The 49,413-nt window shown below is 69.3% G+C and carries 47 protein-coding genes and 2 pseudogenes; 14 read left to right on the top strand and 35 right to left on the bottom strand.

Going from position 1 to position 49,413, the window contains the following annotated elements; translation table 11 throughout:
- Window positions 1-25: 25 nt before the first annotated feature.
- The 3 genes and pseudogenes from AB0H86_RS16625 to AB0H86_RS16615 form a co-directional block, all read left to right on the top strand.
- A pseudogene (locus tag AB0H86_RS16625) lies at window positions 26-175 on the top strand (ABC transporter ATP-binding protein); the annotation flags it as partial.
- A gap of 50 nt (window positions 176-225) precedes the next feature.
- The gene (locus AB0H86_RS16620) at window positions 226-1,221 is read left to right on the top strand and encodes an ABC transporter ATP-binding protein (RefSeq protein ID WP_362438027.1); all 996 of its coding nucleotides are present in this window, start codon (window positions 226-228) and stop codon (window positions 1,219-1,221) included.
- Window positions 1,218-2,195, top strand: coding sequence for an ABC transporter ATP-binding protein (locus AB0H86_RS16615; RefSeq protein WP_362438024.1), 978 nt, complete (start codon window positions 1,218-1,220; stop codon window positions 2,193-2,195). The genes AB0H86_RS16620 and AB0H86_RS16615 overlap by 4 nt, the downstream gene beginning before the upstream one ends.
- Here the strand turns inward: AB0H86_RS16615 and AB0H86_RS16610 are convergent.
- The 3 genes and pseudogenes from AB0H86_RS16610 to AB0H86_RS16600 form a co-directional block, all read right to left on the bottom strand.
- A pseudogene (locus AB0H86_RS16610) lies at window positions 2,185-2,337 on the bottom strand (glyoxalase); the annotation flags it as partial. The gene AB0H86_RS16615 and the pseudogene AB0H86_RS16610 overlap by 11 nt on opposite strands.
- A 35-nt stretch (window positions 2,338-2,372) precedes the next feature.
- A complete protein-coding gene (locus tag AB0H86_RS16605) occupies window positions 2,373-2,573 on the bottom strand; it encodes a DUF397 domain-containing protein (protein ID WP_362438021.1) in 201 nt (66 codons plus the stop codon).
- 10 nt (window positions 2,574-2,583) lie between these two features.
- The gene (locus tag AB0H86_RS16600; protein ID WP_362438018.1) at window positions 2,584-3,468 is read right to left on the bottom strand and encodes a helix-turn-helix transcriptional regulator; all 885 of its coding nucleotides are present in this window, start codon (window positions 3,466-3,468) and stop codon (window positions 2,584-2,586) included.
- Window positions 3,469-3,602: 134 nt separating this feature from the next.
- Between AB0H86_RS16600 and AB0H86_RS16595 the strand changes: the two genes are divergently transcribed.
- From AB0H86_RS16595 to AB0H86_RS16585, 3 genes are all read left to right on the top strand, one after another.
- Window positions 3,603-4,043 carry an ATP-binding protein gene (locus AB0H86_RS16595; RefSeq protein ID WP_362438015.1) on the top strand — a complete coding sequence of 147 codons (441 nt, stop codon included), beginning with the start codon at window positions 3,603-3,605 and terminating at the stop codon, window positions 4,041-4,043.
- 89 nt (window positions 4,044-4,132) lie between these two features.
- The gene (locus tag AB0H86_RS16590) at window positions 4,133-4,507 is read left to right on the top strand and encodes a DUF6247 family protein (RefSeq protein WP_362438012.1); all 375 of its coding nucleotides are present in this window, start codon (window positions 4,133-4,135) and stop codon (window positions 4,505-4,507) included.
- A gap of 4 nt (window positions 4,508-4,511) precedes the next feature.
- Window positions 4,512-4,802: a hypothetical protein gene (locus AB0H86_RS16585; protein WP_362438010.1), complete on the top strand. Its 291-nt coding sequence runs from the start codon at window positions 4,512-4,514 to the stop codon at window positions 4,800-4,802.
- A gap of 88 nt (window positions 4,803-4,890) precedes the next feature.
- Here the strand turns inward: AB0H86_RS16585 and AB0H86_RS16580 are convergent, their stop codons facing one another.
- The 9 genes from AB0H86_RS16580 to AB0H86_RS16540 form a co-directional block, all read right to left on the bottom strand.
- Window positions 4,891-6,039, bottom strand: a complete 1,149-nt coding sequence (locus AB0H86_RS16580; protein WP_362438007.1) for a dipeptide ABC transporter ATP-binding protein — start codon at window positions 6,037-6,039, stop codon at window positions 4,891-4,893.
- Window positions 6,032-7,081, bottom strand: a complete 1,050-nt coding sequence (locus AB0H86_RS16575; RefSeq protein WP_362438004.1) for an ABC transporter ATP-binding protein — start codon at window positions 7,079-7,081, stop codon at window positions 6,032-6,034. Before AB0H86_RS16575 ends, AB0H86_RS16580 begins: the two co-directional genes overlap by 8 nt.
- A gap of 11 nt (window positions 7,082-7,092) precedes the next feature.
- Window positions 7,093-8,037, bottom strand: coding sequence for an ABC transporter permease (locus AB0H86_RS16570; protein WP_362438001.1), 945 nt, complete (start codon window positions 8,035-8,037; stop codon window positions 7,093-7,095).
- Window positions 8,030-8,962, bottom strand: coding sequence for an ABC transporter permease (locus AB0H86_RS16565; protein ID WP_362437998.1), 933 nt, complete (start codon window positions 8,960-8,962; stop codon window positions 8,030-8,032). Before AB0H86_RS16565 ends, AB0H86_RS16570 begins: the two co-directional genes overlap by 8 nt.
- Before the next feature lie 141 nt (window positions 8,963-9,103).
- Window positions 9,104-10,726: an ABC transporter substrate-binding protein gene (locus AB0H86_RS16560; protein WP_362437995.1), complete on the bottom strand. Its 1,623-nt coding sequence runs from the start codon at window positions 10,724-10,726 to the stop codon at window positions 9,104-9,106.
- Window positions 10,727-11,404: 678 nt separating this feature from the next.
- The gene (gene typA / locus AB0H86_RS16555) at window positions 11,405-13,312 is read right to left on the bottom strand and encodes a translational GTPase TypA (RefSeq protein WP_362437992.1); all 1,908 of its coding nucleotides are present in this window, start codon (window positions 13,310-13,312) and stop codon (window positions 11,405-11,407) included.
- Between the two features lie 145 nt (window positions 13,313-13,457).
- Window positions 13,458-13,763 carry a helix-turn-helix transcriptional regulator gene (locus AB0H86_RS16550; RefSeq protein ID WP_362437989.1) on the bottom strand — a complete coding sequence of 102 codons (306 nt, stop codon included), beginning with the start codon at window positions 13,761-13,763 and terminating at the stop codon, window positions 13,458-13,460.
- The gene (locus tag AB0H86_RS16545) at window positions 13,760-14,110 is read right to left on the bottom strand and encodes a type II toxin-antitoxin system RelE/ParE family toxin (RefSeq protein WP_362437986.1); all 351 of its coding nucleotides are present in this window, start codon (window positions 14,108-14,110) and stop codon (window positions 13,760-13,762) included. The genes AB0H86_RS16550 and AB0H86_RS16545 overlap by 4 nt, the downstream gene beginning before the upstream one ends.
- 130 nt (window positions 14,111-14,240) lie before the next feature.
- Window positions 14,241-16,394 (bottom strand): ABC transporter family substrate-binding protein, encoded by a 2,154-nt coding sequence (locus tag AB0H86_RS16540; protein WP_362437983.1) that lies wholly within the window; start codon window positions 16,392-16,394, stop codon window positions 14,241-14,243.
- Window positions 16,395-16,683: 289 nt separating this feature from the next.
- On the opposite strand from AB0H86_RS16540, the gene AB0H86_RS16535 reads away from it, so the two are divergent.
- From AB0H86_RS16535 to AB0H86_RS16520, 4 genes are all read left to right on the top strand, one after another.
- Window positions 16,684-16,974: a hypothetical protein gene (locus AB0H86_RS16535; protein ID WP_362437980.1), complete on the top strand. Its 291-nt coding sequence runs from the start codon at window positions 16,684-16,686 to the stop codon at window positions 16,972-16,974.
- Window positions 16,975-17,104: 130 nt separating this feature from the next.
- Complete coding sequence (locus AB0H86_RS16530; RefSeq protein WP_362437977.1) at window positions 17,105-17,944, top strand: hypothetical protein; 840 nt, start codon at window positions 17,105-17,107, stop codon at window positions 17,942-17,944.
- A 17-nt stretch (window positions 17,945-17,961) separates the two neighbouring features.
- Complete coding sequence (locus tag AB0H86_RS16525; protein ID WP_362437974.1) at window positions 17,962-19,905, top strand: fumarate reductase/succinate dehydrogenase flavoprotein subunit; 1,944 nt, start codon at window positions 17,962-17,964, stop codon at window positions 19,903-19,905.
- On the top strand, window positions 19,902-20,678 hold the full coding sequence (locus tag AB0H86_RS16520) for a succinate dehydrogenase/fumarate reductase iron-sulfur subunit (RefSeq protein WP_362437971.1): 777 nt from the start codon (window positions 19,902-19,904) through the stop codon (window positions 20,676-20,678). Before AB0H86_RS16525 ends, AB0H86_RS16520 begins: the two co-directional genes overlap by 4 nt.
- Here the strand turns inward: AB0H86_RS16520 and AB0H86_RS16515 are convergent.
- Both AB0H86_RS16515 and AB0H86_RS16510 read right to left on the bottom strand, forming a co-directional pair.
- Complete coding sequence (locus tag AB0H86_RS16515) at window positions 20,670-21,623, bottom strand: class I SAM-dependent methyltransferase (protein ID WP_362437968.1); 954 nt, start codon at window positions 21,621-21,623, stop codon at window positions 20,670-20,672. The two genes, AB0H86_RS16520 and AB0H86_RS16515, sit on opposite strands and share 9 nt — an antisense overlap.
- Window positions 21,624-21,730: 107 nt before the next feature.
- Complete coding sequence (locus AB0H86_RS16510) at window positions 21,731-23,002, bottom strand: glycosyl hydrolase family 18 protein (RefSeq protein ID WP_362437965.1); 1,272 nt, start codon at window positions 23,000-23,002, stop codon at window positions 21,731-21,733.
- A 196-nt stretch (window positions 23,003-23,198) separates the two neighbouring features.
- Here AB0H86_RS16510 and AB0H86_RS16505 point away from each other — a divergent pair, with 196 nt between their 5' ends.
- Window positions 23,199-24,716: a hypothetical protein gene (locus tag AB0H86_RS16505; RefSeq protein WP_362438556.1), complete on the top strand. Its 1,518-nt coding sequence runs from the start codon at window positions 23,199-23,201 to the stop codon at window positions 24,714-24,716.
- Between the two features lie 71 nt (window positions 24,717-24,787).
- Here the strand turns inward: AB0H86_RS16505 and AB0H86_RS16500 are convergent, their stop codons facing one another.
- The 5 genes from AB0H86_RS16500 to AB0H86_RS16480 all read right to left on the bottom strand — a co-directional run bounded on the left by AB0H86_RS16500 (window position 24,788) and on the right by AB0H86_RS16480 (window position 29,979).
- The gene (locus AB0H86_RS16500) at window positions 24,788-27,412 is read right to left on the bottom strand and encodes a SpoIIE family protein phosphatase (protein WP_362437963.1); all 2,625 of its coding nucleotides are present in this window, start codon (window positions 27,410-27,412) and stop codon (window positions 24,788-24,790) included.
- Between the two features lie 252 nt (window positions 27,413-27,664).
- Entirely contained in the window at window positions 27,665-28,072 is a 408-nt protein-coding gene (locus AB0H86_RS16495; RefSeq protein WP_362438553.1) for an ATP-binding protein, read from the bottom strand.
- 119 nt (window positions 28,073-28,191) lie between these two features.
- On the bottom strand, window positions 28,192-28,602 hold the full coding sequence (locus AB0H86_RS16490; RefSeq protein ID WP_362437960.1) for a (deoxy)nucleoside triphosphate pyrophosphohydrolase: 411 nt from the start codon (window positions 28,600-28,602) through the stop codon (window positions 28,192-28,194).
- A 44-nt stretch (window positions 28,603-28,646) separates the two neighbouring features.
- Window positions 28,647-28,838, bottom strand: coding sequence for an SPOR domain-containing protein (locus AB0H86_RS16485; protein WP_362437957.1), 192 nt, complete (start codon window positions 28,836-28,838; stop codon window positions 28,647-28,649).
- A 388-nt stretch (window positions 28,839-29,226) separates the two neighbouring features.
- The gene (locus AB0H86_RS16480) at window positions 29,227-29,979 is read right to left on the bottom strand and encodes a GntR family transcriptional regulator (protein ID WP_362437954.1); all 753 of its coding nucleotides are present in this window, start codon (window positions 29,977-29,979) and stop codon (window positions 29,227-29,229) included.
- 423 nt (window positions 29,980-30,402) lie between these two features.
- Here AB0H86_RS16480 and AB0H86_RS16475 point away from each other — a divergent pair, with 423 nt between their 5' ends.
- Window positions 30,403-31,173, top strand: coding sequence for a DUF4232 domain-containing protein (locus tag AB0H86_RS16475; RefSeq protein ID WP_362437951.1), 771 nt, complete (start codon window positions 30,403-30,405; stop codon window positions 31,171-31,173).
- Between the two features lie 14 nt (window positions 31,174-31,187).
- Here AB0H86_RS16475 and AB0H86_RS16470 read toward each other — a convergent pair whose 3' ends face one another.
- Window positions 31,188-32,261 (bottom strand): maleylacetate reductase, encoded by a 1,074-nt coding sequence (locus tag AB0H86_RS16470; RefSeq protein WP_362437948.1) that lies wholly within the window; start codon window positions 32,259-32,261, stop codon window positions 31,188-31,190.
- Window positions 32,258-33,154, bottom strand: a complete 897-nt coding sequence (locus tag AB0H86_RS16465) for a dioxygenase (RefSeq protein WP_362437945.1) — start codon at window positions 33,152-33,154, stop codon at window positions 32,258-32,260. Before AB0H86_RS16465 ends, AB0H86_RS16470 begins: the two co-directional genes overlap by 4 nt.
- A gap of 229 nt (window positions 33,155-33,383) precedes the next feature.
- Here AB0H86_RS16465 and AB0H86_RS16460 point away from each other — a divergent pair, with 229 nt between their 5' ends.
- Window positions 33,384-34,400 carry an AraC family transcriptional regulator gene (locus tag AB0H86_RS16460; RefSeq protein WP_362437942.1) on the top strand — a complete coding sequence of 339 codons (1,017 nt, stop codon included), beginning with the start codon at window positions 33,384-33,386 and terminating at the stop codon, window positions 34,398-34,400.
- Here AB0H86_RS16460 and AB0H86_RS16455 read toward each other — a convergent pair.
- From AB0H86_RS16455 to AB0H86_RS16420, 8 genes are all read right to left on the bottom strand, one after another.
- Window positions 34,397-34,651, bottom strand: coding sequence for a Txe/YoeB family addiction module toxin (locus AB0H86_RS16455; protein ID WP_362437939.1), 255 nt, complete (start codon window positions 34,649-34,651; stop codon window positions 34,397-34,399). The two genes, AB0H86_RS16460 and AB0H86_RS16455, sit on opposite strands and share 4 nt — an antisense overlap.
- Window positions 34,648-34,929 carry a type II toxin-antitoxin system prevent-host-death family antitoxin gene (locus AB0H86_RS16450; RefSeq protein WP_362437936.1) on the bottom strand — a complete coding sequence of 94 codons (282 nt, stop codon included), beginning with the start codon at window positions 34,927-34,929 and terminating at the stop codon, window positions 34,648-34,650. Before AB0H86_RS16450 ends, AB0H86_RS16455 begins: the two co-directional genes overlap by 4 nt.
- 42 nt (window positions 34,930-34,971) lie before the next feature.
- The gene (locus AB0H86_RS16445) at window positions 34,972-35,448 is read right to left on the bottom strand and encodes a S26 family signal peptidase (RefSeq protein ID WP_362437933.1); all 477 of its coding nucleotides are present in this window, start codon (window positions 35,446-35,448) and stop codon (window positions 34,972-34,974) included.
- A complete protein-coding gene (locus AB0H86_RS16440; protein WP_362437930.1) occupies window positions 35,445-37,277 on the bottom strand; it encodes an ABC transporter ATP-binding protein in 1,833 nt (610 codons plus the stop codon). The genes AB0H86_RS16445 and AB0H86_RS16440 overlap by 4 nt, the downstream gene beginning before the upstream one ends.
- Window positions 37,274-37,834: a redoxin domain-containing protein gene (locus tag AB0H86_RS16435; RefSeq protein ID WP_362437927.1), complete on the bottom strand. Its 561-nt coding sequence runs from the start codon at window positions 37,832-37,834 to the stop codon at window positions 37,274-37,276. The genes AB0H86_RS16440 and AB0H86_RS16435 overlap by 4 nt, the downstream gene beginning before the upstream one ends.
- A gap of 15 nt (window positions 37,835-37,849) precedes the next feature.
- Window positions 37,850-38,383, bottom strand: coding sequence for a MauE/DoxX family redox-associated membrane protein (locus tag AB0H86_RS16430; protein ID WP_362437924.1), 534 nt, complete (start codon window positions 38,381-38,383; stop codon window positions 37,850-37,852).
- Window positions 38,384-38,456: 73 nt separating this feature from the next.
- Window positions 38,457-38,636, bottom strand: a complete 180-nt coding sequence (locus tag AB0H86_RS16425; protein ID WP_362437921.1) for a hypothetical protein — start codon at window positions 38,634-38,636, stop codon at window positions 38,457-38,459.
- Window positions 38,637-38,709: 73 nt separating this feature from the next.
- Window positions 38,710-39,243 carry a redoxin domain-containing protein gene (locus tag AB0H86_RS16420; protein WP_362437918.1) on the bottom strand — a complete coding sequence of 178 codons (534 nt, stop codon included), beginning with the start codon at window positions 39,241-39,243 and terminating at the stop codon, window positions 38,710-38,712.
- Between the two features lie 137 nt (window positions 39,244-39,380).
- On the opposite strand from AB0H86_RS16420, the gene AB0H86_RS16415 reads away from it, so the two are divergent.
- Complete coding sequence (locus AB0H86_RS16415; protein WP_362437915.1) at window positions 39,381-40,151, top strand: AfsR/SARP family transcriptional regulator; 771 nt, start codon at window positions 39,381-39,383, stop codon at window positions 40,149-40,151.
- Window positions 40,152-40,340: 189 nt separating this feature from the next.
- Here AB0H86_RS16415 and AB0H86_RS16410 read toward each other — a convergent pair whose 3' ends face one another.
- The 6 genes from AB0H86_RS16410 to AB0H86_RS16385 form a co-directional block, all read right to left on the bottom strand.
- On the bottom strand, window positions 40,341-41,360 hold the full coding sequence (locus AB0H86_RS16410; RefSeq protein ID WP_362437912.1) for a substrate-binding domain-containing protein: 1,020 nt from the start codon (window positions 41,358-41,360) through the stop codon (window positions 40,341-40,343).
- Between the two features lie 96 nt (window positions 41,361-41,456).
- On the bottom strand, window positions 41,457-42,554 hold the full coding sequence (locus AB0H86_RS16405) for an ABC transporter permease (protein ID WP_362437909.1): 1,098 nt from the start codon (window positions 42,552-42,554) through the stop codon (window positions 41,457-41,459).
- Window positions 42,554-44,101 (bottom strand): sugar ABC transporter ATP-binding protein, encoded by a 1,548-nt coding sequence (locus AB0H86_RS16400; protein ID WP_362437906.1) that lies wholly within the window; start codon window positions 44,099-44,101, stop codon window positions 42,554-42,556. Before AB0H86_RS16400 ends, AB0H86_RS16405 begins: the two co-directional genes overlap by 1 nt.
- A 143-nt stretch (window positions 44,102-44,244) precedes the next feature.
- Complete coding sequence (locus AB0H86_RS16395) at window positions 44,245-44,949, bottom strand: response regulator transcription factor (protein WP_362437903.1); 705 nt, start codon at window positions 44,947-44,949, stop codon at window positions 44,245-44,247.
- Window positions 44,949-47,345, bottom strand: coding sequence for an ATP-binding cassette domain-containing protein (locus tag AB0H86_RS16390; protein ID WP_362438549.1), 2,397 nt, complete (start codon window positions 47,343-47,345; stop codon window positions 44,949-44,951). The genes AB0H86_RS16395 and AB0H86_RS16390 overlap by 1 nt, the downstream gene beginning before the upstream one ends.
- Before the next feature lie 363 nt (window positions 47,346-47,708).
- Complete coding sequence (locus tag AB0H86_RS16385) at window positions 47,709-49,127, bottom strand: ATP-binding protein (RefSeq protein WP_362437900.1); 1,419 nt, start codon at window positions 49,125-49,127, stop codon at window positions 47,709-47,711.
- Window positions 49,128-49,413: the final 286 nt, after the last annotated feature.

Raw genomic sequence — 49,413 nt, 5'->3', positions numbered from 1 at the left:
TCAACCCCCGGCCGGAGGTGGACCGTTGACGCTCCTGGAGGTACACGGCCTGGAGGTGACCTACCCCGGCGGGGCCGCCGCGGTGCGCGGGGTGGATCTGCGGCTCGCGGCGGGCCAAAAGCTCGGCGTCGCGGGCGAGTCGGGGTGCGACGCATCCACGCCGACGCTTGCACTGCGCCCACGCGCCGTGGTGTCAGTGCTCAACCCCCGGCCGGAGGTGGACCGTTGACGCTCCTGGAGGTACACGGCCTGGAGGTGACCTACCCCGGCGGGGCCGCCGCGGTGCGCGGGGTGGACCTGCGACTCGCGGCCGGTCAGAAGCTCGGTGTCGCGGGCGAGTCGGGGTGCGGGAAGTCCACGCTGGCTCTCGCGCTGCTGCGGCTGCTGCCGGCCGGGACCCGGGTCGGCGGGCAGGTGCTGCTGGACGGCGAGGACGTGCTGACGATGCGGTGGGGGCAGGTGCGGGCGGTCCGCTGGGCGGGTGCCTCGATCGTCTTCCAGGGGGCCATGCACTCGCTGAACCCCGTGCACCGCGTCGGCGACCAGATCGCCGAGCCGATCCTGCTGCACCGCAGGGCCACCCCGGCGGCCGCGAGGAAGCAGGCCGGGGAGCTGTTGGAGCACGTGGGCCTGCCGGCGGCGCGGGCGTCGGCGTATCCGCACGAACTGTCAGGCGGGCAGCGCCAACGCGTCATGATCGCCATGGCGCTGGCCTGCGGACCCCGGCTGATCATCGCGGACGAGCCGACCACCGCCCTCGATGTGATGATCCAGGCGCAGATCCTGCGGCTGATCGAACAGCTGGTGGCCGAGCAGGACCTGGGCCTGATCATGATCAGCCATGATCTGGCGGTCCTCTCCGACACCTGCGACCGGCTCGCGGTGATGTACGCGGGCCGGGTGGTCGAGGAGGGCCCGGCCCGGGAGGTCCACGAGGACGCCCGGCACCCGTACGCCAAGGCCCTGTCGGCCGCCTTCCCCCGCATCGGCGACCCGGCCTCCCGGTTCGCCCCGCGCGGCCTGCCCGGCGACCCGCCCGACCCGAGCGCACTGCCCCCCGGCTGCACCTTCCACCCCCGCTGCCCGGCCGCGCTGGCCTCCTGCTCCATGGACGACCAGGAACTCCGGGACGCGGACACCGACCGCCGCGCGGCCTGCGTACACGTACCGACACCGGTACGGGGACCGGCCGCCGCCGAGGACGCGAGGAGCGGCACATGACGTTGATGAGCGCCGAAGGCCTGCACGTGACGTACCCCGGCCGGCACGGCGACCCACCGGCCCGCGCGGTGGACGGCGTCGAACTCGACATCCGGGCCGGGGAGATCGTGGCCCTGGTCGGCGAGTCCGGCTGCGGCAAGACGACGCTGGCCCGCGCCCTGCTGGGCCTGGTCCGGCCGACGGAGGGCCGCGTCAGCTTCGGCGGACAGCCGCTGGAGTACTCCTCCCGGGCTCTGAAGGCGTACCGCAAACGCGTCCAGCTGGTCCTCCAGGACCCGACCGGATCGCTGAACCCCCGGCACACGGTGTACGACGCGGTGGCCGAGGGGCTGCGGATCCATGGGTACGGCGGTGAAGAGCAGGCAGCGGTCGCCGAGGCCCTGTCCCGGGCGGGGCTCAGGCCCCCGGAGCGCTTCTTCCTGCGCTACCCGCACGAGTTGTCCGGCGGCCAGCGCCAACGCGTCGTCATCGCGGGCGCGCTGGTCCTCGAACCCGAACTCCTCGTCGCCGACGAGCCGGTGGCCTCCCTGGACGCCTCGGTGCGCGGCGAGATCCTGGCCCTCCTCCTCCGCCTGCGCGACGAACTCGGCCTGTCCGCGCTGGTGGTGACCCACGACCTGGGCCTGGCGTGGAACATCGCCGACCGGGTCGCGGTGATGTACCTGGGCCGGATCGTGGAGACGGGGGACGTGGAGCAGGTCCTGACGGCACCGCGGCACCCGTACACCCAGGCCCTGTTGTCGGTCCTGCCGGAGGCGCCCGGAGACCCGGTCGTCCTCACGGGTGAGCCTCCCGACCCGTCCCGTATCCCCGGAGGCTGCCGGTTCCACGCCCGCTGCCAGGTCCTGGCGAGCGGGGAGGCGGAACGGGCGGGGGTGGCGGGGGCGTGTCGGGGGGAGGATCCCGGGGTGCTGGACGGGGGTGGGGAGGGGCAGGTGGCTTGTCACTGGGCGCGGGCGACCATCACCGCGTGATCTCGGCCACCCGCTCCACCTCGAAGCCGTCCGTGTTCGTGAGGGAGGCGGCGTGGTGCTGCGGACCGCCCGCGTGCGGGTACCGGTTCGCGAACAGCGGGGTCCAGCCATGCGCCGGGGCCGCCCCGGCAAGGGCGTCGACGTCGACCCCACAGCTCGATGTGGTGCAGCAAGGCGTCAGTCCTGAGCGTCGCCTATCGCGCCGTCCCTGACAGCACGGAGCAGAGCGCCGAGGGCGGTGGCGGACGTCTCGACGATGGTCGCCGGATCCTCACTCTCACGCAGGTGAGTACGGCCCCTGGGGTCAGTGGCGAGCTCTACGCAGGTGTCGCCACCGGGTTCGCTGAAGGTCGACTTCTGCCACGCGAGCTGGGACACGCGGATCCTCCTAGAGCAAGGGGTACAGCAGGCGTTGGATCAATCCCAGGGAGTTCTTCACCAAGAACGCCTCGGTCTCGGTCGCGGCCACCACCGGAGGCAGCGCCGCCTCGCACAGCCTAGCGAACCAGTTGCGGTACCTGGCCAGGCCTTCCGCCTCCCCCAAGTACAGGGCACGTTCGACGTGTTCGACGACGACGGTACTGAGCTGCGGCACAGCAGGTTCCAGCAACGTGAAGGAGGTGCCGAAGCCCACTCGTCCATCGAACGGGAGCACTTGAAGCGTCACGTTTGGCATCCGCGCCACCTCGATCAGCCGGAGGAGCTGATCACGCATGGTCTCTGGGCTACCCCATGAGACATGCAAGGCCGCCTCATGGATCACCGCGTGAATCTGCGGTGACCGCTCTCCAGCAAGCACGCGCTGCCGCTGCATGCGGAAGTCGATTTCCCTTTCCTGCTGTTCGGGCGAGGCCAAGGCATAGCCGCCCCGGTAGCCGGCCGTCGCGTACACCAGCGTCTGGAACAGGCCGGGGATGAACATGGGCTCGTAGCAGACGATGCGCTCTGCCCTGTCTTCGAGCTCCGCCAAGTCCAGGAGCGATGGCCGCAATTGCTCTCGGTACTCGGTCCACCACCCTTTTCCGGACTCCCCACCCAGCTCAATGAGCCCTTCCACATAGGTTGCGTCTTCGCCACCAGAAGCCGACGTAAGGCGACGCAACCGGTCCGGGGACAGGCTGGTTCTGCCCGATTCCACCGTACTGATGTGTGAAGCGTTCATCCCCATCGCCTGCGCCGCACGTATGGCCGTGAAACCAGCGCGTTCGCGGATGCCTCGAACCTCTGCGCCGAACCTCCGCTGACGGTACGTCGGGTTCGCCCTGAGTCCCATTTCACCCTCCTCGACACTGCAACTGAAGTAACCAGCAACGCACGATTCCCGCAAGCAGGTTGAGAGTTGGCAACCGATATCGCTACTCTACGTATGGCACCAGTCACAACAAGCATGCAACTGGAGGCTGCCACATGCGCACGCCCGGAACCTCTGCCACCCCCGAACTCCCCGATCCCCACTGGTCATACGGCTTCCTCATCCCCCACGACCCGCGCGCGGCCTCGGTCGTCAGAGCCGCACTCCGGGCGATCCTGCGCGCAACCCGCCTTGGCTGCGTGGCCGACACCGTCGAGTTGCTCACCTCCGAGCTGATCACCAACGCGTACCGACACTCACCCAGTGACGCCTACGTCAACGTCGAGCACACACCGGACGCCCTCACCGTCACGGTCTGGGATCACTGCGCCGACCCTCCTGTCCCCACTGGCGTCCAGCGGGACGACGACGCCGAGTCGGGGCGAGGGCTCACCATCGTCGAGGCCTGTGCGGACGAGTGGGGCGTACGGCACTTTCCGTACGGCAAGGCGGTGTGGTTCAGCGTCGTATCGAAGGTGGAAGAGGGCGGCGCGTGAGTTGTCCACAGGCCCAGCCGACGCCGGAGCCTCGCCGGTACGCTGACGGACAGTGGCCAGACCGTCGTACCGCCCTGAGGAGACCGCGCATGAGTACCGCCGCACACTCCGGCTCCGACGATTCCGTAGCGCCACAGCCGGCCGGTATCCCGGAAGACCTGCGGGCCTCCCTGGCGAAACTGGCACCCGACGCGCTCCCCAGCTTCGACGCCGAACGCTCCGTGGCGCTCCAACAGGCACGCGAGCAGGTCAGCGCCGCTCCGATGCGCCGGTTCGTGGGGCAGTGGGCGGTGTACGTAGCACTGGAGCGGCATCCCGAGCGAGCCGCCAGGCTGCGCGCCCTGGAGGCACGTGCAGCCGAGACCGAGAGCCTCGCGGAAGCGCGGACCATCGCGTCCGAGATCGGCCGGATCCTCGACATGGCGTGCGCCGAGGCCGGGGTCGAGCCCGCCCAAGGCGTGTGACGGCATGGGAGACGAAGAGGCCTGGTGCTGGGAATACGATCCCGACGCCGAACACGTCTCAGCCGGGTTCCCGCAACACATCGTCGACGAGGTCGAGCGTCTGGCGGCGGAACTGGTCGCCCTCGCCGAAGTCGGTGTCGACGTGACTGACATCGGCGAAGGACCCCGTCGTGGCGTGCCGGGCGGCGTGCGCCGCATCCCGCTGCTGTCGGACGGATGGTTCTACGCCTTGCCGCTACCCCGGCTGCGCCTTGTCGCGATCACGCGGATCATCCCGCCGTTCGACCACCTCTGACCGCGGGGGAAATCGGGGGCCGACCGACGGAGAGACCGCGGGCCGTCTCCGGCCCGCAGCCCCTCCCACACATACGACACGCGACGCGTCACGCCGCGTGCACGACGTCCTTCTCCTCGGCGAAGTGGCAGGCCGATTCGTGGGCCGCCGGAGTGTCCGCGCCCTTGAAGCGCTCCGGAACCGCCAGCAGCGGCTCCTCCTCGGCACACTTGTCCTGGGCCTTCCAGCAGCGGGTGCGGAAACGGCACCCGGAGGGCGGGTTGGCCGGGGACGGCACGTCGCCGGTCAGGATGATCCGGTCACGACCCTCACGGGCCTCCGGGTCCGGCACCGGGACCGCCGACAGCAGCGCCTGGGTGTAGGGGTGCGTCGGGTGGTCGTAGATCTGCTCGTCGCTGCCGATCTCCGCCATCCGGCCGAGGTACATGACCCCGACGCGGTCCGAGATGTGCCGGACGATCGACAGGTCGTGCGCGATGAAGAGGTAGGACAGGTTGAACTCGTCCTGCAGTCGCTCCATCAGGTTGATGACCTGCGCCTGCACCGACACGTCGAGCGCCGACACCGGCTCGTCGCAGATGATGATCTCCGGGTTGAGCGCCAGGCCGCGCGCGATGCCGATGCGCTGGCGCTGACCGCCGGAGAACTGGTGCGGGTACCGGTTGATGTACTCCGGGTTGAGGCCGACGACGTCGAGGAGGTCCTGCACCTTGCGGCGCCGGTCGCCCTTCGGAGCCACCTCGGGGTGGATGTCGTACGGCTCCCCGATGATGTCGCCGACCGTCATCCTCGGGTTGAGCGAGGTGTACGGGTCCTGGAACACCATCTGGATGTTGCGCCGGACCGCCTTCTGGGCCCGCCCGGACAGCTTGGTGATGTCCTGGCCCTTGTAGAAGACCTCGCCGGCGGTCGCCCGCTCCAGGTTCATCAGGAGCTTCGCCACCGTGGACTTGCCACAGCCGGACTCGCCCACGATGCCCAGCGTCTCGCCCTGGTACAGGTCGAAGGAGACACCGTCGACGGCCTTGACGGCGCCGATCTGCTTCTTGAACAGGATGCCCTGGGTGAGCGGGAAGTGCTTCACCAGGTTGCGCACCTGAAGGATCGGCTCGCCCCGCTCGACGGGCGCCTCGATCGCGGCGACCGCCTCCGACTCGGAGTTGACGTCCACGACCTCGACGTCGGAGACGTTCGGCGTGGCGTCCTGCGGCTCGTCGTTCTTGCTGAGCTCAGCCATGGATCGTCTCCTTCCAGAAGTGGCACGCGGAGGCACGGCCGACCAGTTCGCCGCCGTCCGGCTCGGTGACCGGGAACAGGTCCGGGATGTCCGTACGGCAGATGTCCTGGGCCTTGGGGCAGCGCGGGTTGAAGGCGCAACCGGTCGGAACGTGCAGCAGGTTGGGCGGCAGACCCTTGATCGCGTACAGCTCCTGGCCCTTCTGGTCCAGGCGCGGGATCGAGTCCAGCAGACCCCGCGTGTACGGGTGCGCCGGACGCTTGTACAGCTCGTGGACCGGGGCGCGCTCCACGATCCGGCCCGCGTACATCACCGCGATCTTGTCCGCGACGTCGGCGACCACACCGAGGTCGTGGGTGATCAGGATCAGACCCATGTTGTACTCGCGCTGCAACTCCGCGAGCAGATCCATGACCTGGGCCTGGACCGTCACGTCGAGAGCCGTGGTGGGCTCGTCGGCGATGATCAGGTCCGGCTCCAGGGCCAGCGCCATGGCGATCATGATGCGCTGGCGCATACCGCCGGAGAACTGGTGCGGGTAGTCGTTGACCCGGGCCGCGGCGGCCGGGATCTTCACCCGGTCCATCAGCTCGATCGCCTTGGTCTTGGCGTCCTTCTTGGACAGGCCCTGGTGGACGCGGAACATCTCGCCGAGCTGGTAGCCCACACTGAGCACCGGGTTGAGCGAGCTGAGCGCGTCCTGGAAGATCATGGCGATACGGCGGCCACGGATCTTGCGGCGCTCCTCGCCGGACATCTTCAGCATGTCCTGGCCGCGGAAGAGGATCTCCCCCTGCGGGATCCTCGCCGGCGGCATGTCGAGGATGCCCATGACGGCCTGCGCGGTGACGGACTTGCCGGAGCCGGACTCACCGAGCACGGCGAGCGTCTCGCCCGCGTCCACGCTGTAGTTGACGCCGTTGACGGCCTTGATGACACCCTCGCGGGTGTGGAACTCGACGTGCAGGTCACGCACTTCGAGCAGCGGTCCGCCGTCGCCCTCGCGAGGCGAGGGCACGGATACTTCTTCGATGACGGTCACGAACGCCTCCCTCAGCGCATCTTCGGGTCGAGGGCGTTGCGTACGGCCTCACCGAGCATGATGAACGCCAGCACCGTGATGCTGAGCATGATCGACGGGTAGAGCATGATCCACTGGGCCACGCGGATCGAGTTGCCGCCGTCGGAGATGTCGTTGCCCCACGACACGCCACTGAGGCCGAGGCCCAGGAAGGACAGTGTCGCCTCGGCGGAGATGTAGACGCCGAGCGAGATGGTGGCGACGACGATCACCGGAGCGAGGGTGTTCGGCAGGATGTGCCGGAACATGATCCGCGGGGTGCTCGCGCCGAGGGCCTTGGCGGCCTGCACGTAGTCGGCCTGCTTGGTGGTGATGACCGCGCCGCGCATCACGCGGGCGACCTGCGTCCAGCCGAAGAAGCCGAGCGCGCCAATGACCACCCAGGTCGTGCGCTCCTGGAAGGAGTTCAGGATGACCATGGTGCCGAGCAGGAACGGGATGCCGAAGAACACGTCCGTCAGCCGGGACAGGATCGAGTCGACGAGACCGCCGAAGTAGCCGGCGATCATGCCCACCAGGCCACCGAGGACCGTGACGACGACGGTGGTGCCGAAGCCGACGGCGATGGAGGCCCGGGCGCCGTAGATGACTCGGGCGAAGACGCTGCGGCCCTGCTGGTCGTAACCGAGCCAGTCGGCCGAGCCGACGTCGCTCAGTCTCGGCTTCTGCAGGTAGTGCTTGGCCAGGTCGCCGAGGATCGGGTCCTCGCTGGTGAACCACCCGGGGAAGAAGGTGATCAGCAGCAGCACCAGGATCAGCACGCTGGAGACGAGGAAGATCCAGCTGCGGCGCAGGTCGGCCCAGGCGTCGCCCCAGAGACTGCGCGCCTTCTCGGGTTTGGACGCGGTCACCGGCGGTGTCGCGGCCACCGGGTCCGCCGCGCCGGTCTTCACGTCGGTCTTGGTCACGTCAGGCATAGCGAATCCTCGGGTCAAGGACCGCGTAGAGCAGGTCGACGAGCAGGTTGGCGAGGAGGTAGACGAGGACGAGGATCGTCACCAGGCCGACCAGGGTGGTGCCCTCGCGGCGCACGATGGACTCGTAGATCGTGCCACCCACGCCCTTGATGTTGAACAGGCCCTCGGTGACGACGGCACCGCCCATCAGCGCACCGATGTCGGTGCCGAGGTAAGTGATCACGGGGATCAGCGAGTTGCGCATGAGGTGGACGCCCACCACACGGCTCTTGGGCAGGCCCTTGGCGATCGCGGTGCGGATGTAGTCGGCGCGCAGGTTCTCGGCGACCGAGGTCCGGGTGAGCCGGGTCACATAGGCCAGTGACGCGGCCGCCAGGACGATGGCCGGCATCAGCAACTCGTTGTAGTTCGTGGAGTCGTTGACGTTCGGTGGCAGCCAGTTCAACTCGAAGGCGAAGACGACCTTGAGGATGAAGCCGAGGACGAAGACCGGGACCGAGATCAGCAGCAGCGAGACCAGCAGGACCACGTTGTCGGTGAGCCGGCCGGCGCGCATGCCCGCCATGATGCCCAGGGCGATACCCAGGACGACCTCGATCACGAAGGCCAGGGAGGCCAGACGGAGCGTCACCGGGAACGCGTCACCCAGTACGTCCGTGACGGGGCGGCCACTGGCGATCTGCGTGCCGAAGTCGGCGTGCAGGATCATGTCCTTCATGTAGTGCCAGTACTGCACCAGGATCGGCTGGTCCAGGCCGTACTCATGTCTCAGCGCGGCGATCACCTGCGGGCTTCCGCCCTTGTCGCCGAAGAGCCCACGCACGGGGTCGCCGGGCAGGGCGTAGACCATGAGAAAGATCAGCAAAGTTGTCCCGATGAACACCGGGATCATCTGGAGCAGTCGTCGTGCGACGTAGCGCCCCATCGTGCCTCCATGTCAGTCACAGCGGCAGCCGACGGGCCCTTCCCCCGCGCATCACCTGAAGATGCGTGTGGAAAGGGCCCCCCGGCCGCTGCCGTCCCCCGGGCGCGGGCTCACCGCGCCCGGCTCAACGGGCTGTTGCGGTTACTTCTTGACCTGAACGCCGGTCAGGACCGGGTCGCCGTCCTGGGCGTACTTGACGCCGCTGACCTTCTCCGAGTAGCCCGCGTTGACCTTGTAGTACCAGAGCGGAATGCTCGGCATGTACTCGGGCAGCTTCTTCTCGAGCTGCTGGTACAGCGTCTGCGACTCCTCCAGCGACTTGGCGCCGTCGGCCTGCTTGATCAGCGTGTCGATCTCCTTGTTGGAGAAGCCACTCTGGTTGCCGTCCGAGTGGGTGCCGAACAGGTCGCGGAGGAAGTTCGCGTTGAACGGGTAGTCGAGCACCCAGCCGGAGCGGTACATCGACTTGACCTCCTGCGCGTCACGCGCCTGGAGGTCGGCCTGGAAGTCGGCCTTGGAGTCGCCGGTGCACGCGACGCCGACCGCCTTGGTGATGGAGTTGCAGACCGCCTCCACCCACTCCTTGTGACCGCCGTCCGCGTTGAACTGGATGGAGATCTTGTTGCCCGGGACGCCGCCACCCTCCTTGATGAGCTGCTTCGCCTTGGCCGGGTCGTACTTGAAGATGTCGGTGCCCAGGTCCGGCTGGTAGCCGAGAACGCCCTTGGCGACCCAGCCGGTGGCCGGCTCACGGGTGCCCTGGAGGACGGTCTTGGTGATGGTGGGCCGGTCGATCGCCATCGACAGGCCCTGCAGGACCTTCGGGTCGATGCCCTTCCACTGCTTGGTGTAGAAGGCGGGGGCGATCGTCTGGACCGCGGAGTAGGCCTGGTCCACGGCACGGTCGCCGAGGTCCGTCTTGTAGACGGGCAGGTCCTTGGGCGCGAGCTGGCGCAGGACGTCGACGTTGCCGGACTTCAGGTCCTCGTAGGCCGTCTCCAGGTTGGTGTAGTTCTTGAAGATCACACCACCGTTCTTGGCCTTGTTCGGACCCTGGTAGTCGGCGTTGCGGGCGACCTCGATCGACTTCTTGTGGTTCCAGCTGACGAACTTGTAGGGGCCGTTGCCGACCGGCTTCTCGCCCGCGGCCTTCGGGTCCTTGTAGAAGGACTCCGGAAGCGGGGAGAAGACCTCGTAGCCCAGCTTGTACACGAAGTACGGGAGCGGGCTGCTCAGCGTGATGGTGAAGGTGTTGTCGTCGACGACCTTCAGGCCGGACAGCTCGGTGGCCTTCGGCTTGCCCTTCTCGGGGGCGACGTCGGCGTAGCCCTTGATGTCCGAGAACCAGAAGCTGTTGGTCTGCTTGTTCGCGGGGGCGGCGGCCCAGTTCCACGCCTTGACGTAGGACTCGGCGGTGACCGGGGTGCCGTCGTGGAACTTCCAGCCCGGCTTCAGCTTGACCGTGAAGGTCTTGTTGTCCGTGCTGTCGACCGACTGCGCGTTCATCATGACGATCTTGCCGCTGGCGTCGTAGTCGACGAGCCCGGTGAACAGGGCCTTCGTCACGATGCTGCCGTTGGACTCCATGGTGTTCGCCGGCTGCAGCGGGTTCTGCGGCTCGCCGACCTCGATCGAGAACTTTCCGTTCGGGTCGATCGCGGCCTTGCTGTCATCGCCGCTGTCACTGCCACCACCACAGGCGGTCGCGCCCAGGGCCACAGCCGCGGCTATCGCGACCCACTTGGCGCTCTTGGCACCGCGCATGGGTTCCTCCTCATGAGTCCATTGGTTCACCGCAAGGGAGAGCACATGACACGCATCCGTCACCTCGTCGGTGCCGGAGAAAGTCAGATGCCCCCGCGCTCGTGAGTCGGCGCAGTGTGCAGCGCGTGACCCGTTGATCCGAGCTCTACGCGCCTAACTATCTGCCATGCACCATGACCGAACCACATCCCTAAGGTCTCGGTTCGATCACACCTGACGCCTACTTCTTCCAAAATCCGGACAAACGGTTTGCCGAAAGATCCCTGCGAAACGGACTTGTTACACATCTATCGGGAGTGGGTGTCCGTATTCCGGACGTGCGGCAGCGAAAAATGAGTTGCGCCTACCGAGATGGCCGTGCCGGTTTCCCCCGGCCTGCCCCGCATACCGGGGGCGCGAAGGAGACCCTGTGTGACGCACTGTCACCACGCCGCCGTGCCAGGGGCGTTCCGCGTCGTTCCGTACGGGCGAGCACGCGTGCCGACGACGACACAACGCGTCCACAGGCTCATGCCCCACGGGCGGCGGACGGGCCACTCCATCAGCAGGGTAGTGGGGACCGCCTGCCCATGAGGTCTTCCCTGTGCAAATAGAGGGTTTTCCCTATGACCCCCGGGACGACGCCGGGCACCCCCGCGGTGAAGCGAGGATGCCCGGCGTATCCGTGCGGATTGTGCGTCAGCCGTGCTTGGCGCGGCTCGCGGAGCGACCGCGCTCCTTCTGGTCGAGGACGACCTTGCGGATGCGGACGGCCTCCGGGGTCACCTCGACGCACTCGTCGTCGCGGCAGAACTCCAGGGACTGCTCCAGGGAGAGCTTGCGCGGCGGGACGATCGCCTCGAACGAGTCCGCGGCGGCGGAGCGCATGTTGGTGAGCTTCTTCTCCTTGGTGATGTTCACGTCCATGTCGTCGGCGCGGGAGTTCTCGCCGACGATCATGCCCTCGTACACCTCGGTGCCGGGGTCGGTGAACAGCACGCCACGCTCCTGGAGGTTCGTCATCGCGAAGGCGGTGACGGCGCCCGCGCGGTCGGCGACCAGCGAACCGTTGTTACGGGTCGTCAGGGTGCCGAACCACGGCTCGTGGCCCTCGTGGATGGAGTGGGCGATGCCCGTGCCGCGCGTGCCGGTCAGGAACTCGGTCCGGAAGCCGATGAGGCCGCGGGAGGGGACGACGAACTCCAGACGGACCCAGCCCGAGCCGTGGTTCGACATGTTGTCCATGCGGCCCTTGCGGACGCCCATGAGCTGCGTGACCGCGCCCATGTGCTCCTCGGGCACGTCGATCGTCATGCGCTCGACCGGCTCGTACGTCTTGCCGTCGACCTGCTGGGTGACGACCTGCGGCTTGCCGATGGTCAGCTCGAAGCCCTCGCGGCGCATCTGCTCGACCAGGATGGCGAGCGCCAGCTCACCACGGCCCTGGACCTCCCACGCGTCCGGACGCTCGGTGTCGAGCACCCGGAGCGAGACGTTACCGATCAGCTCGCGGTCCAGGCGGTCCTTGACCTGACGGGCGGTGACCTTGCGGTCCTTGACCGCGGCCTTCGCGGAGGCGCCCTTGCCGGTACCGCCGCGGCCGACCAGCGGCGAGGTGTTGGTACCGATGGTCATCGAGATCGCGGGCTCGTCGACCGTGATCAGCGGGAGCGGGATCGGGTTCTCGGGGTCGGCGAGGGTCTCGCCGATCATGATGTCCGGGATACCGGCGACGGCACAGATGTCACCGGGGCCGGCCTTCTCGGCGGGCTTGCGGGTGAGCGCCTCGGTCATCAGCAGCTCGGTGATGCGCACGTTGGACATCGTGCCGTCGCGCTTGATCCACGTGACGGTCTGGCCCTTGCGCAGCTCGCCCTGCTCGACGCGGAGCAGCGCGATACGGCCGAGGAAGTTGTCGGCGTCCAGGTTCGTGACGTGCGCCTGGAGCGGGGCCGCCTCGTCGAACTGGGGCGCCGGGACGTGCGACAGGATCGTGGAGAAGAACGGCTCCAGGCTGTCACTGTCGGCCGGGACGGTGCCGTCCTCGGGCTTGGTCAGCGAGGCCACGCCGTCCCGCGCACACGCGTAGACGATCGGGAACTCGATCTGCTCCTCGTCCGCGTCCAGGTCCAGGAAGAGGTCGTAGGTCTCGTTGACGACCTCGTCGATCCGGGAGTCGGGGCGGTCGGTCTTGTTGATGCACAGGATGACCGGCAGGCGCTGCTGGAGCGCCTTGCGCAGCACGAAACGGGTCTGGGGCAGCGGGCCCTCGGACGCGTCGACGAGCAGCACCACCGCGTCCACCATCGACAGACCACGCTCGACCTCGCCGCCGAAGTCGGCGTGGCCGGGGGTGTCGATGATGTTGATGGTGATGACGTCGCCGCCATCCTTCGGGTGGTACTTGACGGCCGTGTTCTTGGCCAGGATCGTGATGCCCTTCTCACGCTCCAGGTCGTTCGAGTCCATCATGCGGTCGTCGAGCGATTCGGCGGCGTGCGCGGCGAAGGCACCGGCCTGCTTCAGCATGGCGTCGACGAGTGTCGTCTTGCCGTGGTCGACGTGGGCGACGATGGCGACGTTGCGGATGTCGTGGCGCGTGGCCATATTGCGGCGTACTCCCGGAGTGTGAGGACGGCCCTGCTGCGTACAGCTGTGTTACGCGGGCCCTGCCGGGCGGAACATGCCACGGCCTCACCCCATGGTACGGGGCGCCAACGGAAGCGGCCCCCACAGGGGTTCCCAGCCCGGTTCAGGCGCTCTTGACCTGCGGTGCCAGCTCCACTCTCAGTTCGAGTCCCAGGGCTCGGGCAAGGCGGTCGAGGACGGGGATCGTCGGTACGGTGCCGCCGGCCTCAAGGCGCGCCACGGCCGACTGGGTCATGCCGGCCCGGCGGCCGAGTTCACGCTGCGACAGTGAGAGGTCCAGCCGCCGCCCGCGCACCGCCTCACCGAGGGCGAAGCGCAGGCGGGCGGCCGCGTACTCCTCCTCGATCTCGGGAGTGATGGGCCGGGCCCGACGGGCGTCGGCGAGGCTGGTTCGCCCGCTGTCCGTCACAGCTCCTCCTCGTCCGCGGTGTGGCCTTCGGCCTTGCACCGCTTCATGGCTTGGCGCGCCCGCTCCACCTCGGCGAACTCGCGCATCCTCGTCTTGGCGAACACGGTGAGCATGATGATGCGACGCCCCGTCGCCGTCCAGTACGTGATCCTCACTCGTTCGGCGCCGCAGTAGAAGCGCAGTTCCCTGAGTTTGCCGTCGAGCTGGCGCGTGTACGGCTCACTGAGATGGACTCCCCGCTGCTCCAGCAGGTCAAGGTGCATGAGCGCCTGCGCCCAGCGTTTGTCGTCCAGTCCGGCCAGCCACTCCGCAACCTCCGGCTCCAGTTCGACGGTACCCCATGTCATAGCATCAACGCTATGCCCGCAGGTGGCACGCCCGCAGGTGACCGATCCTGCGTTCACTCGATCGTGCGTCCGGCCGCTGCCCCACGTCATCGCGGGGCAGCGGCCGCAGCCTTTGTGAACCTGCGGGACCCTACTTCTTCGACGGGCTCACCGATGCCTTCGCACCCTTCTTGAGGAACCCCATGTCCTCGTAGACCGGGGTCTGGAAGCCGAAGGCGCCGGCGTTGGCGACGCTCTTGCGGGCGGCCGTCAGCTGCGGGCGCTGGTAGAGGGGGATGGAACCGGCGGCCGCCCAGATACGGGAGTCCGCCTTGCGGAGCAGGCTCCGGCTCTCGTCCTGGTCCAGCGTGCCGGCGGCCTGGTCGAAGAGCTGGTCGACCTGGTCGGTGCCGACGCGGGTGTAGTTCTGCTCGACGTTCAGGGAGCCGTCGGCGGCCGGCACCGGCTTGGCGAAGATGGGACGCGCGTCGGTGGCGGGGAACGCGGACGCGGGCCAGGAGTAGAGGGCGAGGTCGTACTGGCCGGACGCGATGTGGTCCTTGAAGTAGCTCTCGTCCGCGACCTTGGAGATCTCGGTGCGGATGCCGACCTTCTCCAGCATGCGGGTGATGCGGTCGGCGACGGTGCGCACACTCTCCGAGCCGGGGCCCGCGGGAAGGACGAAGCGAAGGGTGAGCGGCTTGCCGTCCTTGGCCAGCGGCGCGGCCGCGGCGCCCGCGGGGGCGGCGGTGCCCTTGGGGGCGTAGGCGCCGGGCGCGCCGCCCTGCCTCACCTGGTTGGCGTACTGCTTGCCGTCCTGGGCCAGGCGCGTCGAGCCCTTCTCCCGGTCCGTCTCGGCCCCCGCCTTGTTGTCCGCGTCCGCGTGGCCGCCCTCGCTGCCGCCGTCGTTGTCCCCGTCGACGCTGTACGTGCCGCCGTCCCCGCCCTCCGACTCCTTCTCGGTCTTTTCGGTCTTCTCGGTCTTCTCTCCCTCCGGCCCGGCCGCCTTCTCGCCCTTCTTCGGCTCCTTGACCGGTCCGCCGGGCACCCATCCGGCGTCGGCGAGCAGTGCCTGCGCCTCCGCGGTGTCCTGGCCGCCGAGCGCGCCGCTGCCGTCGGCGTACGCGGTCTGCCCGGCGAGCGCGAGGTGGCTTCCGACGGGCACCGCGGGCAGACCGAGCGGCTTGAGGACGGCCTTCGCCAGTTCCCCCCGGTCGAGGGCGCGGGCCACGGCCCGGCGGACCCGCTCGTCGGCGAGCGGACCCTCGGCACCGTTGAGGGCGAGCTGGGTGTAGGCGGGCTCCAGGGACTTGCGGACCTCGTAGCCCTGGAGGTCCTTCTGCTGCCGCTTGTACTTCGCGCTCTTCTCACGCCGCTCGCTGCCGCCCGGGCCCTGGAGCGGGGTGGTCGTGCCCTTGCCCCGGGGGCCGGCGGCGAGGGTGATGCGCCCGGCCGCGGCGGGGTCGATCTCGGCCAGGTCGATCCTGCCGGCGGCCAGCGCCGCGGCCCGCTCGGCGCGCGGTACGGCCGGGAGCACGATCTCGGACAGCTTGGCGGGGCTCCCCCACCACCGTGCGCTACGGGTGAGGGTGACCGCGCCTTCCTTGCGGTCCACCTTCTTCAGGTCGAACGGACCGGCGGTGACCTTCAGCTTCCGCCGGGCACCGTCGTTGAAGGAGTCCGGGGTGCCCATGACGTCCTTCGGGTACAGCGGCGAGAACAGCGACTGCCAGTCGGCGTACGGCCTCGCGAAGGTGACCTTGACCTCAAGGTCGTTCGCCCCGCGCTCGATCTTCTCGATGCGGTCGTAGCCGGCATTGCGGGCGGTCCAGTACGCGGTGTCCTTGCCGGACAGGGCACGCCACTGGGCGGCGAAGTCGGCGGCGCCGATCTCCCGGCCGTCGCTCCAGACGGCCTGCTGGTTCAGCTTGTACAGCACGACCTGCTTCGGCTCGGTGTCGACGACCTTCGCCGACTCCAGGTAGTCGGAGTTCCGCTGCGGCCGGCCGTTCACGTCCATCCGGTACATCGACGGCAGCACGGCCTGCGCGATCCGGGTGGTGGCCGCGTCCGCGTCCGTCTGGTACGTGTTCAGCGTCTCCGGTACGGCGTCCACCGCCCAGCGGAGGGTGCCGCCCTCGGCGATCTGGGCGCGGGCGGCCGGCGCGATGTCCTGGCCGGCGAGGGGTTTGCCCGCCGAGTCCTCGGAACTGCAGCCGGTGAGCACGGACACCGCGACCGCGCCCGTGGTGAGGAAGGCGGCCGAGCGCATCACCGCGCGCAGACCGACGCCGTCGTGGGACATCTCTGTGTACCTCCGGGAGCCGCGGGCGTTATGATCACTTTTGGCGGTATATATGGAGTTGATCACATCTATGCGGCCACTGAAGAGGAAAGGGTTCAGCAACGGAGAGCGACACGGCGACGACAGCCGGGAAACCCACCCGTGCGGCGCAACACACCACGGGATGCACCCATACGCCTCGGCCAATCGGTGCACGTCCCTTCCCACCGACCGGTGTGACGCGCAACACTCGCAGGCGCATGAACGTTGCCGCCCAGGGCACATCCGCCCACGGAAGTGAGGTCACGTCATGTCCGTGAACGACGAACTGACGTCAGTCCAGCGCAGTCTCGACGAGCTGTCCCGGTCCGTGAAACGCCTGGAACAGCAGCTCGGCAGCGGCGGCCTGGAGATGCGCCGCGTCCGGGCCGACGCGGACCGCCTGCGCGAGAGTGTCGCGCTGCTGCGGGACGCCTCCCCCGGGCCGGCCAAAACCCGGCGCCCCGAACTCGTCCCGATGTCCGACACCCCGTACGACAACAGTCTGTGGACGGACTCGGACGACGAGGGACTCGGCGCCCGGGACCGCCGCGCTCCCTAGGGCCTGTCGCCTGTCCACCTCTCCGCCTCTCCACCTGTCCACGTCCGCCGGACAGGGCAAGGCGGGACAGGACAGCACGACACAGGACAGACCCTGACCGTCCGACTCCCGACCCGACCGGAGTCATGAATTGGCCACTGGCACGGAACCCCCGGTAACCGAAGACCCCCATCGACCACGCGGCGGCGTACACACCGGTACCCGCGCCGCGATCGACGCCCCGCACCTGCGCACCGACCGCTGGTGGCTGGCCCCTGCCGCCACGGCCGCGGGCCTGCTCGCGTTCATCGTGTACTCGACCTGGCGGGCGTTCGCGAACGCCGACTACTACGCGGCGCCGTACGTCTCGCCCTTCTACTCCCCGTGTCTGGCGGAGAACTGCGAGCCGATGCGGCACGGCCCCAACACCGACCTCTTCGGCGGCTGGTGGGGCATCTCCCCCGCGATCATCATCCTGATCTTCCCGCTCGGCTTCCGCCTGACCTGCTACTACTACCGCAAGGCCTATTACCGGGGTTTCTGGGCGTCCCCGCCGGCCTGCGCGGTGGCCGAGCCGCACCAGAAGTACACGGGCGAGACCCGCTTCCCGCTGGTGCTGCAGAACATCCACCGGTACTTCTTCTACGCCGCGATCGCCGTCGCCGGGATCCTGAGCTACGACACCGTGCTCGCGTTCCGCGACGAGCACTACGCGTGGGGCCACATGGGCCTGGGCACCCTGGTCCTCCTGGCCAACATCGCGCTGATCTGGGCGTACACCATCTCCTGCCACTCCTGCCGGCACATCGTCGGCGGAAAACTCAAGCACTTCTCCAGACATCCCGTGCGCTACAAGGCGTGGCAGGTCGTGGGGAGGCTGAACGCCCGCCACATGCAGCTGGCCTGGGCGTCGCTGGTGAGCGTGGCACTCGCCGACTTCTACGTGTACCTGGTCGCGTCCGGCGTCTTCGACGATCCGCGCTTCTTCTAGATGGGTGAGGACTTCTGATGTCCGTGGTCGACCGACAGGAGTGGGATGTCGTCGTGGTCGGCGCCGGCGGCGCGGGACTGCGCGCCGCCATCGAGGCGCGCGAGCGGGGTGCCCGTACCGCCGTGATCTGCAAGTCGCTGTTCGGCAAGGCGCACACGGTGATGGCCGAGGGCGGCATCGCGGCGGCGATGGGCAACGTCAACTCCGGTGACAACTGGCAGGTCCACTTCCGCGACACCATGCGCGGCGGCAAGTTCCTCAACCAGTGGCGGATGGCCGAGCTGCACGCGCGGGAGGCGCCGCAGCGGGTGTGGGAGCTGGAGACCTGGGGCGCGCTCTTCGACCGTACGAAGGACGGGCGAATCTCGCAGCGCAACTTCGGCGGCCACGAGTACCCGCGCCTCGCGCATGTCGGCGACCGTACCGGCCTTGAGCTGATCCGCACGCTCCAGCAGAAGATCGTCGCGCTCCAGCAGGAGGACTACCGGGAGACCGGGGACTACGAGTCCCGGCTGAAGGTGTTCCAGGAGTGCACGGTCACCCGGGTCCTCAAAGACGGTTCACACGTCAGCGGCGTCTTCGGCTACGAGCGGGAGTCCGGCCGTTTCTTCGTCCTCGAAGCCCCGGCCGTGGTGATCGCGACGGGCGGCATCGGCAAGTCCTTCAAGGTGACGTCGAACTCGTGGGAGTACACGGGAGACGGCCACGCGCTGGCGCTGCTCGCGGGCGCGCCCCTGCTGAACATGGAGTTCGTGCAGTTCCACCCGACGGGCATGGTCTGGCCGCCGTCGGTGAAGGGCATCCTCGTCACCGAGTCGGTGCGCGGCGACGGCGGGGTGCTCCGCAACTCCGAGGGCAAGCGGTTCATGTTCGACTACATCCCCGACGTCTTCAAGGAGAAGTACGCCCAGTCGGAGGAGGAGGGCGACCGCTGGTACGAGGACCCGGACCACAACCGGCGTCCGCCGGAGCTGCTCCCCCGCGACGAGGTGGCCCGCGCGATCAACTCCGAGGTGAAGGCGGGCCGCAGCTCCCCGCACGGCGGTGTGTTCCTGGACGTGTCGACGCGGATGCCCGCCGAGGTGATCCGGCGCCGGCTGCCGTCCATGTACCACCAGTTCAGGGAGCTGGCGGACGTCGACATCACGGCGGAGCCGATGGAGGTCGGGCCCACCTGTCACTACGTGATGGGCGGCATCGCGGTCGACTCCGACACGGCCGCCGCCCGCGGGGTACCGGGGCTGTTCGCGGCCGGTGAGGTGGCCGGCGGCATGCACGGCTCGAACCGGCTCGGCGGCAACTCGCTCTCCGACCTGCTGGTGTTCGGGCGGCGGGCGGGTCTGCACGCGGCCGAGTACGCGGCCGGCCGGGGCCCGGACCGTCCGCCCGTGGACGAGACCCAGGTCGACACGGCCGCGGCGGAGGCCCTGCGCCCCTTCTCCGCCGAGGGTCCCGTGCCGGGCGAGGAGCCCGGACGGCCACCGGAGAACCCGTACACCCTCCACCAGGAACTCCAGCAGACCATGAACGACCTGGTGGGCATCATCCGCCGCGAGGAGGAGATGGAGAAGGCGCTGGAGAAGCTGGCGGAGCTGCTGGTACGGGCCCGCCGGGCCGGTGTCGAGGGGCACCGGCAGTTCAACCCCGGCTGGCATCTCGCCCTGGACCTGCGCAACATGCTGCTGGTCAGCGAGTGCGTGGCCCGGGCCGCGCTGGAGCGCACGGAGTCGCGCGGCGGCCACACCCGCGAGGACCACCCGACGATGGACCGCGCATGGCGTCGCGTCAACCTGCTGTGCCGGCTCGCGGATCCGACCGGCGGGCTCGCGGCCACCGACCCGTCGCGCGGCCAGATCGACCTCACCCGTGAGACCACCGAACCCGTCCGCGCCGACCTGCTCGCCCTCTTCGACAAGGAGGAGCTGGTCAAGTACCTCGCCGAAGAGGAGCTGTACGAATGAGCGGCTACGACGCCCACTTCAAGGTGTGGCGGGGGGACATCGAGGGCGGCGGCCTGGAGGACTTCGAGGTCGCGGTGAACGAGGGCGAGGTCGTCCTCGACATCATCCACCGCCTCCAGGCGACCCAGGCCCCCGATCTCGCCGTCCGCTGGAACTGCAAGGCGGGCAAGTGCGGTTCGTGTTCCGCCGAGATCAACGGGCGCCCCCGCCTGCTGTGCATGACCCGGATGTCGGTGTTCACCCAGGAGGAGACGATCACCGTCACTCCCCTGCGCGCCTTTCCGGTCATACGGGATCTCGTCACCGACGTCGGCTTCAACTACACGAAGGCGCGCGAGGTCCCGGCCTTCGTGCCGCCCGCCGAACTCGCCCCCGGCGAGTACCGGATGATGCAGGAGGACGTGGACCGCTCCCAGGAGTTCCGCAAGTGCATCGAGTGCTTCCTGTGCCAGGACACCTGCCATGTGGTCCGTGACCACGAGGAGAACAAGACGGCGTTCGCCGGTCCCCGCTTCCTGATGCGGGTCGCGGAGCTGGACATGCATCCCCTGGACGCGGCCGCCGAGTCCGGCCTGGACCGCAAACGCACCGCCCAGGACGAGCACGGCCTCGGCTACTGCAACATCACCAAGTGCTGCACGGAGGTCTGCCCCGAGGGCATCAAGATCACGGACAACGCCCTGATCCCGCTGAAGGAACGGGCCGTCGACCGCAAGTACGACCCGCTCGTCTGGCTCGGGAACAAGATCCTCCGTCGGCCCTCGTCAGGCTGAGGCTCGCAGATACCCCGAGTGCGCTACCTGGCCGAGGAAGGTGAACCGGGTGTCGGTGGCCATGTGCTTCTCGAACGCCTCCTTGATACCCGGCCACTTGGGGTGTCCGAAGTCGTCCAGGACGACGATGCCGCCGGGCGCGACGATCTGCTCGGCCCACTCCAGGTCCGCCGCGACCCCGGCGGCGGAGTGGTCGCCGTCCACGATGATCACGCCGTAGGTGCGGTCGGAGACCAGGACGCGCACCTCCGGGTCCTCGGAGAAGCCCTGCTGGATGCGGGTCGCGGCGCCGGCCGCGCCCGCCAGGGCCAGGTTGAGGCGCACCGCGGCTCCGTTCACCGGGGTGCCGGACGCGTCGTCGCCCATGCTGGCGCCGGGCTGCAACTGCGTTCCCGCGAGCGGGTCCACGATCGTCAGCCTCGGCTCACGCCCGGCCCGCTCCATCATCCGGATCAGGGACGCGCCGAACATCCCGTACAGGGTGCCGATCTCCAGCATCTCGTCGTTCGGCGGGTCGAGCAGCGGTACGGCGGACAGCTTGCCGACGATGTTCATGGTGCCGCCGGCGATCCGGCCGACCCCGAGTGCCTCCATGGCGATGAGCAGCCGGAACGCCTGGGCGACGTTGCGCTCGGCGCCGTCCGCGTCCCCGGTCACCTGCGCCAGCTCGGCGATCGTGCGGTTGAGATGGGTGGCGGACGGCAACCGCGACGCTCCGCGCCCGGTGCCGTCGAAGAAGAGCTCCAGGGGGCGCTGCCGGTTGCGCAGCTTCTTCAGTTCCTCCCGCAACGCGGCATCCGGGGTACTCCCGACGGCCGAGGTGGTCGCGGCCGCCGGGGTGTTCCCGACGGCACGGCGGACGTGGCGCTCGATGCGCTGATCGATGAGGTCGGTTACCGGACGCAGAGCACGCCGGGCAGCCTTGCTGGTGAGAAACGCTCGCATCCGTGGACCGTAGGACGCCCACAGCCCGCTCACAACTAACGGAAGGGCCCGTCCAGACGAAGCACACATGACGTCTGGGCCACGGGAGGCTTACATCGCCCGGCGCGCTACGGCCGCACCCAGCCCTCCCGGTACGCCGACCAGTCCTTCTCCTCCGCCGCGAAGTCCACGTACAGCGCGACGCCGAAGCGCGCTCGGTCGGCGTCCGTACGGGACAGGCCGAGGCGGACGCCCCGGACCGCGCCCTGGACGGTCTCCGCGTGATTCCAGTGACCGAACCGGTTCTCGTGGTAGAAGGGCAGGCCCATGAGCAGGTCGGTGGACTTCGGGGTGACCTCCAGGGCCAGCGAGGTCTGCTGGGCGACATAGCCGCCGTAGGTGCTCTCCAGCGGCTGCATGGTGTCGTACGACATCACCGCGATCTGGTCGACCCGGCGCGCGACCTGCCCGAAGAACTTCTGCGACCACCACTTGGGGTGTCCGGCGACCGTGCCCCAGAAGGAGTGGAAGCCGGGGACCGGGTCGATCTGGTGGGCGGCGACGGACAGCTGCGCGTCCTGGGCGCGGGTGACGCGGCGCAGGGAGTCGAGGAGGGTCAGGTAGTGGTCGTCGTCCGAGTGCAGCGGCTCCAGGTCGAAGTGGACGCCGTCGAAACCGGCGGCCAGGACCTGGCGGGTGGAGGCGACGACGGCCGCCCGGGTCGCCGGGCGTTCCAGCCGCATGCCGTCCGGGCTCTCGGTGGCGAGTACGTCACCGAGCCAGGCCTGGACCCGGATGCCCGGCGCCGCCCCGTGCATGGCGTCGATGAACCAACGGGCCTTGGGATACACCGACTCCGGCAGCGTGCCGTCGTGCTCCAGGGGGCCCGAGTGGACGTACAGGTCCCGGATGCCGGTGCTCTCCAGGCTGCGGGCCAGCGCGGTGACGTCGGCGTCCTTCTTCCGCCCGTCGACCCAGGCGTGACCGAGCCAGATCGCGTCCTTGTTCCTGGTGTACGTCCCGTCGGCGGGGTCGCCGGTGTAGTTCACGCGGAGGGCGATCTCGGCGCCGAGTAACGGCAGAAGGACGATCAGCACGAGCGCGAGGGCGGTACGGCGGACCCGGCGGACCCGGCGGAGCCAGGGACGGCGGCGCCCGGACCTCGGGTTCGGTTCCGGATCCGGCTCCGTCTCCGTCTCCGGATTCGCCTCCGTCTCCGTCTCCGGTCTCGGCTCTGGCTCCCTCTCCGGTCTCGGCTCCGGCTCCCTCTCCGGATTCGGCTCCGGCTCCGTCTCCGACGTGCTCTGATCGCCGTCGGCGACCACAGGTATGTCTCCCTTGTCCTCGTCGGACTCCCGCTTCGCCTCGTCCATCCCCGTCCCCCCAGAACGTTCCATCATGGCGTCCCCTCCCCCTCGGCGTACCCCGCCCACCCCACCCCGGTCGCGCCGGCGCATTCCTGCTCATACGCTCCGAAACGTGACGTCATCGTTGATCCGGGGCCGGTCGCGAAGCGCCCGCGCGCACATATCCGTGCGGGTGGCGCATGCCGTCCTGGGTGGCGCGGCCGGGGTGGTGTGGCTGGTGTTGCCGGGGATGACGATCAACAGAGACGTTTCGGTTGCGATCAGCGCCCGCGCCCCAGCGGCCGACAAGGCCGCCGCGCCGGAGGACGAGGACACCTCGGCCACGGACCTGATCATGCCGTTGGTGGCGCTGGGCGCGGTGAGCGCGCTGGCCGGGTACGGGTACATACGACGGACCCGACGAGCCCGCACCCGTACGACCCCCGGCGTCCGCGGTGACAGCGGCGGCTCTCACACCGCGCCCCCCGGCCCCCCACTCACCGACCTGGACCAGCAGTCCTGGGCCCTGCTCACCGAGGCCGACGACTGGGTCCGCACCAGCCGCGAGGAACTCGGCTTCGCCGAAGCCCGGTTCGGGGCCGAGGCCGTCGCCCCCTTCGCTCGGGCCGTGGGGGACGCGGAGACGGAACTGTCCGCCGCCTTCCGGATACGGCGGCGGTACGACGACGGCGTCCCGGCGGACGAGGCCTCACGGCGGCATGTGCTCGCGGGGATCGTGGGCCGCTGCCAGGAGGCCGGGCGGCGGCTGGACACGGAGGCGGCCGGATTCGACGGACTCCGCGCGCTGGAAGGGGGGCCCGGACAGGCCCTGGCGGTCGCGGAGACCCGGTTCCGGGAGCTCGCGGCGCGCATCGCGACCACGGAGGCCACCCTCAGGGACCTCGCCGAGCGGTACCCGCCCTCCGCCACCGCCCCGGTCACCGGGTACGTCGAACAGGCCAAGGACCGCCTGGTGTTCGCCACCACCCGCCTCAACCAGGCCCGTCAGGCGGCCGATTCGGCCGATCCCGGGCGCCTGGCCCACCATCTGCGTGCCGCCGAGGGCGCCGTGGCCCAGGCCGCCGTCCTCGTCACCGCTGTCGACCGGCTCACCGACGAGCTGAGTACGGCCGGGGCCCTGGTACCGGCCGCGCTGAGCGGTGCGGAGGCGGCGCTCGCGGAGGTGCGGAGGCGGCCGAGGGCCGGCGCGGTCACGCCCGTGGCCGGACAGCCACCGGGTCTGCCCCCGGGCGAGTCGTCCGCCCGCGTCCGGCATGCCGACGTCGTCCTGGCCGCCGTACGGGAAGAGGTGACCGGCGGGCCGTACGACCCGCTAGACGCCCTGCGACGGATCGTGGCGGCGACCGAGCCGCTCGCGGCGGGGCGGGCCGGGGTGCTGTCGGCAGCCGGGCTGCTGGTCGCCCGGAGCTCGGTCGCCGCGGCGGACGGTTTCGTCGGGACGCACCGGGGTGCCGTGGGCGGTGCGGCCCGGCTCCGGCTGGCGGAGGCGCGGCGGGCGCTCGCCCTCGAGCCCACCGAGCCCGCGGATCACCTCGGGGCCGACGGCCTGGCCCGTCAGGCCCGTGAGCTCGCCGAGCAGGACGTGCGGATGCACGGCAATCCGGTCGCCGGCGCGGCCGAGCACGCGAGCGGGGTCGCCGGAGCCGTCCTCGGCGGGATCCTCCTGAGCGGGGCCCCCGACGGCGGCACACCCCCGAGCTTCGGCGGCCCACGGACCCGGAGGAGGCGCGCGCTGCTGGGGACGTAGGCCGAGACAGGCCCCGGCTCAGCGCCTTCCCTGGCTCAGCGCCTTCCCTGAACTCAGCACATTCCCTGAACTCAGAACAGGCTGAGCAGCGCCTCCGCCGGGTCCGCCAGTGCGTGCTCCCCGTCCGGCAGCGGGAGTTCGAACCACACCGTCTTGCCGCGGGGCGTACGCCGGGAGCCCCAGGCCGCGCTGAGGAGGCCGACGAGTTGGAGTCCGCGGCCCCCCTCGTCGGTGTCGCGGGCCCGGCGGCGGCGCGGCTGCACCAGGCCGGAGTCCCAGACCTCGCAGACCAGGGTGCGGTCCAGCAGGAGGCGCACTCTGATCTCGCCCTCGCCGTACCGCAGGGCGTTGGTCACGAGCTCGCTGACCAGCAACTCCGTCGTGTCGACCAGGGGTTCCATGTCCCAGCGGATCAACTGGTTGCGGGCGTACTCACGGGCCTTGCCCACACTGCGCGGCTCGCGCGGCAGGGTCCAGTCGCCGACCGAGTCGGCGGGCAGGCCCTGGACGCGGGCCATGAGCAGGGCGATGTCGTCCTCGCCGTGGTGGGTGTCGAGGGTGTTGAGGACGTGGTCGCAGACGTCCTCCAGGGGGCTGGAGGGGTCGGTGAGCGCGCCGACGAACGCCTGGAGACCCTCGTCGAGGGGATGGTCGCGGCTTTCGACCAGTCCATCCGTGTAGAGCGCGAGAAGAGCACCTTCGGGGAGGTCGACGTCGACCTCCTCGAAGGGCTCGCCGCCGACGCCGAGCGGCATGCCCGGCGGCACGTCGAGCATCAGGGCCGGCTCGCCGGGCTCGACCAGCACGGGAGGCAGATGGCCCGCGTTGGCGAAGGTGATCCGGCGGGTCACCGAGTCGTAGACCGCGTAGACGCAGGTCGCGAGGTACACCTCGGACAGGTCGGCCTCGCGGGGGCGGCGGGCGGCGCGGGTGGCCTGCTGGACACCGCCCGGCGCCCCGAGACCGCGCGCGATCTCGTCCAACGCGGAGAGCACCTCGGCCGGTTCCAGGTCCAGCAGGGCCAGGGTCCGGACGGCGGACCGGAGTTCGCCCATCGCGACCGCCGCCCGCAGCCCGCGGCCCATCACGTCGCCCACCACCAACGCCGTACGGTGGCCCGGCAGTTCGATGACGTCGAACCAGTCGCCGCCCACCTCGCTCGGCCGGTCGGAGGAGGAGTTGCCTGGCAGATAGCGGCAGGCGATGTCGAGGCCGGAGGCGACCGGGTCGCCGGGAGGCAGCAACGACCGCTGCAGCATCAACGCCCGCTCGTGCTCGCGCCGGTACAGGCGCGCGTTGTCGATACAGACGGCCGCGCGGGCCGCCAGCTCCACCGCCAGTTCCCGGTCCCGGTCACCGAACGGTTCGCTGCCCTTCGTCCGCGAGAACTGCGCCAGGCCTACGACGGTGTCATGGGCGACCATCGGCACGGCGAGCGTGGACTGGACGAGGCCGCCCTCCTCGGCGGGGATGTACTGCGGCTTGGCCGTGCGCAGGGCGTCCGCGCAGAGCGAGTTGAAGGGGAAGTGGTGGACCGCGCCGACCCCGACGGGCTCGCCGGAGCCGGCGAAGGGTGCGTCGGAGACGGCGCTGGCGAAGGCGACCCGGCGCAGTGCGGCGCTGCCGTCGGCGAGGCCGGGCGGGGTCTCGTCGCCGGCCAGCAGCCCTTGGTACAGGTCGACGGTGGCGAGGTCGCAGAAGCCGGGGACGACGACGTCGAGGAGCTCGCGGGCCGTGGTCTCCAGGTCGAGGGAGTTCCCTATGCGGGCGCCGGCCTCGTTCAGAAGGGCGAGATTCCGCCGGGCGGAGGCGGCCTCACGGGCGGCGGCGCGGCGGGAGGTGATGTCGAGTCCGAGCCACGCGATGCCGATGGGACGGCCGGAGCCGCTGTGTACGCGGTAGAGGTTGATGGACCAGTGGCGGCGCTCGTCGGAGCCCGGCACGAAGCCCGTGACGTGCATGTCCGTGATGGAGTTGCCGGTTTCCAGCACCCGGCGCAGGGTCGCGGCGACCCGCTCGGCCTCGGGGCGCTGGAGATAGTCGTGGACACCGAGACCGCGGTGGTCGTCGGGGCTGCCGCCGAAGGTGTTGGCGAACTGCAGGTTGGCGCGGCGTACCCGCAGGTCGGTGTCGATGAGCAGGAAACCGAAAGGAGATTGGCCGAATATCGACTGCGAGGCGGCGAGGTCGGTCTCGATGCTGCGCAGCGTGCGCACGTCCACGACGATGCAGACGGCGGCCTTCTCACCGTCCTCGGTGCGCGTCGGCATGACGTAGACCTCGGCGAGGCCCTGCCGCCCGGGCTCCCCGTCGGCCGTGTCCGGCGCCCGGAAGGGGACCACTCCGGTCCACTCCCGGCCGTCGAGGATCTCCGCCATCTTGCGCTGGCCCCGCTCACGGAGATCGGGGTCGATGAACGCCGCGATGGGATCCATTCCGACGGCCCGCCCGGCCGGGATGCCGAAGAGCTGCTCGGCGCGCAGGCTCCACTGGTCGACCAGCCCGTCGGGGCCGATGGAGAACGAGGCGACCTTGATGTAGTCGTAGATCGAGCCGGGCGGACTGCTCTGCCACATGGCGTCACCGGGCGGCACCTCGCCCAGCGCGGTCTCCGCCACAGCGTCGGCCGCAGCCCCGCCACCCGCGCGATTCGACGGGTCCTCGGACTCCGTGGCCTTCGCTGGTATCTCGCTCACGCGAACCGTCCCCTCCAGCTCACCGCGCCCGGCACCGGTCACCGGCAGCGGCTGCCCGCAGTATCCAGCACTACGGCGCCGCACAACACGGTGTTCACGATCACAGCACGGTCCCGATGGTTTTCGGTCCGGACCGTGCCAACACCAACAGTCTTCTAACCAGCGGACACCTCGTCGAATCACTCCGTTCGACAACCGCCGCCGGCCTGAACCAGTCGATGGACAGCGCGGGCAGGGACGTACACCCCCGGATCACCCCGGTACGGCGAGTTCGAACCACACCGTCTTGCCCGCCTCGCCGGGCCGGGTGCCCCAGCGGCGCGAGGAGCGGGCGACCAGTTGCAGGCCGCGGCCGCCCTCGTCGTCGGGGCGGGCGATCCGCCGGCGGGGCGGGTCCGGGAGCGGGTCGGAGACCTCCACCAGCAGGACACCGCCGAGGTGGGCGGGCCGCACCAGCCGTACCCCGATGGGGCCGGTGGCGTACCGCAGGGAGTTGGTGACCAGTTCGCTGACGAGCAGGGCGGCCAGGTCGGCGAGGCTGTCGAGGCCCCACTCGCTCAGCAGGCCGCGGACGGCGGCGCGGGCCGCTCGCACGGCGTCCGGTTCCGCCGGGAAGGTCCACTCGGCGCAGTCGCCTTCGGTGTCGATCACGCCGATCACTCCCCGGGGCGGCCAGCTCACCCATGTCCGGTTTCATGGGGTTAATGGGCACATACCCGATATCCAGAGGGCAGTACCGCACTCGGCGGCGCACTGTGGCACGAACGGCGTACGAGTGATCAGCGTGCGCCACTGTCGAGCAGTGTGACCGTCGCGTGCACGGCGGGCACATCCTGCTCCAGCCAGTCCACGTCCCACAACTCGCCGGGGGTCAGCCAGCGCAGTTCGTCATGGTCCTGGAGGGGTTGGGGCCCACCGGAGCCGGGGAGCAGTCGGGCGGTCCACACCTGGAGGACGTACGGCGCCTTCAGGGGCCACTCCCCCGGCACCCGCTCGAGTGGCGCGGCGGCGATGCCGAGCTCCTCGCCCAGTTCGCGTACGAGGGCCGCCTCGGGCGTCTCTCCCCGCTCCACCTTGCCGCCGGGCAGCTCCCAGCGTCCGGCCAGTTCGGGAGGCGCGCTGCGACGCGCGGCGAGGAGGCGGCCGCCGTCGAGGAGGGCGGCCCCCACCACCACGATCCGTTCCGTCATGCGCCGGAGCCTACGGGAGCGCGGGCGGCCGGCGCGGGCCGGGATCAGTCGGCCGAGCTCGTTCCGTTCGGGCCGATGCGCTCGACCCAGTAGAGCTGTTTGTGGCCGCGACCGTCGAGACTGTCCGCGATCTTCTGGGCCTCGGCCCGGGTCGCGTACCTGCCCACCCGATAGCGATTGCCGCTGTCGTCCTGCCGTATGACGAGCCAGGGAAGAGTGATCGTGCCGTCGTTCATCGCGCCCCTCCACTTCCCGTCCGCGGCCTGCGCCGCGCCCCACCCGAAAAGGAAACCGCAATCCGCATATGCCCGACCCTACGCCCAACCTTTACGCAGCGAACACGGCTTTTCACAAAGAGGTACGCAACCAGCCATGACGGACCGGCAGCCCATGGGGCGCACTTCGTCGTGCGCGCCCCTGGTCCCTCCCACTGCCTCCGGTCAGCGGCACAGTCGACGCGCCCGCGCCGACCTGCGAGAACGGCTGGATACCAACGCCCCGCGCAGCCGCTTCGGTTGAGGGTTCGCCCGAGGCAACTGCCAGGAGGGCGTGCGCCGTTCCTCGGGAAACGTGCTCCACTTCACTTCAGGCCGCCTTCCAGGGCACGCTCGGCTTCGAAGCGCGCTACTTCACCGGCAGGTGGTACGCGACCTGGTAGCGGTCGGCGGGGATGACCAGGTCGGCCGTCTCCACCGGGCGGCCCGAGGCGTAGTACGTGCGCTGGACGACCAGGACGACATGGCCGGGGACACCGCCGAGGGCGAGCAGTTCCTCCGCGAGGCCCGGGCGGGCGCCGACCTCCTCGGTGACGTTGTCCACGACGACATCGATGGCCGCCATGCGCTCGACCACACCCATACCGCCCAGGGGCCCCTCCTCGGGCAGCATCACGGGGGTGCGGCCGGTGACGGCGAGGGGCTCCCAGGAGGTGGAGAGCATCATCGCCTCGCCGGCCTCCCGGAAGACGTACTTCGTGCGCATCACGCGGTCGCCGGGCGCGAGGGCGAGCCGCTCGACGACCGCAGCGCTCGCCTCGGCCTGCTCGCTGCTGGACTCCCAGGTGCCGTGTGCCTCGCCGTCGGCCTGCTCCTGCCGGAAGGGGGTGGCGCCGCCGGCCGGACGATATCCGGAGCGGGCGATACTGCGGGGAACGAGCCGCTCGCGCACATAGGTCCCGGAGCCGGAGCGGCCCTCGACCAGCCCCTCGGCCATCAGCACCTTGCGCGCTTCGAGCGCGACGGTGTCCGAGACGCCGTACTCCTCGCGGATTCTGGCCTGGGACGGGAGGCGGGTGTGCGGTGGCAGCGAACCGTCGACGATCTTCTGGCGGAGATCACCCGCGACGCGCAGATACGCCGGCTGCTCACCGAATGTCACTGGCCGCTCCCATCAGGTTGTACAGACAGCAACAGCGTGGCAACCGTAGGTTGGCCCATGCAAGCAAAGGCCAGAGAATCACTCGATGTGATGACATGTTCCCGTGAGGGGGTTTACGCAGGCACTTTCTCCCCGCTGTCGCCGCCGTCACACATCGAGTTCGGAATCGCCTCCTCCGTCACCCTCGCCGTCACCCTCACCGCCGCCGTCTCCGTCGTACGACGACGGGGTGGTGGCGAGCCCCAGAGCTTGCGTTCCAGAAACTCGGCCGCGACATGGGCTCGAAGCGGGAGGCGACGTCCGGTGCCGGCGTACGGCCGCACGATGTCGTCCCCCAACCGCCAGCTCATGGAACCGAGTTGGTGATACAGAATCCGAACATACGCATGATCACTTCATGAACTACGGCGCCTAGTTTCGGAGATGTCAGCAGGACACCGCCGCAACCAGCAGTTGATGGAGACCTTGATGCGCTCGCACCTTGCCACCCGTTCCGTCCGTCTCGTCCTGGCCGCCGCGGCCACGGCGGCCCTCGCCGCCACCACCGCTTGCTCCGCCGACGACACCACGGACGCCGGAAGCACCGCGAGCTCCTCCGCCTCCGCGAGCTCCTCCACCTCCGCCGACTCCTCCCCCTCCGCCGACGCCGGCTCCGGCAGCAGCGGGGGCGGCAGTTCCGCCACGGGCGGCTCCGGCTCCAGCGGCTCGGGCAGCTCCGGCTCCGGTTCCGGCTCCGGCAGCTCGTCCGACAAGGCCGCTGACACCGACGACGCCAAGAAGGACGGCTACGGACAGACCTGCGGCACCAACGACCTGACCTTCACGGCCAGCGAGCAGAGCCAGGCGGGCGGCTACCTTCTCGTCACCGCCAAGGCCAAGTCCGGCATCACCTGCTATCTGGAGGGCGTCGCCCCCTCGGTCGCCTTCGGCTCCGCCGTCGAATCCCATGCCTCCAACGTCGAGCAGGCCGTCAGCGACACTCTCAAGCTCTCCGGCTCCACCGCCGCCTACGCCGGCATCAGCCCCAAGAGCACCAACGCCGACTCCGGCGTGGAATACGGCCAGCTCATCCTCTCCGTCGCCGGCGACGAGGACGGCGCCATCAGCCTCAAGATCTCCGACACCGTCGTCGACAAGCCCATCACCACCAACTGGCACGCCGCCTCCGCCGACGCCGTCCCCTTCACCAGCTGACACCCACTCAGTTCTCAGGAGGTCGGGGGCTGTCCGGACCAGGCGGCGCGCAGGAGGCGGCTGATGCCGTCCGCGGTCACCTCACGGGGGTTGGCGTAGGGGTTGGCCAGCGCGACCTGGACGATCCGGTCGATGTCGCTCTCGGCCATGCCGAGTTCCCGCAGGGACCGCGGGGCGCCGAGTCGGCCGGCGAGGTCCCACAGATACGTGGCCGGGTCGGCGGGGGTGCCGAGGGCGCGGCCGAGCGCGGAAACCGCCTTGGGCGCCATGTCCTGGTTGTAGGCGAGGGCGTGCGGGAGTACCACGGTGTGGGTCTGGGCGTGCGGCAGGTCGAGGGTGCCGCCGAGGGCGTGGCAGAGCTTGTGGTGCAGGGACATGGTGGTGGCCCCGAGGCAGGCGCCGCACAGCCAGGCGCCGTACTGGGCCCGGGCACGCGCGTCGAGGTCGGCTCCGTCGGCGACGACGTCCGGGAGTGCGGCGGCCAGTGCCCGCACTCCTTCCTCGGCCATCAGGTCGATGATCGGGGAGGCGTCGGGCGCGTACAGGGCCTCGACCGCGTGCGCGATCGCGTTCATGCCGCTGGTCACGGAGACCGCCGTCGGCAGGGCCACGGTGAGCGCGGGGTCGTACAGCACCGAGACCGGCAGGACGCGTGGATCCCGGCCGGTGCGCTTGACGCCGTTCTCCGTCAGACCCCACACCGGCGTCATCTCCGACCCGGCGTACGTCGTCGGTACGGCGATGATCGGCAGGCCGTACCGCAGGGCGACGATCTTCCCGAGGCCGATCGCCGAACCGCCGCCGACGGCGACACAGCCGTCCGCGTTCACCTCCGCCGCGCGCCTGCGGGCCTCGGCCGCCGACTCGGCGGGCACGTGCATACGGGCGTGGGCGTGAATGTCCGCCACACGAGCGCCGATGAGGCCGGCGACGGTCTCGGCGAGCTCACGCCGGCCGGGCGAGCACAGCACCATGACCCGCTTGAGGCCGGCGCGGTCGATCTCCTCGGCGAGCCGGTCGAGGGCGCGGGGGCCCATCACCACACGCATCGGCAGCGCCTGGTAGCCGAAGTCGAGCAGGGGGTTCATCGGGCGTCCTTGTTCGTCTCGGGCTCGATCGTCTCCGGCTCGACGATGATGTCGAACTCGGCCATGCCGAACGGAGCGGTGACCTGGTACTCGCGGGCCTTGTCCTCGTCGTCGACCTGTGCGAAGTCGACGACCAGGCTCTCCTTGACGGCGAAGACGGCGTCCGAGTCCTGGTACGGGCTGTCGGCGACGAAGATGTGCGTGGTCAGCGGTCGGTGGCCGTCGGCCTCGACGATGAAGTGGATGTGGGCCGGGCGGTACGGGTGCCGCTCGGTGGCGTCGAGCAGCCGTCCCACCGGTCCGTCGGTCGGAATGGGGTAGTGGCTCGGCACGACCGTGCGGAACCACAGACGGCCTTCGTCGTCGGTACGGAAGAGTCCGCGTCCGTTGCCCGGCGGCTGGACGTCGGGCTGCTGCACGTCGTAGAAGCCGTCCGCGCTGCACTGCCAGACGTCGACGCTCACGCCGGCCAGCGGGCTCCCGTCCACCGACGTGACGCGGAGCGACACGACGCAGGGTGTTCCGGTGCCCATGAGATCGACGCTGTCCCCGATCTCGCGCTTCGGGGACTCGACCACGTGGAACGGCCCCAGGACCGTGCTCTCGGTGCCGCCGCCCTCCTCATTCACCGTCTCGACCAGCATGGAGACACCCAGCACGTCGGAGAGCAGAATGAATTCCTGACGGGTGGGGTCGCATTTCTGCCCGACGGCGGTGAGGAAATCCACGGTGTACTCCCACTCCTGAATCGTGGGGCGCAGCTCATGGACGTAGCCGTGCAGATGGCGGACGAGCCCTTGGAGCAGTTCGCGCAACCGGGGGTCCGGGGTGTCGCGGAAGCTGTCGACGGCCGCGGCGGTGATGGCCTTCGCCGCTTCGTCGGTGCCGGGCATGACATACCTCCAGTGGTGGCGGGCGTTCCGAGGAAAGCCTATGGAGCCGCGGCCGGGGGCGATATCCGCGGAGCGCGACCGGCAGCCGAATCGCGCGACGATTTGCGAACGGCCTGTCCGGGGGTGGCGGGCCGGGGGTGCGGTCGGGGGGCTCACCAGAGCTCAAGTCCACCGCCCGTGTGGCGATTCACCCCTTGTTGAGCGGGCGAGGCGCGGATAACAATGGCGCATGGGCCGCTCACTCTTGGCGAGCCACGTGCTGTGCCGCGATTCAGGCTTCGAGGATTTCCGCGAACGCCTCAACGACCTGTTCTATCCGGCGGACGTCACTCCGCTGTCGGGCCCTGAGGGCCCAGGCGGCGAACTTCGGGGTACCCGCACGGAGCACATCACCATCGGCCTGATGACATTCGGCCAGCGCACGCGCGTCGACCCCGGGCGGACGCCGTCGCACTACCACGTCAACGTCGTCCTGCGCGGCTCGATCGAGGCAGCCACCGGACGCCAGGAGATGGTGGCCACGGCCGGCGACGCCATGGTCTTCACACCGACCCAGCAGCACCGGCTGCTGAGCTGCGGCCACGGCGCGAGGCATCTGGGGATCAAGATCGACCGGAGCCTTGTCGAGGCCGAACTCCAGGCCCTCCTGGGCCGCCCGCTGCAGGCTCCGCTGGAATTCGCGTTCGGCTTCGATCTGACGTCAGCGCCCGGCCGCAGTTGGCGCAACACTCTCGACCTGGTGCTGGCCGAGTCCGACAGCACCGGCGGGCTCATCGGCCGCCACGCGGTCCAGCAGCACTTCGAGCGCCTCCTCGTGTGCGGGCTGCTGCTGGCCCAACCGCACAACTACACGGAGGAGCTGCTGCGTCCGCAGCCTCCCGCCTACCCGCGGACGGTACGCAAGGCCGTCGACCTGATCAACGCCCGCCCCGAGACGCCCCGCACCCTCGGCGACCTGGCCCAGGCGGCCGGCGTCAGCGCCCGACGCCTCCAGGAAGGCTTCAGGGAGCACCTCGGCGTGACCCCGATGACGTATCTGCGCAACGTCCGTCTGGACCGTGTCCACGCCGAACTCCTGACAGGCGCCACGGGGGTCACCGAATCGGCCGGCCGGTGGGGCTTCACCCACCTGAGCCGGTTCTCCGCCGCCTATCGCCGACGCTTCGGTACCACGCCCTCCGAGACCCTGGCCAGGTCGGGCGGCGCCGGACCTGCCGCCCACGGGCCGAGGGCCACCGCGTACTAGTAGCGATAGCGGGCCGCGAGGATCACGATCTCCTTGTCCGTGACGAGATAAACAAGGCGGTGCTCGTCGTCGATCCGCCTCGACCACACCCCGGGCAAGTGGTACTTGAGCGGCTCGGGCTTACCGATCCCCGTGAAGGGGTCACGCTTGACGTCCTCGATGAGCTTGTTGATCCGAACGAGCATCTTGCGATCGTTCCTGAGCCAGGACGTGTAGTCCTCCCAGCCCTGATCCTCGAAAACGAGCCTCACAAGGAACCCGCCGCAGGATCCGCCGCATCCGGATCGATCAGCTCGCGCTCCGACACGTTGACGTTCCCCAGGGCGTTCTCGTACGCCTTGAGCAGTCGCCGCGCGTTCGCAGGCGAGCGCAGGAGATACGAGCCCTCGCGCAGCGCCGCGTAGTCCTCGGCCGAGACGAGCACGGCGTTGCCGTGCTTGGAGACGATCTCGATGGCCTCGTGATCGTCGTTGACCTTCTTGATCAGCGGAAAGAGAGCCTTGCGGGCTTCGCTCGCAGTTATGGACATGGGCTGACTCCCTAGGTCAAGCGGTACCGAATAACGTACCACTCACTGTCGGGCCGGACGACCAGAAGCCGCAGCGGCCCGCAGGCGGAGCAGGACCGTTCCGATGAGTTTGTCCTCGGGGCAGTAGCCCCACTGTTTGGAGTCCATCGAGCCCGGCTTCTCGCCCAGGAGGACGAGCATGCCCGGGGGCACGTGGGTGCCGGGGCATCGGGCGGCCCAGTGCGGTACGGGCTCTCCGGCGACGGCGACGATGCGTTTGACGTACCACGAGTCGGGCGTGGTGCCCGTGGAGGTGTGCCAGCCGTGCTCGGGGTGGGGTGCGACGACGACGGCCACCCGACCTGTGGCGGCACGGCGTCTGCCGCGGAGCATGAGGAGCCGGTCGCCGGGCTTGAGGGTCGGCGACATGCTGTGTCCGCGGACGGTCACGGCCACCAGCCGCCCTCGCGCCAGCAACAGGGCCGCGGCGAGGGCGAGAAGTGCCGCGAGGGCGAGGAGCACCAGGGCCGCGGCGGTCACCGGACGGTCTCCTCGTAGCCCGCGGCTTGCGTGGTGAAGAGCTCGGCATAGGTGCCGTGGGCGGTCATGAGCTGTTCGTGGGTGCCTGCCTCCTGCACGGTTCCGTCGGCGATGACGACGATGGCGTCCGCGGCGCGGACGGTGTTGAGGCGGTGGGAGACGAGGATGCTCGTCGCGCCCTGGCGGAGTGCGGTGAGCCGGTCGTGGACGTGGCGTTCGGCGACCGCGTCGAGGCCGGTGCTGGGTTCGTCGAGGATCATGAGATCCCGTTCGGAACGCATCAGGGCCCGGGCGAGCGCGAGGCGCTGCCACTGGCCGCCCGACAGCTGGACGCCAGAGCTGGAGTCTTCGGTGTCGTCGGGGAAGAACATCCGGCTGAGCATGGTGTCGTACCCCTGGGGGAGGCGGGCGAGGGCGGTGTGGATGTCCGCGTCGGCGGCGGCCGCGTGGATGCGCCCGTGGTCGTGGAGTGAGCCGAGGTCACCGAGGCCGATGTTCTCCCCGGCGGTGAGGTCGTACTCCATCGGGTCCTGGAAGACAACGCTGACTCGCCGGCGCAGCTGGTCCGCGGGGAAGTCCTTGAGGTCGATGCCGTCCCAGTGGATGCTGCCCCGCTGCGGGTCGTAGAGGCGGCACAGCAGTTTGACCAGGGTGCTCTTGCCGGCCCCGTTGAGACCGACGATGGCCAGGCTGGTGCCGTGCGGGATGGTCAGGCTGACTCCGCGCAGGACCCACGGTCCGTCGTCGGTGTAGCGGAACCAGACGTCCCGGAGTTCGAGGCCATGGCTCAGGGGCGGTGGGGCGATCGGGGCGGCCGGGGCGGGGAGGTCGTCCCGGACCTGGGTGACATGCAGGTAGTGGCTGAACAGCAGGGCCGTCTGGTGGCTTTGGGCGATGCACCCCACCAGGCCGATGAGTGCCGTCTGCATGCCGGCGAGGGCGGCGACGAGGAGGGACACGTCACCGGCGGTGAGGGCGTGAGTGACGGCCTGGTGCACGCCCCAGACGAGTGCGCCGGTGGAGACGCCGGCTCCGAGGGCGGCGAGGGCCGTCTCGTGGGTGACGAGGCGGCGGTCGAGGCGTTCCTCCTGCCGGTTGATGCTGTCGAGATCGGTCCGCAGTCGCTGCGCGAAGTAGCCGCCGAGGCCGTAGAGGCGGATCTCCTTCGCCGCTTGAGTGTCGGTGAGGAGCCCTCGGTAGAAGATCTGGCGGCGGGCGAGGTTGCTGGTGCGCCAGAACATGTCCGCGCGATGCCGGCTGTTGGCCAGATGGGCGAAGAGGGCCGGGACGGCCGCGACGACGAGGATGGCGGCCAGGGTGGGGCTGATGAGCAGGAGACTTCCCAGGAAGCCCGCCAGGGTGAGGACTCCCTGGGCGCCCTGGAGTGCCGCACTGACCAGTCGCTCGGCCCCCTGCGCGCTTTGGATGGCGAGTTGGACGCGGTCGTGGAAGGCGGGCTGTTCGAGCTTGGACAGTCCGCTGAGCCGGTTGACAGCCGTGAGCAGGTCGCTCTGGGCCCGGGTGGAGGTGGCGCGGCGGATGCGGCCGTCAGCGTAGGAGGAGATGGCTGAGGCGGCAGCGAGGAGGACCGTGAGCAGGCCGATGCCGGCCGCGGCCCAGTTGAGGTCCGAGGCGCGGAATTCATCCGCGGTGAGGCTGTCGACCACGTACTTGAGCAGCCAAGAGGCGGCTACGGGGGCGGTACCCGCGATGACGACGGTGGCGACGCGGACGGCGAGGGCCCCGGGGCAGGATCGCAGTGTGAGGGCGAGTACGGCGGTGAGGCCCCGCAGGAATTCGGCCGTGCGCGAGGTGGACTGCCCGCTCATGCGGTGAGGAGGTTGGGCGCCGGCAGGGAACCTTGGCCGATGCCCGTCCCGGTGATGGTCCCGTCGGCGTCGAGGAGGACGAAGGAGGGGTGGTGGCGTACACCGAAGGCGTCGGCGACGGGACCGTTCGGGGGTTCGGTGGCGGTGAGTTCGGTGAGCGGGCCGACGGCTTCGAGCAGGGGGCCGGTTTCGGGGGGCTGCCCGTTGATGACGGCGACGAGATACGCGCCTGACGGGGTGTTCGCCTCGGCCCACCGTTGGATCTCGGGGAGGCTTTCCCTGGTGGGCCCGCATTCGGGGCGGAGGAAACAGATGAGGGCGGGGTGCCCGGCCAGGGTGGCTTCGCTGACCTCGCCTCGGGGGGTGTGCAGGGTGAACGCGGGGGTGTGGTCACCTTCGTGTACGGCGAGGGCTGGAGGGCCCGGGGCCGCGGCAGCCGGGGCGGGGGCGGGGGCGGCCATCATGGCGCGCCAGCGTTTGCTGACCGCGAAGGTGAGGAGGGCGTTGACGAGGGTGACCGCGGCGAGAAGGGCGAGGCCGGTGATGGCGTAGCTCACTGTGTGATCGTCCTTTCAGCGTTGGCCGGTGCGGGCGGAGAAGAAGAAGGCAAGGTCGTCGGTGAAGACGGCGAACGTGGTGAGATACCCGGCGACGGCGACGGCGAGCGCGAGTGCGGGGGCGTTGAGGGGGGTGCTGGTGCCGTGGGTGAGGGCGATGGCGCCGCCGAGGAGGGCGAGCACCGTGAGCGTGGCGTTGCGTGTGACATGCCAAGGGCCCATGGGCACAGTGGTCCTGCTGCCGAAGCAGGGGCAGCCGGCGGAACCGCGGCGCCGCATGGTGGTGACGGCGACGGCGCTGAACGCCGCACACAGTGCGGCGGCGAGGGCCAGGCCCGCGGTGAGCGTCCGGGGCAGGGCGAGGAGCACGGCGGCGATGAGCTCGGCCGCGGGCACCAGGACGGCGAGAGCCGGCCGGGCGGCGGCCGGCAGGTAGGTGAGGTCGCCCAGTGCCGTGGCGAATCGGCGGCGGTCGCGCAGCTTGGCGAGGCCGGCCACGGCCAGCACGCAGATCAGGGTCAGGCGGCAGACGAGCAGCAGGTCGGACAAGGGTGACTCCGGAAGAATGGGTCCTGGGCCGGCGGGCACGGGGCGGGCCGCACGCGGCCCGCCCCGTGGTGGTTCAGCAGTAGTCCCAGCTTCCGCAGCTGACGGTGCACGCGCCTGTGTAACAGCAGCGGCGGCACCGCTGGGCGCTGGTGCTCCACTCCGTATAGCAGTCCGGCGGGCAGCCTGCCTCGGCTGTGGCCTTGGGCAGAATCCGCTCGATCAGGCGGCCCGCACCGGCCTTGAGTGTGCGCATGGTTCTCCTCTTCCTGTGTGGATGGGATGTGCGTACTCCGCGGTGCGACCGCGGTCCGCGGTCGCACCGGGGTTCAGGAGGCCGCCGATACCGGTTCGCGGTCGGCGGCGGAGGGAGCGACGACAACGCCGTCCTGGTAGCTGAGGATCGTGGGGAAGGCAGGGACACGCAGGGCGCCGAACAGCGCTGATGCCTCGGGCTCCGGTACCACCTCGTCCGCCGGCCCGCGGAGTTGGGCGGTCAGGCTGCTCTCGCCGGCTTCGGCGCCGATCACCAGGGCCAGGACTCTGCCGCCCGCTGCCCGGGCCCGGTCGGCCCGTTCGGCGAAGTCGGGGAGGCTGTCGGTGCAGGACGGGCAGTCGTGGGAGAAGACGCCCAGCAGCAGCTCCCCGGAGCGGAAGTCGTCCTGGGTCAGGGTCCGGCCGCTGAGCGCGGTGGCGGTGAAGTCCGGGAGTCCGTCTCCGGGTTGCGGCCCCTGGGCTGCGAAGTCATAGCGTCGGCGTACGCCTTCGAGCTCCTGCCAGCGGCGCAGGATGACCATGAGCAGGACGAGGTTGAGCACGGCGACGGCTCCGACGAGCACCAGACCGACAATGACGTAAGGCAAGTTCGACCCCCCTGGCGCGGTTGCACGGGGGAGCAGTGTGATAGGTGGGGCCTGTCAAGACGATGCCAAGACCTTGCCAGGAACATGACGAGCCAAGCATCATTGCCGCCATGTTTGCCACGGGGACGCATTTTCGGGTGCTTGGCAGAGTTGAGTGGACCATCGACGGACGTCTCAGACCCATCGGTCGCCGTCGCGAACGTCTGCTGCTGGGGTTACTCCTGCTGGAGATGGGCCGGCCGCTCCCGATGGACCGGCTGATCGATCTCCTGTCGGACGAGGACGAACGACCGCGGTCCCGGGCCGATCTGTATGTGGATGTCTGCCGACTGCGGGCGAGCCTTCGCCGGGGCGGGTGCGACGGGTCGGTGCGGCTGGTGCGGAGCGGTTCGACGTACGCCCTGACCGGCGATCCGCAGCGGGTGGATCTGCACCGCTTCACTCAGCTGGTCGACCGGGCTCAGCGGGGCACCGAGCCGCAGGAGGTTTCCCGACTCGCCTCGTCCGCCCTCGCCGAGTGGCGGGGGGCGGTGCTGGAGGACGTCGCATCCGAGCGGATACGCCGAGGTATCGGCACCGCTTTCGACGAACTGCTGATCTCGGCGCAACTGCTGCGTGTCTCGGCGGAGTTCAAGCTGCGTAACTACTGGTCACTCGCCGCGGACCTCGCGCGGCTCACCGAGGACTATCCGGAGCACGAGACACTCCTGGCCTTCCGTGCCGCCACGCTCTACGAGTGCGGCCGTCGCGCGGACGCGCTGCGAGTGCTGTCCTCGGCGCGAGCACAGATGACCACGCGGCTGGGGTTGGATCTGAGCCGCGAGCTGCAGGATCTGCGCGAGGCGATCCTGCGGGGCGATCCCGTGGACCGCCGCGTCTTCCGCTGTGCAGCCCTGGGCGCCGCGTGACGCACCGCCGCACCCCCACCAACCCCAACTGCCATTCCTTCCTTCTTCAGCAGCCCGGCGAACTCACCCTGCGCGCCGTCCGACGCGCCGGCCGCGTCCGGCGATGCGTCCACGTCGCGCACCCCGGTCCGCCGAAAGGCCACCCGGCTGGGAACCCGCGTCCGACCGCCGTCCGGCCGACTGGTCGGGTCACTTCTTGGCCTTGTCGATGGCCGCCTGGGCGTTGTCCTTGGTGATCAGCGTCGTATCGACGACGGTGTTGCGCTCCACGCTCTTGGCGCAGTCGACCAGGATGCTCTTGGCGAGGTCCAGCGCTTCCTTGGCCCCTGTGGGATAGACGAAGGTGGCGGTCATCCGCCCGTCGAGCACCGCACGGTCGCCTCCTGCCTCGTCCGGCAGGCCGTCGGTGCCGATGATCGCCACGTCGCCGACCTTGTTCTGGCCCTTGAGCGCCAGGTACGCCCCGTTGGCCATGAGGTCGTTGTTCGCGTACACGGCCTTGATGCCGGGGTTGGCGCGCAGCATCGCGTCGAAGACCGTCTGGGCCTTGTCGGGCAGCCAGTCCGCCGGCTGGACGGCGACCACCTTGATCTTCGGGTTCGCGGCGACGCCTTCGGTGAAGCCCTTGGTCCGCTGGACCGCGGGGGTGGTGCTGGTCAGACCTTCCAGGATGGCGACATCGCCGCCGTTCGGCAGCACCTTCTGCGCTGTGTACGTCCCGGCCGCCTTGCCGATGGCCTGGTTGTCACCGCCGACGAAGGCCGTGTACTTGTCGCCGGTCGTCTGGCGGTCGAGTTCGATGACCGGGGTTCCCTTTTCGTAGAGTTGGGAGACCGTCGGGGTGAGCGGCTGAGCTTCGAAGGGGGAGATCATCAGCAGGTCGACCTGCTGGGTCTGGAAGTTCTCCACGTCGGAGATCTGCTTGTTGGAGTCCCCGCGCCCGTCCGCGATGGTGATGTCGAAGTCCGGATATCCCTTTGCCAGCTGCTTGAGCTCGGAGTTGACGTGCTGGCGGTAGGGCTCCGCGTTGTTGGCCTGGGCGAAGCCGATCTTGAACTTCTTTCCTGTGCCGCAGTTCTTCGACAGCGCACCCGGGTGGTCCGCCGAGCCGACGGTTTCACCGGACGCGGAGGTGCAGGCCGCGCAGCCCAGGATGAGGAGGCCGGCGGTGACCAGGGCGAGAGGGCGGGGTGCGGGGTTGCGTGTCATGGTCGTTCTGCTCTCTTTCAGGACTGAGCGCATGGTTGTTCCTTGCTCTGGTCGGGAGTGCCGACGGCGAGATGATGGCCAGGTGCGCGTCGAGGGTCAGGTGCCGCGCCGACGGCTCGCCAGGTGCTGCAGCGCTGCGGCGAGCACGATGATCGTGGCGGTCACGATCAACTGCAGATTGGAGTTGATGTTGTTCAACTGCAGGATGTTGTTGAGCGAGCCGAGCAACAGGGCGCCGGCGAGCGTGCCGACGACCGTCCCCTCGCCGCCGAACAGGCTCGTGCCGCCGATGACCACCGCGGCGATGGCGGTCAGCTCGTAGCCTGTTCCCGAATCCGGGTTGGCGAATGCGAGTTGGCCCGCGTCGAGAATTCCGCTCAGCGCGGCCGTGATACCGCAGATCGCGAACGTCACGATCTTGACGTAGCGGACGTTGATCCCGGACAGCCTCGCCGCGCGTTCGTTACCGCCGACGGCGAAGACATGCCGGCCGAAGCGGGTGGTGTTGAGCACGACCGAGCCGAGGATTCCCACGCCCAGGAAAACAAGGGCCGACACCGGCAGTACGCCACCGAACCGGTCACCCAGCACGGAGAAGGAGGAAGGCGCTTGTTTTGGCCCGCTCCCGAAACTGATGTTGATGAACTTGTCCCCGGAGATGATTCTTGCCAGTCCTCGTGCGAGTTGCAGGCCGGCGAGCGTGACGATGAACGCCTGTATGCGCATGTAGTTCGAGACGAGTCCCTGGAGAACTCCGAACAGCAGACCCGCTATCAACACGATGATGATCGCCAGAGCAGTCCCGTAATTCCAGTCGATCATCAGGCGGGCGACCAGGACTCCGGATAGACCGAGAACTGCCCCTACGGACAGGTCGATTCCACCGGCGATGATCACGAACGTCATTCCGACGGCGATGATCCCTGTTTCGGATACCGAGCGGACGATGTTGGCGAGGTTGTCCGCACTGAGAAAGAGAAGCTCGCCATTGCGCCGCGGTGAGAAGATGATGCCGCCGAAGAGAACAAGGACGAGACCGAGCAAGCTCTGGAAACGGATCAGGAAGCGGAACTGCAGCCACTTCCGTGCACCGGCGGTGGCCGGCGGCTTCCCGTTGTCGAGCGCGGTCAGTGCCTCGGCGCCGACCGTGAACTCAGCAGTCTCCATGCCGCTGTCCGTGGGTTGAGTGCTCACTACGGCTCCTGAGTGGTGTACGTGCCGCCGGCAAGGGCGAGGACGCGGGCGGGGTCGGTGTCGGGCGGCAGATCGGCGATCAGCCGCCCTTGCCGCAGCACGACCAACCGGTCGCACCATCCGGCCAGTTCGGGCAGCTCACTCGACGCGACCAGCACGGCCAGTCCGCCCGCGGCCAGCGAGCGCACCAGGTGGTAGATCTCGGCTTTCGCTCCGATGTCCACGCCCCGAGTGGGCTCGTCCAGGAGCAGCAGGTCCGGCTGCCGCAACAGGATCCGGCCGATGAGGACCTTCTGCTGGTTACCGCCGGAGAGGCTGAGGATGGGAGCGTCCGCGCCGGCGGCCTTGATCTTCAGGCGGGGCAGGCCCCACCGCAGGGCCTCACGCACCCGGCCGGCGCGCACCACCCCAAGGGTGGAGAGCCGCTTGAGGTCGGCGAGGATGAGGTTCTCCGCGACGCTGCGGGTGGTGACCAGACCGCTGCCGCGGCGGTCGTCGGGCACGAAGCCGATCCCGCGCCGGAGGGCCGCCAAAGGCGAACCGATCCGCAACGGTCTGCCGTCGACCTTCACCGAGCCGCTCTGCAGACCCGGTGGTGCGGTGCCGTAGAGCACCTGCAGCAGTTCGGTACGTCCCGCGCCGAGCAAGCCGACCAGACCCACGATCTCGCCTGCCCGGACGGTGAGGTTGATGTCGTGCGGTTCCTGCCAGTCCGGGCTGGGGCGCCCGGGTCGGTAGGAGAAGTTCTCCAGCGTGAGCCGGTCCTCGGACGTGGCAGTGCCGGCGGGGGGAAACAGGGCTCGGAGGGACTCACCGATCAGCAGCGACACCAGTTGGTCCTGGCGGGTCGAGGCCGGGACCGTCGCCACGGTCTGCCCGTCCCGCAACACGGTGACACGGTCGGCGATCTGCGATATCTCCTCCAAGCGGTGCGAGATGAAGACGATCGCGACGCCGCGGGAGCGAAGCAGCCTGATGATCTCGAACAGGCGCTCCACCTCGTGCGTCGACAGTGCCGCCGTGGGTTCGTCCAGAATGAGGATGCGCGGTTCGCCGACCGCCAATGCCTTCGCGATGGCGACGGCCTGTTGCTGCCCGAGGCGCAGGTTCCCGACGATGCTGCGCGGGGATATACCTCCGCCGATTCGCTGGAGCACGACATCGGCGCGCTGGTACATCGTGGAGTTGTCCACGAAAATCCCCGACCGCAGGGGTTCCTGGCCGAGGAACAGATTGTGGGCCACCGACAGGCCGGGAACCAGGTCGAGTTCCTGGAACACGGTGGCAACACCGACTTTGAGCGCGCCCTGGGGCGATGAGAAGCGGATGTCGATCCCCGCCAACCGCATCTTTCCTTCGTAGTCCGCAATTACTCCGGACATGATGTTCATGAGGGTCGACTTGCCGGCGCCGTTCTCACCGATAAGGGCGTGCACTTCCCCGGGACGGATGGTCAGGTCGACGCCGCGCAGTGCGCGGACACCTCCGAAGGCCTTGCCGATCCCCTGCATCTCCAGCAGGGGTGGGGCTGCGCCGTTCGGTTCCATAAGGCACTCACCCTTCTTCTCCTGACGAGTGGAAGGGAAGTTACGGGGCGCACCATGAATGAAACGTAAACATGCGGACTTCCGCTGTTAACGTTTCAGAAATACCCTTTGACCTGCGTACTCGCCGACTGCGGGGAAGTCCGCTACTCGGCGATCAGGCGGTACCCGGAGCGCGGCTCGGTCTGGATCAGCGGCGAGCTGCCTGGCGTCTCCAACTTGGCTCGCAGCCGGCGTACGTACACCCGGATGTACTCCGTGTGCGTCGCGTAGCCAGGTCCCCACACCCGGCGTAGCAGGCTCGCGTGCGACACCAGACTGCCCCTGTGCAGCACGAGTTCGCGCAGCAGCGCGAACTCGGTGGGAGTCAACCGGACCGGTTCCCCGCCTTTGGTCACCGATCGAGCAGCCATGTCGATCACCAGGTCACCCAGCCGGATGGGGGCGTGAGACTCCTCCGTGGAGGGCAGCGGCCGCGAACGGCGCAGGGTCGCGTTGATACGCGCCAGCAGTTCCTCGATGCCAAAGGGCTTGGTCATGTAGTCGTCGGCGCCGAGATTGAGGGCGCGGACCTTGTCCGTCTCCTCCCAGCGTGCCGAAACGACGATGATCCCCAGCGTGGAATGGCGACGCAGTTGCTGGCACAGGGTGAACCCGTCCGTGCGCGGCAGCAGCAGATCGACCAGCGCAACGTCCGGCTGCTCGCGTTCGAGCAGCGTCAGGACGTCCATCCCGTCCATCGAGACGATCACGGCAAATCCGCGCGCGGTGAGGTTGCTGCGGATCAGATCCACGATGTTGCGGTCGTCCTCGATGAGAAGGACACAGGTCCGGCCCTCGTCGTCGTCCATCAGCCTGCCCTTGCGTCCGGTTCGAGCGGAAGAACCACTTGAACGGTCGTACCGACTGCCGCGTCGAGGAAGCGCAAGCTGCCACCGTGCGCGTCGATGATGCCCTTGCAGATCGCGAGCCCCAGGCCGGCTCCCGACGCGTCGGTGTTCCCGCGGACGTACGGCTCGACCATCTGATCGCGCAATCCGGCGGGAATGCCAGGGCCGTCGTCGGTCACCTCTATCACCGCTCGCCGGTCGTCCGCATAGCAATGCACGACGGCGATGAGTCCACCATGGCGAGCCACGTTGTCCAGGAGGTTGACGAAGACCTGTTCCAGTCGATCATGATCCGCCCAGACCGATGGCAGATCGTCGCTGTGCAGGACGATTTTCACGGTGCCGAGGGAGACCGCTGCGATGGCGGCCTCCAGAACTCCGGCCACTTCACACCAGTCCGGCTGCATCCGCAGGACGCCTGCCGAGATGGCGGAGGTGTCGAGCAGGTCGCCCACCAGCCGGCTCATGCGCATGGCTTCGGTGGCGATCCTGTCGAGGAAGCGGCTCCTGGAATCGAGGTCCCAGTCCAGGTCCGTGGCCCGCAGCGTCGAGGCATATCCGGTGATGGCCGTCAGGGGGGTACGCAGTTCGTGGCTGAGCCGATGAATGAAGTCCCGCTGCAACTCGCCGGCGCGCCGGAGCGCGCTGGCTTCGGCCTGGGCCCGCTGAGCGGCCTCGCGCTCCACCGCGAGCCGCAGGGAGCGGGCCGCGCTCTCCAGCAACTGGGCGCCGTCGGCCGACATGCGGTTCGGGTCCATCCACCGGGCTCCGATGACGAAGCGCCGTTGGTCCACCTGAAACGGGACCGCGCACAGGGTGGGCTGGATCTCGCGGGCGCCGTGCCCCCAACGCGCGTCCTGACCCGCCGCCACGAGCGCTCCCACCAGGTCCGCGGGCTCGGCCTCGCCGTCGATGGTGACCGTGGTGTGCCCGCCGTTCGGCCTGTCCCCCTCATCCGCGCCGATCCGCGTTTCGACCAGAGCCACCGCTCGGGCCCGCAAGCCCTGTGCGAGTGCCCGCAGCGCCGACTCCAGGCTCGCGGGCAGCTGTTCGGGGCCTGCCAGCGCGTTCAGCACCCCCCGCAACGCCTCGAGCACCCGGTTTCTCCGGGCGAGGTCGTTCAGCAGCCGCTCGCGTTCGATCGCCGTGGCGGCCAGGCTGGCATACACCGAAGCGAGTCGCAGCAGGTCGTCCTGCGGATGGCCGGGCACATCGGCGAGGCCGGAGAGCACCCCGTACCGTCCGCCGCTGCCCTGTATCGGCACCGACCACATGCTGACCGGCCAGCCGGAACCCAGGTCGTGGCCACGGAGGTCCTCCTCGACGACCGGGAGCCCGGAAGCAGCGGCACGGCCGATCGGCCCGCCGCGTGCACCGACTCGGACCCTTTTGAGCTGCCGAAGGACGGAATCGCCGAGGCCGACCGACGCGCTGAGCAGCAGTGGATCGGCGGGGCCCTCTCCGCCCAGGTGCACGCAGAGTTGCTGGTGGCCGAAAGCCGTCGACATCGCCGATATGATCATCGGCAGAGAAGCGGACGGTTCGACCTCGGCGAGCTGGTCCACAAGACTGGAAAGCCGCGCAAGATGACGGCGCGCTACGGAATCGATGTTCATGCCGGACATCAGGGCGAGGACGTCATCGGCGTGTACCTCCACCGTGGAGAAGTCTCCGACCAGCCGGCCGTGGCGCAGCGCGATCACCCGATCCGCCAAGCCGAACACCTGATCGATACGGTGTGAGACCAGCAGGACAGCGACACCCTCACTGCGCAAGGACCGCAGGAGGCGCTCAACGTGCAGCGTCTCGTTGACTCCCAGCGCCGATGTCGGTTCATCGAGGACCAAGACCTTGGGGCGCCCCAGCAGAGCACGGGCGATCGCCACCGCCTGGCGTTCACCGCCGGCCAGCTCACCGACGCGACGGTGCAGGTCCCCGACACGAAGACCGACGCGAGCGAGTACCGCCGCCGACTCGGCCTGCATACGACGACCGGTGACGAACCCATGGCCCAATTCGCGCCCCAGGAAAATATTGGCGATCACGCTCAGGTTGTCGCACAGCGCGAGGTCCTGCCACACGACCGCCATTTCTCCGGTACGCAGAGCCGCGGCCGGGCTCTGCCCCAGGACGCTGACCTTGCCCCCGTCGGGGGAGACCACGCCCGTCGCACACCCGATGAGGGTGCTCTTACCTGCTCCGTTTTCGCCCACTACGGCTACGAGTTCACCGGGTTCGACGGTCATGCTGACCTGTTGCAAAGCCCGTCGAGGCCCATAGTGGACCGAGACGTTATGGAGTCGTACCGCGGCATCGTCCAGGCCGCGAGTCGACTCATTGACCCGTCGTGCGAACACCGGGTGGGCGGCGATTTTTCGCCACACACGGGAGAGGGTGTGGGTGAAGGGTGGACAATGTCAAGGTCGGCGTCGCAACTGGCAGGGTCGCCATCCACGCCTTCTGCGAGTGCTTCCGGGTCCTTGAGGCAGACCAGCAGCTCGGTCTTCTACGGCGGGCAGACGCAGGCGAGGTTCCGCATCCGCCGGCACGCCCGGTAGGTCCTGTTCTCGACCTTGGTGATGTCGTCACCGAGTCAGGGCTCAGGATCGCCGACGCTGCACAACAGCGCCGGCAACGGGCCAAGGTCTGTGGGACTTCTCCGCAACGTCTGCGGCCTGATCGCGCTCACCAACTCCCGTACCGCGCCTGCGATCCACCACTCACAGCGGCCAAGCGGTCAGCAGATCGCCGGGGCCGTAGGTGGCATCGAGACCCGGACAGCCGACGCCGCTGCGCGAGACCGCCACGACCGGAACGGGTCCGCCGGTGAGGGCGGCCCGGTGTCGATGGAGAGCTGCCAGGTCGTGCCGGTCGAAGGGTGACTGCTCCAGCCACTTGATGGAGCCCACGAAGAGCAGCTCCTTGGCAACGGGGGCGCGGTCCGCCCCGACGATATCGATCTCGACGTCGTTGGTACGGGTCCAATAGCCGCCCACCGCGGGGGCCGCGGGCAGCCGGTCATCGGGCAGTATCCGCGCCAGGGCCTCACGGACAAGGGGCTCGACGGCTCGGCCGCGCCAGCTGGTCCAGTTCTCCCGGATGCGCGCCAAGGCCAGATCGCCCCGCCCCCGCTCGATCTCCTCCATGGACGGGCCGAGCAGGTGCAGCCAAAACCGCAGGTAGGGATCTGTCACCCGGTAGCGGCGATCCTTCGACGGACGCAGCGATACGGGCAGCTCCGCGGCGACGATCCGCTTGTCCGTAAGCAGCTCCAGCGCTCGCTGCAGGGGCGTGGCCCCGATCCCGCCGGCTGCACGGGCGATGTTGGTGAAGGTTCGCTCGCCACTGCCGATAGCCGCCAGCACCGTACGCGCCTGAGCCTGCGGAGGGAATTCGGCAGCCAGCGAGCGCTCGGCCGACACCAGCAGGGCCGAGACCGGGTCACTCAGCGCCTCACCCAGGAAGTCCCACAGCCCTGCGCCCCGCGGCCACTCCGCGCAGATCAGCGGCAGCCCGCCGGTGACCAGCGCGGCGTCGAAGGCTTCCGCCGGTTCCAGCCCGAGCATCCTGCCTACCTCGGCGGGGTTCAGCGGCCCCAGCACCATCTCCCGGCCGCGCTGATGGAAAGGGCGTCCGTAACTGTTCAGAGCCTCCATCATCGACAGATCGGAGCCGATGAGGACCAGCAGCACCGGCTTGTTCTCCAGCACCCGGTCCCAGGCCCGTTGCAGCATCCCCTCAAAGGCGCCCTCTACATCCATCAGGTACGGCACCTCGTCGATGACCAGCACGCTCGCCCGGTCAGCGGGCAGCGTCGCAGCCAGCACATCGAACGCGGCGTCCCAGCTCTCCGGCCGCGCGGCGGCCACCAGCCCCGCCAACGGCAGCGTCGATGCTTGGGCGTCCCGGGCCAGCCGTGCCAGATCATCCCTGGGGGACGCACCGGTCGCCGCGTAGAACAAGAACGGAGCTCCGGAGCGCTCCGCAAACCGCTCGACCAATCGCGACTTGCCCACCCGTCGCCGCCCACGCAACATCACGCACCGACCGGGCCGCTCCCCGCCAACCCCTGCCGCCACCTTCCGCAGCTCTCGCTCCAGCGTCGCCAGCTCCTGCCGGCGGCCTACAAAGTCCACCACGTCTGCCGACCTCCACGCATGACACTAACGGCGATGTTACTAACATAGACATTAGTCTCCTGTTGGACACCAGATTCTTGCGCCGGTGGCGCCTTCAAAGCGTCGGGAGGGTCGTCGCCAGTGCGCTTCCTGCCGCCGGCACAGCCCTGACAGTGCGCGCCCCAGCACGGGCGCTCTCATCTCTTCCCAGCACCGTCCCAGCACGGGAAAAAACCAGAGGCCCGCCCTCGAAAGGTCGAGCCTCTTCTGAACTGCATGTCTGCCAAATCGGCAACGTGGTGATGGG

The sequence above is a fragment of the Streptomyces sp. NPDC050997 genome, assembly GCF_040660135.1.
Classification (GTDB): Bacteria; Actinomycetota; Actinomycetes; order Streptomycetales; family Streptomycetaceae; genus Streptomyces.
The sequence above is the reverse complement of the archived record's forward strand: the minus strand, read 5'-3'. Positions and strand labels throughout refer to the sequence as shown.

Coding starts and splice junctions, on each gene's coding strand:
- AB0H86_RS16585 (WP_362438010.1), top strand. CDS start 4,512: ATGGGAGACGAAGAGGCCTGGTGCTGGGAATACGATCCCGACGCCGAA.
- AB0H86_RS16600 (WP_362438018.1), bottom strand. CDS start 3,468: ATGGGACTCAGGGCGAACCCGACGTACCGTCAGCGGAGGTTCGGCGCA.
- AB0H86_RS16535 (WP_362437980.1), top strand. CDS start 16,684: ATGTCCGTGAACGACGAACTGACGTCAGTCCAGCGCAGTCTCGACGAG.
- AB0H86_RS16540 (WP_362437983.1), bottom strand. CDS start 16,394: ATGTCCCACGACGGCGTCGGTCTGCGCGCGGTGATGCGCTCGGCCGCC.
- AB0H86_RS16615 (WP_362438024.1), top strand. CDS start 1,218: ATGACGTTGATGAGCGCCGAAGGCCTGCACGTGACGTACCCCGGCCGG.
- AB0H86_RS16570 (WP_362438001.1), bottom strand. CDS start 8,037: ATGCCTGACGTGACCAAGACCGACGTGAAGACCGGCGCGGCGGACCCG.
- AB0H86_RS16525 (WP_362437974.1), top strand. CDS start 17,962: ATGTCCGTGGTCGACCGACAGGAGTGGGATGTCGTCGTGGTCGGCGCC.
- AB0H86_RS16595 (WP_362438015.1), top strand. CDS start 3,603: ATGCGCACGCCCGGAACCTCTGCCACCCCCGAACTCCCCGATCCCCAC.
- AB0H86_RS16440 (WP_362437930.1), bottom strand. CDS start 37,277: ATGAGCGGGCAGTCCACCTCGCGCACGGCCGAATTCCTGCGGGGCCTC.
- AB0H86_RS16560 (WP_362437995.1), bottom strand. CDS start 10,726: ATGCGCGGTGCCAAGAGCGCCAAGTGGGTCGCGATAGCCGCGGCTGTG.
- AB0H86_RS16410 (WP_362437912.1), bottom strand. CDS start 41,360: ATGACACGCAACCCCGCACCCCGCCCTCTCGCCCTGGTCACCGCCGGC.
- AB0H86_RS16485 (WP_362437957.1), bottom strand. CDS start 28,838: ATGAACGACGGCACGATCACTCTTCCCTGGCTCGTCATACGGCAGGAC.
- AB0H86_RS16510 (WP_362437965.1), bottom strand. CDS start 23,002: ATGATGGAACGTTCTGGGGGGACGGGGATGGACGAGGCGAAGCGGGAG.
- AB0H86_RS16545 (WP_362437986.1), bottom strand. CDS start 14,110: ATGACATGGGGTACCGTCGAACTGGAGCCGGAGGTTGCGGAGTGGCTG.
- AB0H86_RS16505 (WP_362438556.1), top strand. CDS start 23,199: ATGACGATCAACAGAGACGTTTCGGTTGCGATCAGCGCCCGCGCCCCA.
- AB0H86_RS16465 (WP_362437945.1), bottom strand. CDS start 33,154: ATGCCCGGCACCGACGAAGCGGCGAAGGCCATCACCGCCGCGGCCGTC.
- AB0H86_RS16565 (WP_362437998.1), bottom strand. CDS start 8,962: ATGGGGCGCTACGTCGCACGACGACTGCTCCAGATGATCCCGGTGTTC.
- AB0H86_RS16520 (WP_362437971.1), top strand. CDS start 19,902: ATGAGCGGCTACGACGCCCACTTCAAGGTGTGGCGGGGGGACATCGAG.
- AB0H86_RS16395 (WP_362437903.1), bottom strand. CDS start 44,949: ATGGACGACGACGAGGGCCGGACCTGTGTCCTTCTCATCGAGGACGAC.
- AB0H86_RS16470 (WP_362437948.1), bottom strand. CDS start 32,261: ATGAACCCCCTGCTCGACTTCGGCTACCAGGCGCTGCCGATGCGTGTG.
- AB0H86_RS16400 (WP_362437906.1), bottom strand. CDS start 44,101: ATGGAACCGAACGGCGCAGCCCCACCCCTGCTGGAGATGCAGGGGATC.
- AB0H86_RS16450 (WP_362437936.1), bottom strand. CDS start 34,929: ATGTCCATAACTGCGAGCGAAGCCCGCAAGGCTCTCTTTCCGCTGATC.
- AB0H86_RS16580 (WP_362438007.1), bottom strand. CDS start 6,039: ATGGCTGAGCTCAGCAAGAACGACGAGCCGCAGGACGCCACGCCGAAC.
- AB0H86_RS16590 (WP_362438012.1), top strand. CDS start 4,133: ATGAGTACCGCCGCACACTCCGGCTCCGACGATTCCGTAGCGCCACAG.
- AB0H86_RS16475 (WP_362437951.1), top strand. CDS start 30,403: ATGTCAGCAGGACACCGCCGCAACCAGCAGTTGATGGAGACCTTGATG.
- AB0H86_RS16515 (WP_362437968.1), bottom strand. CDS start 21,623: ATGCGAGCGTTTCTCACCAGCAAGGCTGCCCGGCGTGCTCTGCGTCCG.
- AB0H86_RS16490 (WP_362437960.1), bottom strand. CDS start 28,602: ATGACGGAACGGATCGTGGTGGTGGGGGCCGCCCTCCTCGACGGCGGC.
- AB0H86_RS16425 (WP_362437921.1), bottom strand. CDS start 38,636: ATGCGCACACTCAAGGCCGGTGCGGGCCGCCTGATCGAGCGGATTCTG.
- typA (WP_362437992.1), bottom strand. CDS start 13,312: ATGGCCACGCGCCACGACATCCGCAACGTCGCCATCGTCGCCCACGTC.
- AB0H86_RS16460 (WP_362437942.1), top strand. CDS start 33,384: ATGGGCCGCTCACTCTTGGCGAGCCACGTGCTGTGCCGCGATTCAGGC.